This window comes from Pseudomonas sp. Leaf48, from assembly GCF_001421885.1.
In the GTDB taxonomy this organism is placed as follows: domain Bacteria; phylum Pseudomonadota; class Gammaproteobacteria; order Pseudomonadales; family Pseudomonadaceae; genus Aquipseudomonas.
In genome coordinates, this window is the sequence record NZ_LMLH01000032.1 from 229792 (window position 1) to 287462 (window position 57671).

The 57671-nt window shown below is 58.3% G+C and carries 46 protein-coding genes and 9 pseudogenes (1 of these 55 running past the window's edge); 27 read left to right on the plus strand and 28 right to left on the minus strand.

Going from position 1 to position 57671, the window contains the following annotated elements; translation table 11 throughout:
• Window positions 1–52 precede the first annotated feature (52 nt).
• Window positions 53–113: pseudogene (locus ASE98_RS27415) on the plus strand (cupin); the annotation flags it as partial.
• Window position 114: 1 nt separating this feature from the next.
• Window positions 115–246 (plus strand): annotated as a pseudogene (locus tag ASE98_RS27015) (cupin); the annotation flags it as partial.
• A gap of 110 nt (window positions 247–356) precedes the next feature.
• Here ASE98_RS27015 and ASE98_RS27420 read toward each other — a convergent pair.
• Together ASE98_RS27420 and ASE98_RS24060 are read right to left on the minus strand one after the other, a co-directional pair.
• Window positions 357–503, minus strand: a pseudogene (locus ASE98_RS27420) (organoarsenical effux MFS transporter ArsJ); the annotation flags it as partial.
• A gap of 161 nt (window positions 504–664) precedes the next feature.
• Entirely contained in the window at window positions 665–1639 is a 975-nt protein-coding gene (locus ASE98_RS24060; RefSeq protein WP_060543798.1) for a TerC family protein, read from the minus strand.
• Between the two features lie 387 nt (window positions 1640–2026).
• Here ASE98_RS24060 and ASE98_RS24065 point away from each other — a divergent pair, with 387 nt between their 5' ends.
• On the plus strand, window positions 2027–2929 hold the full coding sequence (locus ASE98_RS24065; protein ID WP_060543799.1) for a universal stress protein: 903 nt from the start codon (window positions 2027–2029) through the stop codon (window positions 2927–2929).
• Between the two features lie 199 nt (window positions 2930–3128).
• Here the strand turns inward: ASE98_RS24065 and ASE98_RS24070 are convergent, their stop codons facing one another.
• The 3 genes from ASE98_RS24070 to ASE98_RS24080 are packed head-to-tail and all read right to left on the minus strand — an operon-like array spanning window position 3129 to window position 5302.
• Window positions 3129–3884, minus strand: coding sequence for an SDR family NAD(P)-dependent oxidoreductase (locus ASE98_RS24070; RefSeq protein ID WP_060543800.1), 756 nt, complete (start codon window positions 3882–3884; stop codon window positions 3129–3131).
• A gap of 31 nt (window positions 3885–3915) precedes the next feature.
• The gene (locus ASE98_RS24075; protein WP_060543801.1) at window positions 3916–4518 is read right to left on the minus strand and encodes an NADPH-dependent F420 reductase; all 603 of its coding nucleotides are present in this window, start codon (window positions 4516–4518) and stop codon (window positions 3916–3918) included.
• A 31-nt stretch (window positions 4519–4549) separates the two neighbouring features.
• On the minus strand, window positions 4550–5302 hold the full coding sequence (locus tag ASE98_RS24080; protein ID WP_060543802.1) for a 3-oxoacyl-ACP reductase family protein: 753 nt from the start codon (window positions 5300–5302) through the stop codon (window positions 4550–4552).
• Window positions 5303–5409: 107 nt separating this feature from the next.
• On the opposite strand from ASE98_RS24080, the gene ASE98_RS24085 reads away from it, so the two are divergent.
• Window positions 5410–6339 (plus strand): LysR family transcriptional regulator, encoded by a 930-nt coding sequence (locus ASE98_RS24085; RefSeq protein ID WP_060543803.1) that lies wholly within the window; start codon window positions 5410–5412, stop codon window positions 6337–6339.
• 193 nt (window positions 6340–6532) lie between these two features.
• Here the strand turns inward: ASE98_RS24085 and ASE98_RS24090 are convergent, their stop codons facing one another.
• Entirely contained in the window at window positions 6533–6907 is a 375-nt protein-coding gene (locus ASE98_RS24090; RefSeq protein WP_060543804.1) for a hypothetical protein, read from the minus strand.
• Window positions 6908–7060: 153 nt separating this feature from the next.
• Between ASE98_RS24090 and ASE98_RS24095 the strand changes: the two genes are divergently transcribed.
• The 3 genes from ASE98_RS24095 (at window position 7061) to ASE98_RS24105 (ending at window position 8106) form a co-directional block, all read left to right on the plus strand.
• Complete coding sequence (locus tag ASE98_RS24095) at window positions 7061–7372, plus strand: LysE family translocator (protein WP_082457637.1); 312 nt, start codon at window positions 7061–7063, stop codon at window positions 7370–7372.
• Window positions 7373–7514: 142 nt separating this feature from the next.
• Entirely contained in the window at window positions 7515–7847 is a 333-nt protein-coding gene (locus ASE98_RS26335; RefSeq protein ID WP_082457638.1) for a cupin domain-containing protein, read from the plus strand.
• The gene (locus ASE98_RS24105) at window positions 7795–8106 is read left to right on the plus strand and encodes a cupin (protein ID WP_060543882.1); all 312 of its coding nucleotides are present in this window, start codon (window positions 7795–7797) and stop codon (window positions 8104–8106) included. The genes ASE98_RS26335 and ASE98_RS24105 overlap by 53 nt, the downstream gene beginning before the upstream one ends.
• Window positions 8107–8179: 73 nt before the next feature.
• Here the strand turns inward: ASE98_RS24105 and ASE98_RS24110 are convergent, their stop codons facing one another.
• Window positions 8180–8947, minus strand: a complete 768-nt coding sequence (locus ASE98_RS24110; protein ID WP_060543806.1) for an SDR family oxidoreductase — start codon at window positions 8945–8947, stop codon at window positions 8180–8182.
• A 182-nt stretch (window positions 8948–9129) separates the two neighbouring features.
• Here ASE98_RS24110 and ASE98_RS24115 point away from each other — a divergent pair, with 182 nt between their 5' ends.
• The 6 genes from ASE98_RS24115 (at window position 9130) to ASE98_RS24140 (ending at window position 15479) form a co-directional block, all read left to right on the plus strand.
• A complete protein-coding gene (locus ASE98_RS24115) occupies window positions 9130–10032 on the plus strand; it encodes a LysR family transcriptional regulator (RefSeq protein ID WP_060543807.1) in 903 nt (300 codons plus the stop codon).
• A gap of 372 nt (window positions 10033–10404) precedes the next feature.
• The gene (locus ASE98_RS24120) at window positions 10405–10824 is read left to right on the plus strand and encodes an organic hydroperoxide resistance protein (RefSeq protein WP_060543808.1); all 420 of its coding nucleotides are present in this window, start codon (window positions 10405–10407) and stop codon (window positions 10822–10824) included.
• Between the two features lie 32 nt (window positions 10825–10856).
• The gene (locus ASE98_RS24125; RefSeq protein WP_060543809.1) at window positions 10857–11627 is read left to right on the plus strand and encodes an alpha/beta fold hydrolase; all 771 of its coding nucleotides are present in this window, start codon (window positions 10857–10859) and stop codon (window positions 11625–11627) included.
• Between the two features lie 450 nt (window positions 11628–12077).
• Window positions 12078–12344, plus strand: coding sequence for a hypothetical protein (locus tag ASE98_RS24130; RefSeq protein ID WP_060543810.1), 267 nt, complete (start codon window positions 12078–12080; stop codon window positions 12342–12344).
• Window positions 12345–12479: 135 nt separating this feature from the next.
• Window positions 12480–13838 (plus strand): 8-oxoguanine deaminase, encoded by a 1359-nt coding sequence (locus tag ASE98_RS24135; protein WP_060543811.1) that lies wholly within the window; start codon window positions 12480–12482, stop codon window positions 13836–13838.
• Between the two features lie 126 nt (window positions 13839–13964).
• Complete coding sequence (locus ASE98_RS24140) at window positions 13965–15479, plus strand: nucleobase:cation symporter-2 family protein (protein ID WP_060543812.1); 1515 nt, start codon at window positions 13965–13967, stop codon at window positions 15477–15479.
• 134 nt (window positions 15480–15613) lie between these two features.
• Here the strand turns inward: ASE98_RS24140 and ASE98_RS24145 are convergent, their stop codons facing one another.
• The 11 genes from ASE98_RS24145 to ASE98_RS24195 form a co-directional block, all read right to left on the minus strand.
• Window positions 15614–16360: a 2-keto-4-pentenoate hydratase gene (locus ASE98_RS24145; RefSeq protein WP_060543813.1), complete on the minus strand. Its 747-nt coding sequence runs from the start codon at window positions 16358–16360 to the stop codon at window positions 15614–15616.
• Window positions 16357–17793, minus strand: coding sequence for a dihydropyrimidinase (gene hydA / locus ASE98_RS24150; protein WP_060543814.1), 1437 nt, complete (start codon window positions 17791–17793; stop codon window positions 16357–16359). Before hydA ends, ASE98_RS24145 begins: the two co-directional genes overlap by 4 nt.
• A gap of 110 nt (window positions 17794–17903) precedes the next feature.
• Entirely contained in the window at window positions 17904–19037 is a 1134-nt protein-coding gene (locus ASE98_RS24155) for an aminotransferase class V-fold PLP-dependent enzyme (protein ID WP_060543815.1), read from the minus strand.
• Between the two features lie 130 nt (window positions 19038–19167).
• Window positions 19168–20064 carry an allantoinase PuuE gene (locus tag ASE98_RS24160; protein WP_060543816.1) on the minus strand — a complete coding sequence of 299 codons (897 nt, stop codon included), beginning with the start codon at window positions 20062–20064 and terminating at the stop codon, window positions 19168–19170.
• Window positions 20065–20118: 54 nt separating this feature from the next.
• Window positions 20119–20988 carry a MurR/RpiR family transcriptional regulator gene (locus tag ASE98_RS24165; protein ID WP_060543817.1) on the minus strand — a complete coding sequence of 290 codons (870 nt, stop codon included), beginning with the start codon at window positions 20986–20988 and terminating at the stop codon, window positions 20119–20121.
• A gap of 36 nt (window positions 20989–21024) precedes the next feature.
• Window positions 21025–22260, minus strand: a complete 1236-nt coding sequence (locus ASE98_RS24170; protein ID WP_060543818.1) for a cysteine desulfurase-like protein — start codon at window positions 22258–22260, stop codon at window positions 21025–21027.
• Between the two features lie 19 nt (window positions 22261–22279).
• Entirely contained in the window at window positions 22280–23014 is a 735-nt protein-coding gene (locus ASE98_RS24175) for an amino acid ABC transporter ATP-binding protein (protein ID WP_060543819.1), read from the minus strand.
• A complete protein-coding gene (locus ASE98_RS24180) occupies window positions 23011–23688 on the minus strand; it encodes an amino acid ABC transporter permease (protein ID WP_060543820.1) in 678 nt (225 codons plus the stop codon). Before ASE98_RS24180 ends, ASE98_RS24175 begins: the two co-directional genes overlap by 4 nt.
• 64 nt (window positions 23689–23752) lie before the next feature.
• Window positions 23753–24529 carry a transporter substrate-binding domain-containing protein gene (locus ASE98_RS24185; protein WP_060543821.1) on the minus strand — a complete coding sequence of 259 codons (777 nt, stop codon included), beginning with the start codon at window positions 24527–24529 and terminating at the stop codon, window positions 23753–23755.
• Between the two features lie 686 nt (window positions 24530–25215).
• Complete coding sequence (locus ASE98_RS24190) at window positions 25216–26559, minus strand: OprD family outer membrane porin (protein WP_060543822.1); 1344 nt, start codon at window positions 26557–26559, stop codon at window positions 25216–25218.
• Window positions 26560–26704: 145 nt separating this feature from the next.
• Window positions 26705–29137, minus strand: coding sequence for a penicillin acylase family protein (locus tag ASE98_RS24195; protein WP_236707832.1), 2433 nt, complete (start codon window positions 29135–29137; stop codon window positions 26705–26707).
• 362 nt (window positions 29138–29499) lie between these two features.
• Here ASE98_RS24195 and ASE98_RS24200 point away from each other — a divergent pair, with 362 nt between their 5' ends.
• The 4 genes and pseudogenes from ASE98_RS24200 to ASE98_RS24215 all read left to right on the plus strand — a co-directional run.
• Window positions 29500–30459 (plus strand): EamA family transporter, encoded by a 960-nt coding sequence (locus tag ASE98_RS24200; RefSeq protein ID WP_060543824.1) that lies wholly within the window; start codon window positions 29500–29502, stop codon window positions 30457–30459.
• A gap of 299 nt (window positions 30460–30758) precedes the next feature.
• The gene (locus ASE98_RS24205; protein ID WP_156465549.1) at window positions 30759–31736 is read left to right on the plus strand and encodes a lipid A deacylase LpxR family protein; all 978 of its coding nucleotides are present in this window, start codon (window positions 30759–30761) and stop codon (window positions 31734–31736) included.
• A gap of 197 nt (window positions 31737–31933) precedes the next feature.
• Complete coding sequence (locus ASE98_RS24210; protein WP_060543825.1) at window positions 31934–32827, plus strand: LysR family transcriptional regulator; 894 nt, start codon at window positions 31934–31936, stop codon at window positions 32825–32827.
• 170 nt (window positions 32828–32997) lie between these two features.
• Window positions 32998–33399 (plus strand): annotated as a pseudogene (locus ASE98_RS24215) (transporter); the annotation flags it as partial.
• 65 nt (window positions 33400–33464) lie between these two features.
• On the opposite strand, the gene ASE98_RS24220 reads toward ASE98_RS24215, so the two are convergent.
• The 4 genes and pseudogenes from ASE98_RS24220 to ASE98_RS24230 all read right to left on the minus strand — a co-directional run bounded on the left by ASE98_RS24220 (window position 33465) and on the right by ASE98_RS24230 (window position 38356).
• Window positions 33465–34472, minus strand: a complete 1008-nt coding sequence (locus tag ASE98_RS24220; RefSeq protein ID WP_060543826.1) for an HAD family hydrolase — start codon at window positions 34470–34472, stop codon at window positions 33465–33467.
• A 139-nt stretch (window positions 34473–34611) separates the two neighbouring features.
• The gene (locus tag ASE98_RS24225) at window positions 34612–36270 is read right to left on the minus strand and encodes an arylsulfatase (RefSeq protein ID WP_060543827.1); all 1659 of its coding nucleotides are present in this window, start codon (window positions 36268–36270) and stop codon (window positions 34612–34614) included.
• A gap of 324 nt (window positions 36271–36594) precedes the next feature.
• Window positions 36595–37044 (minus strand): annotated as a pseudogene (locus ASE98_RS27425) (hypothetical protein).
• Between the two features lie 352 nt (window positions 37045–37396).
• Window positions 37397–38356, minus strand: coding sequence for a LysR family transcriptional regulator (locus ASE98_RS24230; RefSeq protein WP_060543828.1), 960 nt, complete (start codon window positions 38354–38356; stop codon window positions 37397–37399).
• Window positions 38357–38525: 169 nt separating this feature from the next.
• Between ASE98_RS24230 and ASE98_RS24235 the strand changes: the two genes are divergently transcribed.
• Complete coding sequence (locus tag ASE98_RS24235; protein WP_060543829.1) at window positions 38526–40562, plus strand: alkyl/aryl-sulfatase; 2037 nt, start codon at window positions 38526–38528, stop codon at window positions 40560–40562.
• A 207-nt stretch (window positions 40563–40769) separates the two neighbouring features.
• Here ASE98_RS24235 and ASE98_RS24240 read toward each other — a convergent pair whose 3' ends face one another.
• Window positions 40770–43115, minus strand: coding sequence for a tetratricopeptide repeat protein (locus ASE98_RS24240; RefSeq protein ID WP_060543830.1), 2346 nt, complete (start codon window positions 43113–43115; stop codon window positions 40770–40772).
• A gap of 425 nt (window positions 43116–43540) precedes the next feature.
• The gene (locus ASE98_RS26990; protein WP_177337001.1) at window positions 43541–43795 is read right to left on the minus strand and encodes a hypothetical protein; all 255 of its coding nucleotides are present in this window, start codon (window positions 43793–43795) and stop codon (window positions 43541–43543) included.
• Window positions 43796–43826: 31 nt separating this feature from the next.
• Here ASE98_RS26990 and ASE98_RS26785 point away from each other — a divergent pair, with 31 nt between their 5' ends.
• Entirely contained in the window at window positions 43827–44234 is a 408-nt protein-coding gene (locus ASE98_RS26785; RefSeq protein WP_060543831.1) for a hypothetical protein, read from the plus strand.
• Between the two features lie 214 nt (window positions 44235–44448).
• On the opposite strand, the gene ASE98_RS24250 is transcribed toward ASE98_RS26785, so the two are convergent.
• From ASE98_RS24250 to ASE98_RS27845, 3 genes and pseudogenes are all read right to left on the minus strand, one after another.
• Window positions 44449–45297: an ureidoglycolate lyase gene (locus tag ASE98_RS24250; protein WP_060543832.1), complete on the minus strand. Its 849-nt coding sequence runs from the start codon at window positions 45295–45297 to the stop codon at window positions 44449–44451.
• Between the two features lie 38 nt (window positions 45298–45335).
• Window positions 45336–45494 (minus strand): annotated as a pseudogene (locus ASE98_RS27840) (SDR family oxidoreductase); the annotation flags it as partial.
• A gap of 30 nt (window positions 45495–45524) precedes the next feature.
• A pseudogene (locus ASE98_RS27845) lies at window positions 45525–45587 on the minus strand (hypothetical protein); the annotation flags it as partial.
• A 173-nt stretch (window positions 45588–45760) separates the two neighbouring features.
• Between ASE98_RS27845 and ASE98_RS24260 the strand changes: the two are divergent.
• The 8 genes and pseudogenes from ASE98_RS24260 to ASE98_RS24300 all read left to right on the plus strand — a co-directional run.
• A pseudogene (locus ASE98_RS24260) lies at window positions 45761–46033 on the plus strand (fumarylacetoacetate hydrolase); the annotation flags it as partial.
• 204 nt (window positions 46034–46237) lie between these two features.
• Window positions 46238–47389, plus strand: coding sequence for an efflux RND transporter periplasmic adaptor subunit (locus ASE98_RS24265; RefSeq protein WP_060543835.1), 1152 nt, complete (start codon window positions 46238–46240; stop codon window positions 47387–47389).
• On the plus strand, window positions 47386–48072 hold the full coding sequence (locus tag ASE98_RS24270) for an ABC transporter ATP-binding protein (protein ID WP_060543836.1): 687 nt from the start codon (window positions 47386–47388) through the stop codon (window positions 48070–48072). Before ASE98_RS24265 ends, ASE98_RS24270 begins: the two co-directional genes overlap by 4 nt.
• Complete coding sequence (locus tag ASE98_RS24275) at window positions 48072–49283, plus strand: ABC transporter permease (RefSeq protein WP_060543837.1); 1212 nt, start codon at window positions 48072–48074, stop codon at window positions 49281–49283. Before ASE98_RS24270 ends, ASE98_RS24275 begins: the two co-directional genes overlap by 1 nt.
• Complete coding sequence (locus ASE98_RS24280) at window positions 49283–50479, plus strand: ABC transporter permease (protein ID WP_060543838.1); 1197 nt, start codon at window positions 49283–49285, stop codon at window positions 50477–50479. Before ASE98_RS24275 ends, ASE98_RS24280 begins: the two co-directional genes overlap by 1 nt.
• Window positions 50480–50697: 218 nt before the next feature.
• On the plus strand, window positions 50698–51504 hold the full coding sequence (locus ASE98_RS24285; protein ID WP_060543839.1) for a lytic transglycosylase domain-containing protein: 807 nt from the start codon (window positions 50698–50700) through the stop codon (window positions 51502–51504).
• Window positions 51505–51567: 63 nt separating this feature from the next.
• Window positions 51568–52003: pseudogene (locus tag ASE98_RS26350) on the plus strand (sensor histidine kinase); the annotation flags it as partial.
• Window positions 52004–52258: 255 nt separating this feature from the next.
• Entirely contained in the window at window positions 52259–52951 is a 693-nt protein-coding gene (locus tag ASE98_RS24300) for a response regulator transcription factor (protein ID WP_060543842.1), read from the plus strand.
• A gap of 145 nt (window positions 52952–53096) precedes the next feature.
• Here ASE98_RS24300 and ASE98_RS24305 read toward each other — a convergent pair whose 3' ends face one another.
• Window positions 53097–57671: the 3' portion of an autotransporter outer membrane beta-barrel domain-containing protein gene (locus ASE98_RS24305; protein ID WP_060543843.1), read on the minus strand. Its footprint extends 1785 nt past the window's final position; only the last 4575 of its 6360 coding nucleotides appear in the window; its start codon lies beyond the right edge, outside the window — the gene reads right to left on this strand; its stop codon occupies window positions 53097–53099.

Genomic DNA, 57671 nt, shown 5'->3' on the forward strand with positions numbered 1-57671 from the left:
ATAAACTGATGAAAATTCACGACCTGTTCGAGAACCGCGACCAATGAGAGTTATTCGAAGCAAAGACTTCACCGCCACTCGCGCCTGGGGAGCTGACGACATCGCTAACATGGNGAGTCAGGCATCGAGCGCGTCGTGACGCTGGAGGTTGGCGACGTGTTTTTTGCCGGCGTTGGATGTGAACATGTTGCGCATCCTCGCGCACAAGCACGGATATTGGTGATCGAACGCGAAGGCAGCGTTTGAGTACACTCGCTTGCAAGCACAGCCGCTAATGTGGCGGCACTTCGAAAAACAGCGGGCAGTACACCACGCGCCTTTCAATCCAATAAATCAACACGAACGGCCAAAAACAGTCACTCACTAATTCCGTGACGAGGCAAGGCAAGGCAAGGCAATCGAATCAAAGCCGCAAACAGAGCGAATGCACTTGATATCCATAAGCATGCCCTCCGCCCATACACCTGATACATCCAGCCGGATAGCACCGTGCTTATCAATCTGTTGGTGCTCGTTCGGTTTTGACCCAAGCTGCTGACTTCAGCTAACCCTTAGGCGGTCTGTGAAGACATACATAAGACCATCGATTACCAAGTATTCGGGCAGGTCATTGATTTCCGGTCGCCTGGGTCAAAACCGCATCAGCGCCAACATCCCTGATTCATCATTGTTCTCCCGTAACCCGTGTTTTGCTCTTCGTCAAAGTCAGGCTCAACAGTACCGAAATCAATATGATGCCGCCGACTGTGGTCAGCGACCATTGGATCGGCACGTGCCACCACGGCGCGATCAGCATCTTGCCGCCGATGAACACCAGTACGATGGCCAGGCCATATTTGAGCAAGTGGAAGCGGTAGGCCATGTCGGCAAGCACGAAATACAGTGCACGCAGGCCCATGATGGCGAAGATATTGGAGGTGAACACGATGAAGGGGTCGGTGGTGACGGCGAAGATAGCCGGGATGCTATCGACCGCGAAGACCACGTCGCTGGCCTCGATCAGTACCAGCACCAGGAACATCGGCGTCGCCCAGAGCAGGCCGTTCTGGCGCACTAAGAAGCGCTCGCCATGAAAGCCGTCGGTGATGCGAAGATGGCTACGCAGCCAGCCCAGCAAAGGGTTCTTTTCGAGGTCTGGCTGCTGGTTAGCGAAGATCAGCATCTTAATGCCGGTGATTACGAGGAAAGCACCAAAGACATAGAGTAGCCAGGCAAACTCCTGCACCAGCCAGACACCGGCGAAAATCATACCGGCGCGCATGATGATGGCGCCGAGCACACCATAGAGCAGGACGCGACGCTGCAACTCTGGCGGCACGGCGAAGTAGCCGAAGATCATCACGAAAACGAACATGTTGTCGATCGACAGCGACTGCTCGATCAGGTAGCCCGTCAGGAACTCGAGCGTTGTACGCTGGGCCACTTCGGCACCGAACATACTGCGCAGATACCACCAGAGCAGGACGGCGAAGACCAACGCCAAACTGGTCCAGGCGATGACCCAGGCCAGCGCTTCGCGCACCGAAACACGATGCGCCTTGCGTCCGCCGAAGACGAACAGATCGAGCGCCAGCATGGCAAAGACGAACACGATGAAGGCGGCCCACATCCAGGATTGGCCGACGCTGAAGGCGGTCATTTACTGTCTCCGCATGAAGCAGCAATAGGCTGGAGGAGTGATGCTAACGAGCCTGTTACATCAACAAAAATCGTTTATTCGTTACGAATAGTTCGTTTTTTACGAAGTGTTGATTCAGGTGCTCAACTACCGGCAATCGCATTGGTTCTGCTCCGTGGTCAACGCGGGTGGCATGGTGCGCAGTTCCAGCAGTCCCGTCTCCTGCTCGATCGTGATGAAAAGGTCTACTACATCCTTCGACAGGCTTGGCAACTGGTAAGCCGGTGATGCAGGCGTATATTGATAGTGTCGACCCAGGTAGTTGAGGCGATAAAAGATCGCCAATGGTGGGACAAGCGAAAGTGCTGGGGGCACTAGCGAATAACCCAGAACGTTTGGAGGTGTCACATGAGGCAGTATCAACGACTCTTTCTGATCGCAGGTCCGACCATGCGTCACTCGCCGGCGATGGAGCGGGCGATCGCACTGGCCGACGCTACAGGTGCAGCGCTGCATATCACGGTGTTCATCGAAGACTTCGACCTTATGCGGTTAATGAGCAACAGTGAACAACTTCGTGAGAGTTGCCGGCAGGAGAACCTGCTGTGGTTGACGGATGAGGCCGAACTCATGCGCAGGAAGGGCATCAATGTGACCACCGAAGTTGCATTGACCCCTGACCCGCTGCAAGAGATCCTCAGGCATGTGGCTCAAATGCAGCCGGATCTGATTATCAAGGACGTACATCATGAATCAGCGCTCAAACGCGTATTCGTCACGCCTTTGGATTGGCAGTTGTTGCGCGAATGTCCGACCCCCATACATCTGGTCAGCGAAGTCAGGTGTCCGCTTCCTCGGGTGATTGTGGCAGCGGTTGACCCATCGCATCCAGAGGGGCAGATCAGCGGAATCAACGACAGCATCATTCAGGCGGCGAACGAATTGGCGACGCAATGTGATGCTGAATTGCACATGCTGTATGCCTATGAACTGACACACACACACTTCTCTGATGCAGGTGCTGGCGCTGTGACGATGCCTGGCTTCAGCAACGACGTGCGCCGGTCACTCGAAAAGTGCTTCATTGCCTTGGCTGGACGCTATGGCGTGCCCCCTGAGCGACAACACTTCATTGCAGGACCACCAACCAAAGCAATGGCCAACTTTGCCACTCATGCTCGAGCGGATGTCTTCGTGATGGGAAATACCCATCACAAAGGGGTGGACAAGCTGGTTGGCAGTACAACGGAGCATGTTCTGTATCAGGTGCCTTGCAGCGTTTTGGCCATCAAGGGAGAAGTAGATGACTGAAGAAAAAAACCGCCACTATCGCAGCCGGCCGTTGGTGCTGATTTGGTTTTGACCCAATTGATACACATCGCCATCAGCCGTGGAACAAGGGAAAGCTCGTCGGCAAAAAGCGCCGCTGCGAGTCCGAGACATCGCCCATGGAGAGCATTCGTTCTGGTCCAAAAGAATTAAATAGAGCAGTCCGCAATAACCTGTAGCGTCAAGCCAGGTAACCACCGTTGACATCCAGTACTGAACCAGTGATGTAGCCAGCCGTGGGTCCCGACAGGAACAGGATGCTCGCGGCAACCTCTTCAACGGTGGCCATACGGCGAATGGCGTGAACATCCATCAGCCCCGGTGGTAAACCATCTTTCGAGGCAGCGGCCATATCCGTCGCCATCAGACCGGCTTGAACAACGTTCACCGTTATATTGCGAGGCCCCAAATCACGTGCTGCGCCTTTTGAGTACCCGATGACGGCAGCTTTAGTGGCGGCGTAATCCGCAGTGCCTGGGAACCCTGCGCGAGTACCGAGCCCGGACCCCACGGAAACAATGCGTCCACCTTCAGGCAAATGTTTAACTGCTGCGCGAATATTGGCCACGACACCCGCCACGTTGATTTTCCACTGGCGATCCATTGCCTGATTGTCGATGCTCGGATCGTCAAGCGTCTTGCCTTGCCAGGCCACAGCAGCGTTGTTCACCAGTACATCGAGTCGCCCCAATTGCTTGACCACTTCGGCCATCAACGCGTCGGCGGTTTCAGGTTCACCTTGATCCGCCTTAATCGCTGTGGCCTTCACGCCACGGGCTACGAGATCAGCCACCACGGCTAGTGCCTTGGCTTCGGACTCGACAAAAGTGATAGCAACATCGGCGCCCTCATCCGCGAAAGCCCGCGCCGTCGCCGCCCCAAGGCCTCGGGAACCACCAGTGATCAATACAACCTTGCCCGTGAATATCTTGTTCATGGAATGACTCCTCTTACCGATGAAAATATGATCAAGCAAACTTGACCAGGTTGAGCGCCGGCAATGGGCCGCCTGGGAACTGGAAAAGCCGGGCCCCAACGTCAAGTACGCCTAAGTCAATCCCAAAAAACCCCAGCTGGCTGATCAAGTCCACGACGGCGTCCCTGGCTTGCTGATCATCGCCCGACAAAAACAGCACACGACGCCCGCCTTCTCCAGCCGGATCGGCAGAAATCAAATGCGGTTGCAGATGGTTGAAGGCCTTCACGACCCGAGCACCTGGCACCAGTTCAGAAAACACTGCGCTCGACGTGCGGCCTTGAAGATCAACCGACTTGAACAGCGGCGCTTCAATCGGATTGTTTGCATCAATGACAATTCGCCCTGCGAAGTCCGGTAGCGCAGCTAATGCCGCCGGCAGCCTGGACCAGTTCACCGCGACCAAAACGATCTCTTGTGCAGCCGCTTCTTCCCGCGTCCCGGCCTTGACCGTATGTCCCATGCCACTGACCAGCTCGGCCAGAGATGCTGGCCCACGGCTATTCGACAGGATTACGTTGATACCCTTGTGCGCCAATGCCTTGGCAAACGCGGAGCCGATGGCGCCCGCCCCGATCACACCGATGGTGGTCATGGTCTATTTCCTCGCTCAATGAAAGAGTAGATCAGGCGGTGAAACCACCGTCGGCAACAATGTCTGCACCCGTGACGAAGGCGGCATCAGGACCTGCGAGGAACGCGACAACACCCGCAATCTCGTGAGACTGACCGTATCGACCCAGCGCTATGCCAGGTTTGACGATTTCGCTCACCGGGCCGCCATCCGGGTTCATGTCGGTGTCGGTCGGGCCTGGGTGAACGGTGTTGACCGTGATGCCTTTGGGCCCCAAATCACGCACCAGGCTGCGGTTGAAACCGGTGATCGCGCCTTTGGTCAGGGTGTAGAGCGATGCTGTCGGAAAAGCCGCGTATCGGGTCATGGAAGAGCCGATGTGGATAATCCTTCCACCATCTTTCATGTATCGAACAGCTTCCTGGGTGGCGACGAATACGCCCGTGACGTTGACTGCGATCATGCGCTGGTAGGTTTCAAACTCGATGCCCTCGATCGGGCCTCCGAGGGCGAGGCCGGCGTTGTTCACCAGAATGTCGATGCGGCCAAACGTTTCAACGGTGCGTGCAACGGCTGCACGCACGGCTGCGGGATCACCAGCATCAGCGAAAATCGCAATAGCGCGTCCTCCTTCATTGGCAATGGCCAGGACGACCTCTTCAGCCTTGGCAGGCGAAGCACTGTAGGTCAGCGCAACCGACGCACCATCGGCGGCCAGACGCCTGGCCACCGCTGCGCCAATTGATCGCGAACCGCCAGTAACCAGGGCAATTTTTCCAGCGAGGGGGAGAGTTTGGGTAGTCATGAATATTTCACTCTTGGGTTAAGGTGAAATCATCATGGCCTCGTGTCGATCAATTGATTAGAGTGTAATGACCTAAAGCATTTTCAAGCATCAGTATCAGGTGGACCATGGAAACGCTGGCCAATCTAGAGTGTTTCGTGCGCAGTGCGCAGACTGGCAGTTTCTCCGCCACCGCACGTCACCTCGCGCTAACCCCCGCCGCTGTCAGTCGTAATGTGGCCATGCTGGAGCGAAACCTCGGCGTGAGATTGTTCCATCGGTCGACCCGAAAACTGACGCTGACCGAAGCCGGTGAGCATTTTCTGGTGTGCATTGGCGGTAATCTGGACGCACTGCAAAACGCAATCAGCTCAGTCGCGACAGATCAAGGCGAACCGGCCGGACTGCTGAAAGTGAGCATGGCACCCACCTTTGGTATCAGCCATGTGCTGCCGTTGCTCCCAGAGTTTCTGGCCAAATACCCATTGATCCGCCCTGAATGGCACTTCGAGAACAGGCAAGTAGATCTGATTGCCGAAGGATTCGACGTGGCCATTGGAGGAGGGTTTGAACTGGCGCAAGGTGTCATCTCCCGCCCATTGGCGCCGGCCCATATTATTGCAGTCGCTTCGCCAGCCTTCATGCGTGGAAAAACACTACCGCTTAATCCGGGAGCACTCGAAGACCTGGAAGGAATCGTTATGCGCTCCGGTCGTACTGGTCGTATCCGGCATTGGAGTATGCGTGACAAAGACGGTATGGAAATGGCTGCCCGTGTGCGCGAAAGCATCATCGTCAACGACCCTGCCGCCATGCGTGAAGCGGTCCTGCTAGGACTCGGTGTCGGGTTTCTCGCGGTGGCGGATGTGCATAGCTGGATAGAACACGGAGATCTATTGCGCCTTGTCCCGGACTGGTACGCCGATGCGGGAACCATTGCCATGTACTTCGCGACCCGTTCACTCATGCCAGCCAAGACCAGGGTGTTCATCGATTTCGTCAGCGAGATGTTTGAGCAGCGAAAGCTTGCCCATCTCTTTTCAGGCAGTGAAGGTTGAGTCTGCTACGCCTGCGTGGATGAAATGTCTCCGGTGGGTCAGCCATTAGCGACAGGCAGCTATTGGCCGTTTGCAGCCCTTCACGACGAGCAGCAAATCGTTAAATAGCAGGATTGCAGACCATATCTGCGAGAGCCGTTGTGCTTTCAAGACGACTCGCTGTGCGATGTGGCCTAGCGGATGAGCGAGGCGATCAGTCATCATCCTCGTCTTGAACGTCTGCGCTATTGGTATAAAGGAAGTGATTCGCCATGCCTTGATCTACCCACACTCGGGTAGCTCTGTCGACGATGCGATGTGTCTGCTCGATGTCTAGCTGATTTCGTGTGGAGTGGGTGAAGGTCGGCATGCTCCATCGTTCGGTGTCCATAGGAACCTCGAATTCGAACAGATGGACATGTGGGCCTTCACCTCGATCATCCTTGATTGCCGCACTGGCTAGCTTTCTGATGTCCCGTGCTTGAGTCCGCATGACGGCATTCAGCACCACGATACAGTGGGCGTTGAGCAGTGCGAGCAGCTCATCAATTTCAACTTCAGCATCATCGCTGATAAAGACCTGGTGCATCTGCCTCTCCACTGATACGACTTTGCTCACGTCGCACCGTTACTGCGCCTGTGCGCTGCTCCGGCTCCGGCTCCGGCTCCAACGAATTAGATTGACTGAATTTAGAACAACCTGCGAGCGATTCACTGCCATTCGTGCGCAAACTCCGCAGAAATGATTGGTAAGCTGTTCATGATGGGCTTTGCCACCAACCTCCTGAATCCAAAAATTGCAGTCATGTATTTGTCGCTGCTACCCCAGTTCATTAACCCCGTCGACCACGGCAGCGTACTGGCACAATCGATCGTACTGGGCTTTACCCAGATCATCATCAGCGTGTGTGTCAACGCGCTGATTGCCGTCATGGCGGGCTCCATCGCGACATTTCTCGCAAGCAGACCCGTCTGGCAAGTCGTGCAACGCTGGCTGATGGGAACGGTCCTTGCGGGCTTGGCCGTACGCATGGCCCTCGAATGGAGGCGCTAAATAAACTGATGAAAMTTCACGACCTGTTCGAGAACCGCGACCAATGAGAGTTATTCGAAGCAAAGACTTCACCGCCACTCGCGCCTGGGGAGCTGACGACATCGCTAACATGGNTTCACGACCTGTTCGAGAACCGCGACCAATGAGAGTTATTCGAAGCAAAGACTTCACCGCCACTCGCGCCTGGGGAGCTGACGACATCGCTAACATGGGGGGCACCACGGTCCGCCTGCACTGGACTGACCAGCCCTATAAGTGGCACGTCAACGATGGTGAGGAAGTATTCGCTGTTCTCGACGGCACGGTCGATATGCATTACCGCGAGTCAGGCATCGAGCGCGTCGTGACGCTGGAGGTTGGCGACGTGTTTTTTGCCGGCGTTGGATGTGAACATGTTGCGCATCCTCGCGCACAAGCACGGAATGAGAGTTATTCGAAGCAAAGACTTCACCGCCACTCGCGCCTGGGGAGCTGACGACATCGCTAACATGGGGGGCACCACGGTCCGCCTGCACTGGACCGACCAGCCCTATAAGTGGCACGTCAACGATGGTGAGGAAGTCTTCGCAGTCCTCGACGGCACGGTCGATATGCATTACCGCGAGTCAGGCATCGAGCGCGTCGTGACGCTGGAGGTTGGCGACGTGTTTTTTGCCGGCGTTGGATGTGAACATGTTGCGCATCCTCGCGCACAAGCACGAATACTGGTGATCGAACGCGAGGGCAGCGTTTGAGTTCACGGCAAAAAACGCATCCATTGCACCACCGACCAAATGCCCGAGGTCATGTGGTGCAATTTTCCCTGGGTCAGGTACGTGTGATCGAGACGCCACCATCCACCAGTGAGGCGGTGCCAGTGACAAAGGACGAGTCGTCCGAAGCAAGGTACAAAACCGATCTGGCCAACTCTTGGGGCGTGGCGACACGTTTCAGAGCGTGCAAGTTGGTCACGTATGACTGCGCCTCAGGAGTGTCATTCATGCCGCGATACATGTCGGTGTCTACAGCGCCGGGCAGCACCGCATTGACACGCACGCCCTGGGGACCGAACTCCGCCGCCAGCGCCTGGGTCAGGCCGATGAGGCCGGACTTGCTTGCCGCATAGGCAGCCAACCCCGGGAAAGCAAAAGTATGGCCCACGAAGGTGGAAGTGAAGATGACCGAGCCGCCGCCATTTTTCAGCATCTGGGCAATCTGGTGCTTGGCGCCGAGGAAGGAGCCGGTCAGGTTGATTGCCAGGGTGTCCGTCCAACCGGCTTCGGAGACGTCAGTGGACGCGCCGCTTTCACCCATGATGCCGGCATTATTGAATGCAATATCCAGGCGGCCAAAGCGTTCGACTGCCAATGCCACCAGCGCTTGGGCGTATTCCTCGGAGCGAACGTCGCCGGCCAGCGCCACGGCCTGGCCGCCCGCACTTGAAATCTGGCTGACCAATAGGTCCAGCTCGGCCTGTCGGCGGGCTCCAACGACCACCTTGGCCCCTTCCGCGGCAAACAGTTGTGCCGTTGCAAAGCCGATGCCTGCACTTGCACCGGTAATGATGGCAACCTTGCCCTCTAGTCGCTTGCTCATTTGAATCTCCTGAAAAGTGTTTATCGGAAATAACTTACTGAGCCCAGTGTAGTAGTTGACGTATGTCCGGATAAGCAGGCAAATAGAGGAGCTTGTGTTCGGCATTATCGAACAATCAAGTGACGCCACCGGATTGGCCCGGTGACAGCACACACCGCAGGGGCGCCGGGGGACGAGGCTGTATGGTCAAGCTGGACGGGATTTCGAACTTTGTTGCCATAGCGGAAGCGGGCTCCATCAGCGAAGCCGCAAGAAGGCTGCACCTTTCAAAGTCGGTTGTCAGCGAACGGCTCGCTGCCCTGGAGCAAAGTCTTGGCGCACCGTTGTTTCATCGAACAACGCGCAAGCTCAGCATGACAGAGGACGGGATAGCGTTCTTCGAAAGGGCCAGCCGCATCGTTTTGGAGGTTCAAGACGCAGTCGCAGAGGTCTCGGAGCGCCGTGGCACGTTGAGCGGACCGATGCGGTTGTCTGCCCCGGTCACGTTTGGGCGCATGCACCTTGGCCCGGCGCTGTACCCTTTCTTGTCCAGGCATCCCGCAATTTCGCTCACGCTGGAGCTGGACGACCGACGAATTGACGCGGCGGCCGAGGGGTATGACGCCGTCATACGCCACGGTACGATCGAAGACTCCCGACTTGTCGCGTTGCCACTCGCCTCCAGCAGGCGATTTCTTGTGGCATCCCCGGCCTACATCAAGCGGCACGGTCAACCGACGACGCTTGACGACTTGGGTGGCCACAAAGCCATTTACTACACCAATCGAAACGTTGCTGACTGGCGGTTTCCGGACTTGCGCCCGGATGCCTTCGTCCGGCCACCGGCTTCGTTGCGGGTCAACAACGGCGACATGATGAGAGATGCCGCGTTGGCCGGCCTGGGGTTGGCACTTCTGCCGAGCTTTATCGTTGGAGAAGACATCAAAAAAGGCACGCTCGTCAGGGTGGACGTTGGAAGTGAATCCGCAGAAGAAATGATTTATGTAGCGCACCCCGAGGGCCGCAGGGCCTCGAAAAAACTTCAAGCACTTGTCACGGCGCTACGCGAGGCTTTCGGCAGCCCGCCCTATTGGGATGTGGGTTGATACAAAGGGGGCTATTGGTTGCGTAACAGAGGGCAGTTCACGGATCTCCCTCCTGTACGTTGACGTCAATGCGCAATGCAGGACGACGACGCTGAGCCTCCAGCGCTAGCGCGCTGTTGAGCGATGACTGGCAGCGGCCTCCATCGCGCAGCTCGGCAAGCCCTCGTGGCCTCCTCAGCCAAGATCCATAAAAATTCTTTCAAACAAAACCCTTTTAAATCAACAAGATAAAAATCGACTTAAAATTATCGCGCAATTTGTCTTGCGCGCTAACTATTGGTGCGTTAAATTGATCCCACTTGCTTAGCGCACAAACATTTAGCACTAAAGACAAACCCCCTTCAGTCAAAAAATCGTAAGGAAAAAGCAAACATGAAAGCTCTCTATACCGCAGTCGCAACCGCCACCGGTGGCCGTGATGGTCGTGCTGTTTCCAGCGACAAGATTCTCGACGTAAAACTGGCTACCCCGAAAGAACTGGGGGGAGCCGGGGGTGAAGCCACCAACCCTGAGCAACTGTTCGCCGCCGGTTATTCGGCCTGCTTCATCGGCGCATTGAAATTCGTTGCAGGCCAGAGCAAACGCAGCATCCCTGCTGACGCCTCGATCACCGCCCTGGTTGGCATCGGTCAGATCCCTGGCGGGTTCGGCCTGGACATCGACTTGAACATCAACCTGCCGGGTCTGGATCAAGCAGATGCTCAAGCGCTGGTCGACGCAGCTCACCAGGTTTGCCCGTACTCCAATGCCACACGCGGCAACGTCGACGTCCGTCTGCACGTCACCGTCTAACTCCACGTCCCTTCCTCATTGGTAGATATCCCATGAAAAAGATTTTCTCAGGCTTGGCCATCGCTACCGCTCTCGCCACCACCTGCCTGGCCAATGCGGCTGACGTAAAGCCAACGGTGATTCTTGTGCACGGCGCTTTTGCTGACTCATCAAGTTGGAATGGCGTGGTGAAGATCCTGGAAAAAGATGGCTATCCAGTGATTGCCGCCGCCAATCCATTGCGTGGCGTTGCCAGTGATGCCCAGTCTGTTGCGAGCATCGTCAAAAGCGTCAAAACACCCGTTGTACTGGTTGGCCACTCCTACGGTGGAGCAGTCATTAGCGAAGCGGCTTACGGCGGTCAGAATGTAAAAGCCTTGGTGTATGTCGCAGCCTTCACGCCGGAAAAGGGCGAAACGGCGGCGCAGTTGTCTGGACGTTTCCCTGGGGGAACGCTGGCCTCGGCCTTGGCAGCCCCTGTTGATCTTGCTGACGGCGGCAAAGATCTCTATATCCAGCAAGACAAATTCCACGACCAGTTTGCGGCTGACGTATCTGCGGCGGACGCTCGCCTGATGGCTGCCGGTCAGCGCCCCATCACTGTTGCCGCGTTGAACGAGGCCGCTAGCGAGCCAGCCTGGAAAACCATTCCATCGTGGTTTGTTTATGGCGACAAAGACAAAAACATCCCACCCCAGGCCATGGCTTTCATGGCCGAACGTGCGCACGCCAGGCAAACAGTGGTAGTCGAGGGTGGTTCACATGTGGTGATGGTGTCCAACCCGGAGATTGTCGCCAGTCTGATCGAGAAAGCAGCACAATAAAGGCCACGGCTGCCTGGTTTCCCCCCCTACAAACGAAAGGCCCGCACAAGCGGGCCTTTCGTTTGTTTAGAAATCCCTGCGAATACTCGTTTTTCATCACGATTGCTACTGCGTGGGCGGCCCGCTGTTGAGCGTATTACCGCCACTCCCGAGACCGCCGATTCGCCTTTACGCGTCGATCCTCCAGCTTTTTACCGTATTTCCGTCACTGTTTTTTTGCGCGCCCAGCGAGTGGCGTGGTACCGCCCATGAATCGCGTGTACACCACCTCGCTGGAATGGCAGCCAAGCTACCCGTGAAATCCAGGCGCGCCTTTAATGTATACAATGCGATTTAATTGTGTTTACATTTTGCCGCGCCTACGACATCGGTCATCGCCGCTGCGTATTGCGCTGGTCTCAAGCCATGGAACACTCGCAACTGCTCGCCCCCCTTGAGAATCTTCCAGCAATGCCGCTCGTCACTCACTTCGATGCTTGCCTGAGCTATCGAACGGTCGACGCATTCGTGTTTACCCCGTTCGCCCAGACCACCTGGAACATCCTCACCCCCTTGACTGATGCCAGCATTGATTCAATGGGCGGCAGTGACCTGGCGGGCGAAAGCCTGTTGAAGTGCAAGGGTTTGCAGGGTCGCCTGGATCACCTACCCATTACCTTGCGCCACTGCGCGGGGCAGTCGAGTACATGTGCCTCGCCAGTGTCCGTGCGTGTGTGACAGCACTGACCGATCCCGGCCAACCAGGAATTATCCCTACGCAGTGCCTGGTTGCAAGAGCTTCGCTCAAACCGAAAACCGGTGCCTGTAACAGCGTCAAGTTGAAACCAAACTCCAAGCAGGAGAGGAGCACGTATGCCTAAGACTTTATTGGTCAAGAACGCCGAACTTTTGGTGACGATGGATGGTGAGCGCCGGGAGATAAAGCGCGGTGGCCTGTATATCGAGGACAATCTGATCAAGCAGGTCGGCCCGAGTGAAACGCTGCCGCAACAGGCCGATGTGATTCTGGACATGACGGGAAAAGTGGTCATTCCAGGACTGGTAAATACTCACCACCACATGTACCAGAGCCTCACCCGCGTAGTGCCGGCGGCTCAGGACGGCGAGCTGTTCAATTGGCTGAACAACCTGTACCCGATCTGGGCACGCCTGACGCCTGAAATGATTTCGGTATCGACCCAGACGGCGATGGCCGAGCTGATTCTTTCTGGCTGCACCACCTCAAGTGACCATCTCTACATCTACCCTAACGGCTGCAAGCTTGATGACAGTATCCATGCCGCCGAGGAAATTGGCATGCGCTTCCACGCTGCACGCGGAAGCATGAGTGTAGGCCGTAGCCAGGGCGGTCTGCCGCCCGACTCAGTGGTGGAGAAAGAGAGCGCCATCCTCAAGGATTCGCAGCGTCTGATCGAGCAATACCATGATGCCAGCCACGGTTCGATGCTGCGCATGGTCGTGGCGCCTTGTTCACCCTTTTCGGTGAGCCGCGACCTGATGCGCGAAGCAGCGGTGCTCGCGCGCCAGTATGGTGTGTCGCTGCACACGCACCTTGCCGAGAACGTCAATGACATCGCCTACAGCCGTGAGAAGTTCGGCATGACGCCTGCCGAATACGCCGAAGACCTGGGCTGGGTCGGCCCCGATGTCTGGCACGCTCATTGTGTGCAACTGGACCAGCACGGCATTGAACTGTTCGCGCGTACCGGAACCGGGGTCGCCCACTGTCCGTGTTCGAACATGCGCCTGGCCTCGGGAATCGCGCCGATCCGCAAGATGCGCGACCACGGTGTCCCGGTGGGCCTGGGCGTCGACGGTTCGGCCTCCAACGATGGCGCCAGCATGATCGGCGAAGTCCGCCAGGCGCTGCTGTTGCAACGTGTCGGTTTTGGCCCGGATGCAATGACCGCTCGCGAGGCGCTGGAAATCGCCACGCTGGGTGGCGCCAAGGTGCTCAACCGTAATGATATCGGCGCCCTGGCACCGGGCATGGTTGCGGATTTCGTGGCGTTCAACCTTGGCCATGTGGGCTACGCCGGCGCCCATCACGACCCATTGGCGGCGCTGGTGTTCTGCACGCCGACCACGGTAGACACCAGTGTGATCAATGGTCGTGTAGTGGTCAAAGACGGTCGTATCACGACGGTCGACCTGCCCCTGGTACTGGAACGCCATAATCAGTTGGCCCACCAACTGGTCAGCGGCGAGTGAAGGATTCATGCCGTTGCGCTCACCATTGAGCGCAACGGCGGGAAAACGGTTGCACCGACAACTCTTGGAGTGCAACTGAGACAGTGCTGTTAGACGCATGACAATAACAAAAGCGAGCTAATCACCATGACTTCTCCCGCTTCAACTCGTCCAGAGGACGAAAACCTCGGAATTGGCGCCAACCTGGCCTACGGTCTTCAGCATGTGCTGACGATGTATGGGGGCATCATCGCGGTGCCCCTGATCATCGGTCAGGCTGCCGGCCTTGCTCCCGCCGAAGTTGGTATGTTGATCGCCGCATCGCTGTTCGCCGGCGGCCTGGCCACCTTGCTGCAGACACTGGGCATTCCCTTCTTCGGCTGCCGCCTCCCTTTGGTCCAGGGGGTTTCCTTCGCCGGTGTCGCCACCATGATCACCATCATCGGCAATGACGGCTCTGGCGGGCTGCCAGTCGTGTTCGGGGCGGTAATCGCGTCGTCGTTAATAGGTCTACTGATCACACCGCTGTTCTCGCGCATCATCAAGTATTTCCCGCCGCTGGTGACGGGAGTTGTCATTACCACTATCGGGCTGACCCTGATGCCGGTGACGGCGCGCTGGGCCATGGGCGGCAACAGCCAGGCCGCTGACTTTGGCAGCACGTCCAACATATCCCTGGCGGCGTTCACGCTGGCTACGGTGCTGCTGCTCAGCAAGCTGGGAAGCGCCAGCCTCTCGCGCCTGTCGATTCTGCTGGCGATCGTCATCGGGACGCTGGTCGCGACAGCGCTGGGCATGGCCGACTTCTCCCAAGTGCTTGAAGGCCCTTTGGTCGCACTACCTGAAGTCCTGCACTTCGGCGCCCCCCAGTTCCATCTCGCCGCGATCCTGTCGATGCTGATCGTGATTATCGTGACCATGGTCGAGACCTCCGCCGACATTCTCGCCGTCGGCGCGATCATCGAAACCCGGGTCGACTCCAAACGCCTCGGCAATGGCCTGCGGGCAGACATGATTTCCAGTGCCCTGGCGCCACTGTTCGGCTCCTTCACCCAGAGTGCCTTTGCGCAGAACGTTGGCCTGGTCGCCGTAACCGGAGTGAAGAGTCGTTATGTAGTAGCCACCGCAGGCCTGATCCTGGTGACCCTCGGCCTGCTGCCGGTGATGGGACGCCTGGTCGCAGCCGTGCCTACCGCCGTCCTCGGTGGGGCCGGCCTGGTACTGTTTGGCACCGTCGCAGCCAGTGGCATCCGCACCTTGGCCCAGGTGGACTATCGCAACAACATGAACCTGATCATCGTTGCCACATCGATTGGTTTCGGCATGATCCCGATCGCCGCGCCAGGTTTCTACCACCATTTCCCGACCTGGTTCGAGACCATTTTCCACTCCGGCATCAGCTCGGCAGCGATCATGGCCATTGCGCTCAATCTGCTGTTCAACCACCTGCGGGCCGGAAACTCCGACCAGCAGTCAGTGTTCGTCGCCGCCACCGAGCGCACTTTGCGCTACAGGGATATCGCCGCGCTCAACGATGGTGATTTCTTTCGCGATGGCAAATTGTTCGACTGTGACGGCAAAGAAGTGCCGATTGTGGAAATCGAAGAACACCATGAGCCTGCCCCGGCACCGCGTAAAAAGCGCCTTTTGCAGGAGCACTGATCAGCAATGAGCCAATGAAAGCGGCGCGCAGGCGTCGCTTTCGTTTCAGCAGTCGAGAAGTCCGAATCAGCCTGATTAGTCGCGCAGCCATTGGCGCTCTGTAAACAAAAACATCAGCAAGCCTTTGAAGTTCATCAAGTCGACAAGGCAACCCGCCCTGCCCCGGCAAACTCAACTTCCACTTGCACCCCGGCCGGCGCCCAGTAGATACCGGTCCAGCTACCAGTAGCCACCAAGTCACCGGCTCGCAAGGGTTTGCCCTGTGCTGCTGCATGACGCGCCAGCCACGGCAGCGAACTCAGCGGATCACCGAATGGATGGCTGCCAACGCCGACGAATTCAAGCTCTCCGGCCACCCGTAACGCCACCTGTTGCCTTGACCAATCCGGCATGTCCCCCAGCGTTTGCGGGGCACCGAGTACCAGCGCGCGGTTGAGTTGCTGATCGGCCAGCCGAAGCAATGGCGCGGCCTGGTCACCCTGCAGCCAGCGCGTGCCACACAACTCGATGCCCGGCATCCATACATCGACCGCCGCATAGGCCGTGGCCAGATCAGTGTGCTCGTCGAGGTCGCGGGACAGGCGCACGATCAGCTCTCCCTCGATCCCGAAACCGAAGGCATCGCCCGGCGGAACCTGCCAACCCGACGGGTGTATTGCCATTGCCGGAACCCCGGCGGTGCTGATCAGCCCTCCGGGCGCACCACCCAGTTTCCACGCCGCTGGCGACGCGGAAGCGAACCAGCCGAGGGCATCCGCTACCTGGTGCTGCACGGCGTAGGCTTGGGCTTCGCTAGCCAGCTCCAGGGTTGGCAACGGTTGTTGGCGCCCCTCACGCCAAGCACGAATCAGGCTGGCGGCCACCTGCGCGACCGCACTCACAATGGCAACTCAGTCTTGCGTCGGCGCAGTTGCGCGGGTGCCGGGCGCTCGCACGGCAGGAACAGGCCGCGACCCGCCTCACCACGCGGCTCGCCGTCCCAGACCACCTCACCGCGAGACAGGGTCATGGCCGGCCATGCGCTCAGCGTCATGCCGGCGTAAGGCGTGTAATCGACGTTGTGGTGCAGCATTGCGTTGCTCAGGTGCACCGACTCACCTTCGTTCCAGATCACCAGGTCAGCATCAGCACCAATGGCGATGCTGCCCTTGCGCGGATACAACCCATACATCTTGGCGGCATTGGTAGAGGTCAGCGCGACAAAGCTTTGCGCGGTGATGCGCCCAGTGCGCACGCCTTCGGACCAGAGCAGCGCCATGCGGGTTTCGACACCGGGAATGCCGTTGGCGATCTGGTCGAACGACACCTGTTCACCGTGGGCCTTCTTGCCATCCGGGCCATCGAAGCGAAAGGGTGCGTGGTCGGACGAGAAAATCTCGAACGAGCCGTTCTCCAGGCCATCCCAGATCACCTGCTGGTTTGCGGCATCGCGCGGCGGTGGGCTGCAGATGCACTTGGCACCTTCGAAGCTGTCGTCACACCCCAGCGAGTCGGCGGTCAGGAACAGGTACTGCGGGCAGGTTTCGGCGTACACCTTCAGCCCCAGGCTCTGGGCCCAGCGAATCTGCTCCACGGCCTCGCGCCCCGACACGTGCACGATCAGGATCGGCACGTCCACCAGTTCGGCAAGGGCGATGGCACGATGGGTCGCTTCGCGCTCCACCAGCATCGGCCGCGACGCGGCGTGGTAGCGCGGTGCAGTCAGCCCGGCCGCCAACAGCCGCTCGGTAAGCCAGGCGATGCAATCGCTGTTCTCGGCGTGAAGCATCACCATGGCGCCCTCGCGGCGCGCGACCGACAACGTCTCGAGAATCTCCCGGTCGCCCAGCTTCAGCGCATCGTAGGTCATGTAGATCTTGAACGAGGTATAGCCCTCGGCAATCAAGGCCGGCAGTTCTTCACGCAGCACCTGCGGGGTGGGGTCGGTGACGATCAGGTGGAAGGCATAATCGATCACCGGCTTGTTACCCGCCCGACGATGGTAGTCATCGACGGCAGCGCGCAGGCTTTCGCCCTTCTGCTGGCAGGCGAACGGGATGACGGTGGTGGTGCCGCCGCAGGCCGCCGAGACCGTGCCGCTGAAGAAGTCATCGGCCATCACCGAGCCGTCGCCGGTCGGCTGGTCGAGGTGCACGTGGCTGTCGATGCCACCTGGGGTGACATGCCGGCCTGCGGCATCGATTTCCTGGAGACCTTGCGCCAGGTCCAGGCCAAGGGAAACGATGCGCCCGTCGCGAATACCGATATCGCTGGTGAACGTATCCGCGGCGGTTACCACGCGGGCGTTGCGAATCACCGTATCAAAAGGTTGCATACCAGCCCTACTCCAGAAGTACCCGGCCCCGGCCGGTCAGGCGGCGCATGTCTACGCCCGTGCTTTTGAACATGTCCGGGACCACGGTGGTAACGGTGTCGAATACCCGCTTAGCTAACCATCACCTCGTCCAGCGCCTGCTCGAGGGTGCTGACCGTGCGCTCGATATTGTTCAGCTTTTCGAGGCCGAACAGACCGATGCGGAAGGTCTGAAAGTCGGCCGGCTCGTCGCATTGCAACGGCACTCCGGCGGCGATCTGCAGGCCGTGATTGGCAAATTTCTTGCCGCTCTTGATGTCGGCATCATCGGTGTAGCTCACCACGACGCCTGGGGCCTGGAAGCCGGCTGCGGCCACGCTTTTGAAGCCTTTGCCGGTCAACATTGCGCGCACCCGATCGCCCAGGGCCTGCTGTTCGCCGCGGACCTTGTCGAAACCGTAGGCTTGGGTCTCTTTCATCACTTCGTTGAATCGCGCGAGGGAATCGCTGGGCATCGTCGCGTGGTAGGCATGTCCGCCCTGTTCGTAGGCCTGCATGATCTGCAGCCACTTTTTCAGGTCACAGGCGAAGCTGCTGCTTTGGGTCTGTTCGATGCGCTCGAGGGCCAGGGAACTGAGCATCACCAGGGCGCAGCACGGGGAGGCGCTCCAGCCTTTCTGCGGTGCGCTGATCAGCAGGTCGACTGCGCATTTGTGCATATCAACCCAGATCGTGCCCGAGGCGATGCAGTCCAGCACGAACAGGCCACCCACCGCATGCACGGCGTCGCCGACGGCCCGCAGGTAGTCGTCGGGCAGGATGATCCCTGATGAGGTTTCAACGTGGGGGGCGAAGACAATCTGCGGCTTTTGCGCTGCAATGGCTGCCAGCACTTCGTCCAGAGGCGGTGGAGCGTAGGCAGCCTGGCTACCGGTGTCGACCGGTCGGGCTTTGAGCACCGTGGTGGCCGCCGGGATGTTGCCCATCTCGAGGATCTGGCTCCAGCGATAGCTGAACCAGCCGTTGCGTATCACCAGGCATTGCTGGTCGGTGGCAAACTGTCGCGCCACCGCTTCCATGCCGAACGTGCCGCTGCCCGGGACCACCGCAACCGCCTGGGCGTTGTAGACCTGTTTGAGGGTCGTGGAAATGTTCTTCATCACGCCTTGAAACGACTGCGACATGTGGTTGAGCGAGCGGTCGGTGTAGACCACTGAGTACTCGACCAGCCCCTCAGGATCGATACTGGGATATAGCTTTGACATGGAGTGACTCCTTTGGCAGAGATGTCAGTGGTATCGACCCTGCCCTAAGCCTTGGCAAATGACAAGATTGCCCGGGATTGAATGGCGACTTCTGTCGAACGGCTGGCGTCACAGTGTGATTGCCACGCCATCAAGTTCGTTCAAGCCAGGCACGGGCGATTTCTTCGCGCGTAGCAAACCAGACACCGCCGTGCTGCTTGGCATACTCGATGAATTGCTTGATCGCCCTGACCCGCCCGGGACGGCCCACCATGCGTGGGTGCAGTCCGATCGACATCATGCGCGGTCCTTCAGCCGACTCCTCATAAAGCACCTCAAAGCTTTCTTTCATGTACTCGAGAAAGTCCGATGCCTGCGACAGCCCCGGAGAGTTCCAGTAGCGGAAGTCGTTCACGTCAGCGGTGTAAGGCACAACGAGGTGGCGCTTACCCTCGACCTCGACAAAGTAGGGAACATCATCGTTGTAGGCATCGGAGTCGTAGAGAAAGCCACCCTCCTCAGCGACCAGCCGACGGGTATTGACGCTGGCACCATACCGGCAATACCAGCCAACGGGGCGCTTGCCACAGGTGCGTTCGAAGGACTCGATTGCCAGGCGTATGTGTTCACGCTCCTGTTCTTCGGTCAGGCGAAACACTTCCTCCCAGCGATACCCGTGACTGCAAATCTCATGGCCACCGGCAACGGCGGCGCGAGCAACATCAGGGTTCTGCTCGAAGGCCACTGCGCATGCATGAAAGGTCGCGCGAACCGATTGCTGGTCGAGAATATCCAGGATTCGCCAGATCCCGACGCGAGAACCGTACTCATACATCGATTCCATCGCCAGATTGCGGGTGCCGTCGGGTATTGAATAGCTGCCCCATTCGGTCATTGATTCCTGGTCCGGGTCGCCCATGGCGAGCGAGCGCTCGGAGCCTTCTTCGTAGTTGATCACCAGGCTGATGGCCAATCGTGCGCCATTCGGCCAGGAGCCTTGCGGGCGTTGTCTACCGTAGCCCACTAAATCGCGTGCAGGTGAAACCATCGGGATCTTCTCCTGAAGTGACGGGTTTTATAAGTACGTAGCGAAGGTAGCGGCTTAGCAGTCGATATCCTTCAGTCGGTCATGACTGGAGGTGCTGTCCGATTCCCACTCGCTGAAGGCAAGCCCCATCGCCAGGGTTTGCGCAATACAGAACGAAGCGGTGAGTGAACGAAAACCAAGCAGTTCGGCGTCGTTGACCTCAATCACCGTATCGGCCATCTGCCCGATAGGGCTCAGAACGCTGTCAGTGATCGCCACCAACGTCACGCCTGCCTGGCGCGCCTGGCGACAAGCCTCGACAGTGTCACTGGCGTACGGCGGAAAGCTGATGGCTATCAACAAATCATCATTGGCAATGGCGCTGACCTGCTCGGGCAACGTGCCGCCGGCACCACTGATTTGCACGGTTCGCCGGCCCACACGACTCAACGCGTAGCTCAGATATGCCGCCACCGGAAAAGCACGCCGCATGCCGATAACGAAGGTCGTACGCGCGACTTGCAGATGGGCGATGGCGGCTTCTATATTGGCCTGCTCGCCGCCTTCGGCCAGGTGTTCCAGAGAAACGATATTGGCCTGGCTGAACTCACGCAGAATCGCGCCGACGTCACTCGGGTCCTCCAGCAAAGTTTCACCGCCATAGTGCCGAATACGTTCGCTGTGGGTGTCGGCAGCCTGTTGCAGCGGTGCACGGAACAGGCGCTGTAAATCCTTGAAACCCGCAAAGCCAAGGGCCTGAGCCAGCCGAATATAAGCGGAGGGCGCGATGTTTGAGCGCTTACCCAGTTCGGCAACCGTGTTGAGTGCGATCTCATGCGGGTTGTCGATCAGGAATCGCGCAGCATCGCGCAGACGACCGGTCAGTTGCTCGTGCTGGGACGCTATACAGTCACGCAGCTCTGCAAGGGTTTCAGGTAAGGCCATGATGAAAGCTCGTAAAATTAGAAGAGTGTACGCCCGTCAACGCAACGCATTGATTGCTTGATCCAGCGCGGCGATGAGGCGGTCGACTTCTTCCAGGGTGTTGTAATGCGCCAGCGACACCCGCACTACCCCGCCGAATCGATCAAGGCCAAGCGCCTCGATGAGTCGCCGCGCATAGAAGTCACCAAAGCGGATACCAATACGGTGCTCATCGACCTGGCGCACAATAGCCTCGGATTGAACGCCCTCAACCACGAAACTGATCGTTGGCACTCGATTGTGGGTTTGCGCCTTGCCAATGATGCGCACGCCTTCGCGCTGACGCAAAAATGCCAGCAAACGTTCGCAGAGCAAGTCTTCCTGCACTTCAAAGGCATCGAAAGCAGCTTGCATGCGCTTGCGTTCATTGCCTTCTGCGCCAATACGGGTACTGATATCGAGCAGATAATCAGTGATGCCGATGCAGCCAAACGACAACTCATAATTGACGTTGCCCGGCTGCAATTTGTAAGGCACCACGTCCTGGCCAATAAAGAAATGGTTAAGGCTCGGCAGCTCCAGCAGCAGGTAGCGACGCCCCCACAGCACAGCAAAGTGCGGACCGAAGGTTTTGTAGAAGCTATAGACGTAGAAGTCGGCACCGCTGGCCTGTACATCAACCAGACGGTGTGGCGCATAAGCGACGGCATCCACGCATAATTTGGCGCCCACTGCATGAACACGCCGCGCAACCTCGGCTACCGGGTTGACCGAGCCGAGAATATTGGAGGTGTGCGTCATGGCCACGTAACGGGTTTTGTTGTTGAGCAAAACCTGCAGGTCGTCCAGCTCCAGCTCACAACTGTCGCGGTTGACCTGCCATACGCGCAAGGTCGCGCCACGGCTTTCGCAAAGCTTGACCCATGGGCCGATGTTCGCCTCGTGATCGCAATTGGTGACGATGATTTCATCGCCCTGGACAATTGACGGTGCGATGGCGCGACACAGTATTTGCAGCAAGTGGGTGGTCGAGCCGCCCATGATGACTTCTTCGGGATGCTCGGCGTTGATCAACTGCATGACGGAGTGACGAGCCTGCATCACTCGCTCGCCGGCGTCTACGGAAGGCTGGTAGGAAGCGCCCAGTTGCACGCTGTTGTTGAGCAGGTAATCAGTGACCCGGTTAGCGACGGCACCGAGTACCATCGAACCACCGGCGTTATCCATGTAGGTGTATCCACCGGCCAGACCTGGAAATTGCTTGCGAACGTATTCGATATCGAGAGGATTCACTCTACTTTCTCCAGCTGATTCAGTGGTGCAGGATGGCCTGCAGGAACGCTTTCGTGCGAGGTTCCTGAGGTGCGGTAAAAAAGGGTTCAGGGATGTTCTGCTCAACAATGCGTCCGCTTTCCATGAATATCACCCGATCGGCAACCCGACGGGCAAAGCCCATCTCGTGAGTGACCACGACCATCGTGACGCCGGAGCGAGCGAGGTTTTGCATGACGTCCAGAACCTCGCCAACCATTTCCGGGTCCAGCGCCGAAGTCGGTTCGTCGAACAGAATCGCGCGAGGTTCCATGGCCATGGTGCGGGCGATGGCAACACGTTGCTGCTGGCCGCCGGACAATTGGCTCGGGTATTTGTGTGCATGATCGCCCATGCCGACTTTCACCAATAATTCCTTGGCCCGTGCATGCGCATCACGCCGACTCAAGCCGCGCACCCGGATCGGCGCCAGCGATACATTGTCCAGGACTGTGAGGTGCGGATAGAGGTTGAAACTCTGAAACACCATACCCACTTCGCTGCGGATGGCGGCCAGTCGCGGACCGTTTTCAACACGCTCGCCGGCCACGCGGATATGCCCTTTCTGGTAGTTCTCAAGCAGGTTGATGCAACGGATCAAGGTCGATTTACCAGAGCCGGACGGGCCCAGAATGACCACCACCTCACCTTCTTCGACCTGCAGATTGATATCGCTCAACGCTTTGAAGTTACCGTAGTACTTGTCGAGTTTTTCGATGTCGATCAACGTGCTCATGCGGTTTTTCCTCCAGAGGCGTTACGACGCTCAACCCAGCTAACCATTTGCACCAGCGGCAACAGCAGCAACAGATACAGCAAGGCGGCCCCTACCAGCGGCGTCGGGTTGGCGGCCAGCGCCTGTGCCTGGGTCGCCTGCTTGAGCAAGTCAGGCATGGCTACGACCGAGGCCAGAGCCGTGTCTTTCATCACGTTGATGCAATTGCTCGTCATCGGCGGCATTACGATGCGGATGGCCTGCGGCAACACGACATCGCGCATGGTGTTGAAGAAACTCATGCCTTGAGAAGCCGAAGCTTCAAACTGGCCACGGGGAATGGCCTCGATGCCGGAGCGAAAAATCTCTGCACTGTAGGCGCAGGAGACCAGCGAGAGCGCACTGGCGGCAGCCGCAAAAGACGACAGTCGAATGCCGACAAAAGGCAACGCGTAATAGATGAGGACGAGCAAAACCAGCAATGGAATGGAACGCATGATATCGATATAGATACGTGCGAGAACTCGGACAGGTGCGTAGGAGTACAACCGCAACAAGGCCAGCAAAAGCCCACCCACCAGGCCCAGGGCGATGCTCACCACCCCCAGCAAAATGGTCACGCCCAGTCCACGCATCATCAGCGGAAGCGACTCGACGAGCACGTTCCAGTTAAAAAATGTCTGCAAAAGATCCATGGGATACCTCGGTCATTACAAGTGGCGAACAGGTGTCGCCACTTACATGCAGCATCGGCAGGGCTTACTTGAGGACAGCGGTCACTTTCATGGTGCTCGAATCCTTATCGGCTTCGGTGCCAAACCACTGTTTATGGATCTTTCCGAGTGTGCCGTCTTCTTTCATCTTGCTGATGATGTCGTTGACCTGATCAGTCATTGCCCAGCCTTTGGCGTGCATCAGCGAGTAACGTTCACCGGTGGGAATACGCGCGACGATGCTGTATTGCGGCTTGTCCTTGATGTAGTAGAGCAGCGCCGGAATATCGCTGAGGTAGCCATCGATGCGCCCGGAAGCCAGGTCAAGCATGGCTGGCGAAAGTCCTTCGTATCGCGAGACATCGGCGAACTTGTACTCGTCCTTGTGTTGGCCGATCCACATGTCGCCGGTCGAGCCGGTATCGACGCCAACCACTTTGCCATTCATGTCGGCCAGGCTCTTGACCTTGGACGTAGTCAGCGAGGTCAGGGACTGGTCGCTGTCAAAGTAAGGCTGCGCGAAAGCAACCGACTCCAGACGTTTTGGGGTGATGGTGATGGATGAAATCGCGATCTCGACTCGCTTTGATTGCACGGCACTGAACAGGCCGTTGAAAGGAATATTGATGAACTCGACGGTTTTCCCGGCGCGCTTTGCCACTTCTTTTACAACATCGACTTCGAAGCCGACGAATTCACCTTTGGCGTCCTGAAATTCCCAGGGCACGTTGCCAACGTTAGCACCTACAGTCCAGTCAGCTGCCCAGGTTGGCAGTGCCACTGCGGCGGTCATGAACAGTCCCAACAACACTTTCGCTTTCATGTTTGCTCCCGATTGTTTGTTTTTTTAGGTGCTAACAGCGGTTGATTTCGTACAACGTGGGATCGAGAGTAAACCAATGGAATATTTAATTCAATACCACTTATCTGTGAATTTTTTACTCCATTGCTACCCTCAGTTTTCCTGATGCGTCACGTCCAGAGGGCTGGTTACGGTATGCCCAGGTCAAGCCGCGAGTAGTCAGGACATCGGTAAACCCGCTTCGGCGGGTTGCGTCACATTTCGCACGCCGGCTTTCTCCGTGTCCTGGTTATCAACTGTGATCCCAAATCGGCCAGACAGCTCCTTTCTACCTTTGGGCGTCAATGCAAGTGAAGATACATACGGTCAGCCGCCTCGGACACGATCAACCAACCTGACTTGATGAGCGATTGAGCCCGCCCTGGCCTCTGTCGAGACCGACAGCATCGCCGACATTGTGTCGCGTGTGGTCACGGCTCTTGATAACTCGCCCTAAACTACGGACGAGTTGATGTTCACGTTGCCGGCTTGCGTCATTGCCTCGTTAGCTGGTGGCCGAGGTTGCGCGCTACGACTCACCAGTGCAAAACACCCGGCAAATTGATCGTTCCCACTTCACAAGCTGTGTACCGGAGGGCATGACAGTCAATAACGGCGCCGACTGGGTTCGCAGATTTGTAATTTGTATTTATTGCAGCAATGGCAGATCAAAAGATCTTGATGGGGGCGTTGACGATCAGTCGGAACTCATCCACGTTGCCTTCCGCTTGATACTGGCTGGCGTGATGCCAAGCGTAACCGCTTAGCACGTTCACCCCTTTGAAATAACCGGATTGAACGGTGTAGGTGACAAGGGTGCCGATTTCATCGTGGCTTTCGTCGCTTTGATTAAGTACAGACGAATAGATGCCATTGGCCCCGCCGTTATAGTGAGTGCCATCGATACCCCAGCCTTTGGCGTACCAGAGACTGGTGGTGAAACCGGGCACGCCGTAGGCTGCGAAGTCATTGATATAGTTAACGGAATACGAGCGCTCGTTCGGGCCGTTGTAGTTGGAGAGAAAGATGTTGGGCAGGGTGATGGCGTTGGATTCGCCTACGTAGTCGAAATACTCATCGCCCTTGATTTGCTGCAAGCCAAATCGCAAGGTGTGGTTCTGATAACTGGGCGCGATCGTCAGCCCGTAAGCTTGCTGATCTATTTTCCCGGCCACTTCGCTACCGCTCGACTGCGTGTTGTAGGCATCGAGCTGCACTTTAGTGGAGAACCCGCCCCACGTGTATTTGTTGCCCAGGCCCAGGTACTGGCGGTCCCAGATATCATCGAAGCGTGACACATAGGCACTGGCGCGCCAGCCGTCCTTGCTCAGGTAGTCGGCACCGGCGTAAGCGATCGAGTCGCTGGTGACCAGTCGCGATCCGAACGAGGGGCTCAAGTCTTGACTGCCAGCACCGGTTCGCGGCGTAGCCTCATCGAAATAACCGGACTTGATCGTCAGACCTTCGATATCATGACTTTCAAGCGATACACCATCAAATGATGCTGGCAATGTTCGAGTATCAGAATATCCCATGACCGGTGTCCTGGCCGGCTGCTGCCTGCCAACCTTGATGAGCGTATCGGCGACTTTGACCTTCAGCGCCGCTACGCCCACCTTGCTCCAGTCATCAACCACATCACCGTCCTTGTCGACCAGCAGGCGGTTGCTCCCGCCTGCGGTCGCCAGTTTGCTGCGCTCAAGAGCGACGGCGGAAAACATCGAGAGATCCAGGCCGAAACCGACCATGCCCTGGCTGAACCCGGAAACATAATCGAGCTTGAATCCCTCAAGCCATGCGGTGCGATCACGCACCTTGCGGGGGCCTTCGGATGTCTGGGCGCGATAAAAAGTGTTCTTGTGTCCGACCTCGTGGGAGTACCACATGCGGGTATTGAGGGTCAGCGAGCTGTCCTCGATAAAGCCGGCTTCATTGGCCTGAATCATGGTTGGCGTCAAAAAAAGGACGGCCGAAAACCCTGCGACCACTTGGGTCGAACGAACGATATGCATGTCTTGCTTCCCTATGGATCTTTTTATTTTTGGAGGCATCCACACTGGACGTGTATTTCAACGGCACGGTGCTTGAATGCGAAGGGAGGCGGCCCCGCTACCAGAGCTTGAATCTGGAGCAGTGCCGCCGGGTGGCGAACCCCAATCAATAAGTCAGGGTTTTTTCCTCGACCGTATGCGCCTTGATATCTTCCTCGGTCAGCCATGTGCGTTTGTTTTTCAAATCGCCATAGAGAGCCAATTGATCGTCGAAGTGTCTGGAACGAGTACCGTCCGGAGCGATAAAACCCGACTGCCCGGGTGCGACCACTTCAAAGCCTTGCACACCGTCCATGGCAAACACCGTAAGGTTGTTTTCGGTGCCGCGATTCATTGCCAGACGATTATTCATCTGTTCCTTTTCACCCGCCTGAGGAATGCCCAGGAAGTTCTTCGGCGCGTAGATTGTGTGCGCAATCTCCGTGTGCCAGGATTTTGCATCCGGCCCTTGTTCCGCGCTCAACTCATCGATACTCAGCTGCAACGCCTTGAGCATCAGTGCGTCGACATCCTTGCCCTTGAACAGATCGAAACCTTTGGCTTTCTCGGCCGCCGTGGCGATCATCGCCTGATGCATGACCTTGGTGCCGACCTCGATATTCTGACTGCCCGGCGTGCCACCGCCCGGTGTGAAGTGGCCGGTTGAAAGGAATTTCCCGACCTGGTCCTTGGGCAGCACGTCGCCCAGTGACAGCGCCAGCATGTGTTTGAGCCAGGTGCGGAAAATGGGTGTCGCCGCCGAATCGTAGCGCCCGTCAGCATCGGCATCGAGGTCTTGATAATTCCATCCGGCGAGGATGGCAGCGGCATCGCGCACTGTTGCCTGGTCACTGTGTTCGGCGGCCTTCACCAGACGCGGCACGAAGAACCGTGCATTCGGGTCTTCGAACCCCGCCTCCATCATCAAGTCCCAGGCCTGGGAGGGCGTAAAGGCCGGACGGCTGTCCAGGCGCGTGAACAGCGTCTGGACACGGTCCGCGGTGTTCCAGGAGTACCACCATTGATCCGGATTCGGAAAACCTTCGGCAGGACGATTGTTCCAGTTGGCGATGTAGCCGGTTTTTGGGTTGTAGACCTGAGGATTAGTGGCGAACGGCATGAAGCCCTGCCACTCGAAATCGCCGCTGCCCGATACCGGCAAACGGTTGTCGTGACCTTGCACGCGCACCGGATACCGACCGCCAAGGGCGTAGCCAATGTTGCCCTTGTTGTCGGCGTAGTACCAATTGACGTTGATCGCGGAATGTTGAACCTGATCGACCCATTGCTCGTGGTTTTTCGCCTTGCTGACTTTGTTCCAGCTCATCAAGGTGGCGACTTCTTCGCCTTCCCAGCCCCGTCGTTTGGCGTAGGCAACACCGGCTTCGGGTTGATACTCGACGACGGCGCCCTGCACGCTGCGATAGACAGTGATCTGTTGGTTTTTTTCACCCTTGACGTTGACGGTTTCGATGCGTTTTTCAAACGGCCGGTATTGCCCTTGATAAAGGTACTCTTCCGGGTTTTTCGGGTTCAGTTCCAGGCGATAGATGTCGACGTTGTCCCCTGCCCCCCAGGTACTACCCCACGTAATGTCTTTGTTGTAACCGAACTCGACCATCGGGTAGCCGAACGGGCTGTTGCCGACCGCGTCATAACCGGCACCGTGCAGGCCGATCGAGTAGGTATAGGCCGGCTGATAAAAACCAAACTGCGGACCGTTGAGGAGAATCGCCTTGGCGTCCTTCGACTTCTTCGCACCGAGCACGATGATGTTACTGAAGGCCCGCTCCTTCGGTGATTCCCATGCCAGGGTTGGGTCATTGAGCGCCAGCAACGGCAGAGGTTTGGGCGATTGCTGCGCGACTGCCTTTGTCTTGGCCGGTACGTAAGCGCCATTGCGCACGGACGGTTGCCACTCGCCCTTGGGGACCGTGGTAGGGGCATCCGGGTTATCGACGGACAGGAGTTTTTCGAAGAGCGCCTTACCGTTTTTGTCCCCGCTTTGCGCGATCATTCCATCGAGTAACTGCTGGTTCTGCAACTCACTGTTGTAGTCACCGAAGCGGTTGATCATTGAGCCGATAAACACCATCGCCACGTCGAACGAGGTCCAGCGCTGCGGGGTGAAGCCATTGTCGATGAATTGCTTTGGCATCAACGCGCCCGGATTGCGGTCGATCTCGTCCAGCCATTTATTGATGCCCTGAGCGTAGCCTTCAAGAATGTCCTTATCAGCCTGGGGCAACTTGGCCAGTTGTTCCTTGATGCTCGCCGGCGAGTAGTTTTTACGAATGCCGATATCAAAATTCACGTAGTCCTTGCCCAATGCCTGCGCAACCTGGCCCTGGGTACTGAGTCGGGATATCTCCAGTTGATACAAGCGATCCTGAGCGATGGCATAGCCATAGCCATAGAACACACCATAAACCTCACTGGCGTAAACGTGAGCGGTACCGTACTCGTCGCGCTTGATCGTGACGTCGGCAGCCTGGGCAGGAACAAGGGGGACGCCAAGAAAAAAAAGGGTGGAAAGCTGCAGGGCGAATCGTGACGGCATGAGGGTTCTCATAAAATTCTCTATTATTATTTTGTGATACCTAAAAAACGCTTCGTCTTTAAAAAACGTATCAGTTACCAAAGATGGTCGTCAATGGCTTTTCGTTTTTGGGTGATTGATGACGTGGCCGAGCCTGCTCGCGAAAGGCTCATGATTAGCCGAGACAAATTAGTCATACGATCTCTACCTTTTAGCCAAGGCACCAAAAAAACCGACCAAAGCCTTTCACTAAAGGCAATCCACCTCCCTGCCTCTCTTGCCCGACCTACCCGAATACGGTACAAATCGACGAAGTTGTACGACGACACAATAAAAACACCCACGCCATTCCCCAGTTGGCCTGTCACCCTTCGAGATCTGCCATGTCCCGCCCTACACTTGCGCAACCCGTATCGCCACCCTTCCCTCGCCATCTCGCGGTGATCATTCTTTTGTGCATGGGCTGCGCGTTCGCCGGTAACCATGTGGCGGCGCGAGTCGCTTTTGATGATGGCGCGGGTGTGTTGCTGGCGATTTTGATGCGTTCTGGCGGGACCTTGCTGGTGCTGGCAGGCGTGGTGCTGTGGCAACGACAAAGTCTGCGTCTGCCGGCGGGTACATGGCGCTGGCAGTTGCTGTTGGGGCTTTTGATTACCGCGCAGAGCCTGTGTCTGTACTCAGCCGTCGCACGGGTGCCGGTGGCGCTGGCGCTGCTGGTGGGCAACGTGTTTCCCATCCTGCTGGCGCTGCTCACCTGGGTGCTGGGTGGTCCGCGACCGACCGCACGCACCGCTTCGTTGATGGGTTTGATTCTGGTGGGGCTGGTGTTTGTACTGGATGTCCCCGGGCGTCCTTCGACCCAGAACAGCGTCGGCCCGCAATGGCTGCTGGGCGTCGCGCTCGCGTTCTGCGCCGCCACCGTGTTCGCCTGCGCGCTGTGGATCACCGACCACAAGTTGTCTCAGGTACGTGGTTCGGTACGCAGTCTGTTGACCATTTTCATCGTCTTCAGCAGCGTCAATCTGGCGGGACTGACTGGCGCCCTGCCAGGCGGACTGAACCTGCCCGCAACCTCCACCGGATGGCTGGCCCTGGCCACCCTGGTGGTGCTGTACGGCACCGGTTTTATCGTGCTGTTCATTTCCGTGCCCAGGCTGGACATGCCACGCAATGCACCGGTAATGAACATCGAGCCGTTGGCGACGTTGCTGATGGGCTGGATTGTGCTGGATCAAATGCTCAGTGCGGGGCAGATTCTGGGCGGGGTAATTGTGGTCACCGGTATCGTTTTGCTGACGTATCGCAAATCAGCTATCAAGGCTGACGCCAAAGCTGTGGTGTGAGAATGCGGCCACGTTTCTCCGTGCAACTTGCAATAGGCATTATCCGCTAATCGGGCAATTTGCAACCATCTCAATAGTCCGTATTCGACGCAGGCCACGCCCCCTCTTACACCCTGTAAGTCAAGTAAGTTGGCATGCTCCCTGCACTGAGGCCAAGAGTAAAATTTCAGGTACGTACGTTCCAAATTTGGGAATGAAGTTTTATACAGACTGAAATCGGCTGCTCAGTATTTGATACATGGACCAGCCCAAACTCGCGGTTTATTTATCAAGTCCAAACAAAAAAAGGATATTCCCTAATGCAATTATGGATGCCAAAACTTTTGGTGGTCATCGCACTCGCAACACCGTCTGTTGCACTGTCGGATGTCTTGTCGTTAAAACTCGAAAATGATGTTTTTTCCGGTGGTGACGACGGTCATTACTCCAATGGACTTGAGCTGGCTTCAACCTTTAAACCGCAGAGCGATCATTGGACTCAAAACATTGGATCGTTGATTCCTGGCTGGGGTCCGACAGGTGTCGACCTCGCAGCCTACCGTTTCGGCCATCAGATCTACACGCCGGATGACATTGAGCAATCAGAACTGCAACCGGAAGATCGCCCCTATGCGGGTCTCATGTATTTCGGTGTTTCAGTCTTTAAGAACACTCAACTGCAGGGCTGGCGAGAGACCGGGGAACTGGATATCGATCTTGGTATCGTTGGCCCGGCAACGGGGGCAGAGAAAATTCAGCGAGGGGTGCACCATCTGACGGGCAGTGATGAGCCTAATGGCTGGGACCATCAATTACATAATGAGCCCTATGTAAATGTCGGCTTCGAAAAGCGCTGGTGGCTGCAAACCAAACTCGCTGGACTGGATCTTGAGTACGGCCCCAGTGCCGGTCTCACGGCGGGCAATCTCTACACCTACGCTGCAAGTGGAATGGGCCTACGCATCGGACAAGGGCTTGAGCGCAGTTATAGCCTGCCGAATGTGGCCCCCTCTTTCAGTGGCAACCTGTACTTCCAGGAGGGTGGCAGTTTCGCCTGGTATGGCTTTGCCAACCTTCAGGGTCGCTATATGGCGCATAACATGTTGCTCGATGGCAACACCTGGAAAGACAGCGCCTCTGTTGATCGACGCGAATGGGTCGGTGATGCGCAAGTAGGGGTAGCGATGATCTGGAGTCAATGGCAGGCCGCGTTTTCTACCGTGTGGCGAACCCGTGAGTTTGAGGGGCAAAACCAGCACGATCAATTTGGATCTCTTGCGATTTCTACGGTGTTTTAAAGCGCGGGGATGACGTCCGGTTTTGCTCGGTACGCTTTAAGATTTCCAAAGTGAGTGACGTTGTTGCGAAGAGGTTTTCCCACATTGCTCACTCCCCTCCAGGGTGACCTGCCGGCGCGCGCTTCGGGGGGTCGCGCATCCAGCCGGAACCTGCTTTCATGGAATAATCCCGCGCCCCTCATGCGAGGCTCTCATCAATGTCCCGCGCCAATCTCAACGACCTGCAAGCCTTCGTGGTGATTACCCGCGAAGGCAGCTTCACCCGCGCCGCTGCACAGTTGGGCGTCTCGCAGTCTGCGCTGAGCCACACCATGCGTGCGCTGGAAACCCGACTTGGCGTGCGCCTGCTCACTCGCACCACACGCAGCGTGTCCCCGACCGAGGCGGGTCAGCGTTTGTATCAATCCATGGCGCCGCGCTTCGATGAGATCGAACTTGAACTGGCAGCGGTCAGCGAATTTCGCGACACCCCGGCTGGTAATGTGCGCATCTCGGCGTCCGAACATGCGGCGAACAATATTCTCTGGCCGAAGCTGTTGAAAGTGCTGCCCGACTACCCGGACATCAAGGTCGAAATCACCGTCGATTACGCCCTCTCCGACATCGTCGCGCAGCGCTATGACGCGGGTGTGCGGCTGGGCGACCAGGTCGCCAAGGACATGATCGCCGTACCGATCGGGCCGCCGTTGCGCATCGCGGTCGTGGGTTCGCCTGAGTACTTCGCCCAGCGCCCGTTTCCAAAGGCGCCGGGGGATCTGGCTGCGCACAACTGCATAAATCTGCGACTGCCTACCCATGGCAGCTTGATGCAATGGGACTTTGAAAAGGACGGTCACGAACTCAAGGCACGCGTTGACGGGCAATGGACGTTCAACAGCAGTGTGCCGATTTTGCGTGCGGCCGTGGCGGGGTGTGGTTTGGGGTTTCTGCCGCAAGATATGGTCGCGAAGGAATTGGCCGACGGCAGCCTTGTGCGGGTACTGGAGGATTGGTGCCAGCCCTTTGCGGGCTACCATCTTTACTATCCGAACCGGCGTGAAAATTCGTCAGCATTTGGGGTGGTGGTAGAGGCGTTGCTCTATAAGGGTTAATGGCCAAACGTCACGAGGGCGATCCCGCCACGGCCGGCCGTTAGCTCGACTCAAAGTACGGAGCTGGTTCTACCGGGCAGTGTATCTGATACGCCTTGGTGGCAGGTTTTGGGGCCGCTTCGCGGCTCAACGGGGGCGAGCCCCCTCGCCACAAGGTATGTAACTTCACTAGCGATGACCTGTTGAGCGGTGAACAATGGGGGGCGGGTCCCACTGTGGTTGCCCTCAAACAAAGTAATGGCTGGACCCGCGACATTCTGGCTAACCACATCAGGTCGCTGGAAAACAGCCCGCCCGATGACAAAGACAAAATCAACCAAACCTTTCTGCAACCGTTCTTTTGTTACACCACCCATACCTACACCACCTACGGCATCAACACAGAATCCACCTACGACTGGCAAGCCCGCGAATGGTCAGTGCCGATCAATCTATCCGTCACCCAGTTGTTCAAGGTGGGTCATCAGCCCATGAGCCTGCAAGCAGGTCCTCGCTACTGGGTTGACAGCCCGAAAGATGGTGCTGAGGGCTGGGGGTTTCGGGAGGCACTTGCGCTGTTGTTTCCCAAATAACTCCAATTACAATCGTCACAGCCCAAGCCGCATTGAGGCGTTAGAGGCGATAGAGGCGATAGGTTTCACGGAGCTACGGTATCAAAAGGGTAGATTTTTACCCACTCTTTCGCCATATCAACCACTGTCCAGTTCTGCGCCTGGGCTTCGTCCAAGGCTTTGTCCAGCTTGCCGATCTTTGAATCACGGTCGTACGCCCATTCACGCTGTGCATCGGTGTGATGCACAAGTCCCATGAAGCGTTTGCCGTCGCCCGCGGCGGTCCATTGCAACATCTGCTGATCGCCATCGGAGTTGCCAAAAGCGAAGATCGGGCGGCGGCCTATAACGGCGTCAATACTGACGGGTTTACCCGGCCCATCGTCGTTATGAGCGAGCTTGGGCATGCGCATGATCACCGGCTTGCCTGCGTTATATTGATACTCAGCGGTGAAGGTAGTCCCGATCACCTGCTCCGGTGGAACGCCATACACTTCCTCTGCCCAGGCGCGCATGAACGCCACTTCGCCTCCGGACACGATGTAGGTTTTGAAGCCGTTAGCTCGCAAATAGGCGAGCAATTCCAACATTGGCTGATAGACCATTTCGGTGTAGGGCTTATGGGTTTTGGGGTGCACGGCCTTGGCGAGCCATGCTCGGACATTGGCCAAAAAGGCTTGAGTACTGATCTCGGTATGGGTGGCATCGATGATCTTCATCAGTCCCTCCATACCACTGCCAGCCAACGTTTTCTGATCGTTTTCCAGAACTGCCTTGAACGGCTGCTGTTGTTGCCATTCAGGATGCTGGGGTGCCAGGCGTTTGATCTCTTCAAGGGCGAATAGCATCTGAAAATACATGGGCTGTTCGCTCCACAGCGTGCCGTCGTTATCGAACACTGCAATGCGTTCAGCCGGTGGCACAAAATCCTTGGAACCATCAACTGTCACCGCCTGGACGAACTCAACAATGGCGTGTTTGGAAGGTCCCTCACGCCAAGAGGGTAAGGGTTCGGCCGCTTGCAGCAGCAGCGGCCACAACAAGACAAGCCAGAGCCAGCGCATTGCCGGACGAACCAATGAAATGTCGTTCATGGATTACTCCCCTAAAATCGGGCGAACAGTTGACCCCTTAAATATCCACTGCGTTATTTTTCACGCGTGTTGCATACACGCCGACTTCATGCTGCGAAGTGGCGCCCTCTGATGAGGTCGCCACTTTTCGGCTGATGAATCAGTTGCCAACAGGCATCGGCAAGTTGACGCCCTCTTGCTTCAGAGACTCACGCACGGATTGAAATTTCTGATACTGCGACAGCGTGACAGGTCCGTCATAACCCATACTTTGCAGTTTTCGCGGTGGGTATTCGACGTAGGTTTTCATCAGCTTCATGATCGCTGCTGTGATCGGCACCATCGTCCAGGTCCGTTCCGTAAAGGTGGTCATGAAGAGGTCATAGCGCTCTTGCGGGTCTTGCCACAAGTCAAAGACTTGGGGCACGGTCGCTACATACTTATCTGCGCCTTTCCACCCTAAGTTAGTGTCCACCGCCAGACCACCGGTATGCGCGCCATCGTCACCGCGCAAGTTGAACACGGCTTTATAGTTTCCAACACGGGCCGCACCCGGGGTCAGTTCGTTCTCGGTAAAGTAGAACCACTCTTTTCGTGGGGAAGGGGCAGTGCCGGTGAGCACAGGTGTCATGTCATAACTGTCGAAGATGATTGGCTGACCCTCGCGATCTTTCTCAGGCAACTTCACGCCAGCAACGGAAGCGAATGTCGCCATCAAATCCAGGCCACCAAGAATCTCGTGGTTTTTTGTGTCGGGTTTGATTTTCGATGGCCAGACGGCAATTGCCGGTACCCGGTTACCGCCTTCACGCACGGTGCCCTTGGTCCCGCGGAATGGCGTGTAGCCGGCATCCGGATAAACGTCCTGCCAGGCGCCGTTGTCCGTGGTGTAGACCACCAGGGTGTTTTTATCCATCCCCAGCGCCTTGAGTTTGTCCATGATGCGACCGATGCGGGTATCCAGTTCGACCACGGAGTCGGCGTACTTGGATTTAGACATGGACTTATGAACAAACTCCGGTGCCGGCATATTCGGCTGGTGCACCTTCATGAAGTTGACGTTGATGAAAAACGGCTTGTCCGATTTGGACGCTGTGTCGAGAAACTCAAGTGCGGCTTTTTCGACATAGTTGTCGAAAAAGGGGATACCAACCACACCGGGTTTGCCATCCACGACAGGTGTGTCCACGTACTGGCCATTGACCTTGAATTCTTCAATCGGTTTTTCACCTGCCTTGCCGGACAACGCGCCCTTGGTCACTCTGGTAAACATCGCGCGGGTTTCAGGGTCCATGTCGGGGAACCATTGCGGATCGGCATAGGTGTAGGCATTGAGATGGTACAGGCCGACATATTTCATCACGTCGTAGCCTTGCGCATTGGGCAAGGCGTAATCTGCTTCGCCCAAGTGCCACTTACCGGTGAAATAGGTGTCGTAGCCCCCGGTTTTCAGCACCGAGGCCAACGTCCACTCCGCCGCTGGCAAACCACCGCCCTGGCCCTGCATGGCCACGGTCGTCATGCCGCTACGATTGGGGATACGTCCGGTTTGCATGGCCGCTCGACCGGGCGTGCAGCTTGGCTGGGCATAAAAAGAATAAAAAGTGACCCCCTCTGCCGCCAGCTCATCGATGCTTGGCGTAGGCATACCTCGACCGATCCCGCCTCCGTAGGGGCCAAGGTCGCCGTAGCCGGTATCATCGGAGACAATAAACAGGATGTTGGTCTTTTCCGTTTGAGCCGCGTGGGCCAGTCCGCTCAGTGACAAAAGTGCAGCAAATACGACAGATAGCCTGAAATGCTCCCTAAGCTGTTTCATACCAGAATTCCTCGTTGTTTCATGGTGTTAGCGACCGGGTGCTGAGTGCACATCAACATCGATCTTTAGTGCATTAACCACCGAGTAGTTCGCCCAGTTAGTGCGTTCAGAATCATTTTTTCTTATTGCCTGACCCTCGCACGGATTAAGGCGCAAAAGGAGTCTAGTGCGCTTTTTTCTGTTGAACATGCCACTCGTAATGTTTTTTGGGCAGTATGTAAAGCCAGGGTTACAAGCTGTATGTACACCCACTATTAATCCAATAAACCGCAGTGAAATCACCGAAAATGGTGTTATCTCTATTTCCAAATTAACTAAGCAGCGTCAGCGGGTTGCTTGCGCTATATCGCCGCAAAAAATATCGACGTTGCCATCGTCGGGTGAAGTTCGCACGACAACCGAATAATTACCCGAGAGCAGATCTGGCATTGTTATCGGCGCGCTTCTGTAAAAGCTCCAACCGCTGGCACCAGTGGCGGATTGAGTGTCGACCTTGTCGTTCATTGCGTAGGCAGCTGGCCCTGGTTGCTGACAACTGCCTTTATTGATGAACGTGTACAAGCGCGGAGGCATGATGGTTCCGATTGGAACACCTGTAACTTAGAAGTCAAAGTTAGTTTGATTGCCTACGCCGGTCAACGTGGTATTGGCAACATGCCCCGGATTTTTGTGAGTCGCTGCCAGAGGAAGGTTCATTGAATGGTTTGATGAGCTTGTGCAGCCAAAGAGGATCGCGGTGACGAACAGCGTAGCCAAGGGGGAGCAAGTTTTCATTGCCAACCTCCAATAATGGAAGAAGTGCGACGGGGGAACTATTGGGGATAGCTCATTAATAGCGTAGCGCTCATTAGCAACTAATTTTATAGCTCCAAAACTTATGAAGACCCCGGTTTATCGATCAGACTTTTGAACCCGAACGCTCAACTGCCGGAGCACCTGCAAGTAAGTGGGTGGTTTCGGTACGATGCCACGGTCGCGCAAAAGCGCATGCAATTGTGGCAGGCGAAAATACGGCACTGATGCCATTAGATATTGCGGCGATAGCTGTCGTTAAGCATTTCGCCATTCCACAGGACTTGTATTCACTGTTCCTGCGTATCTTCGAAGCCCAGGCGTACCGCTGGATTCACTCCATTCTCATTTGGACGAGAAGGCTTTCCCGCTGACAGATTTCTTCTTCCACGGCCCTCACTTCCCTCATGTAAACCTCTACCGCGGGTGGTAACGAGCGCTCTTTAAGGTAAATGAAGCCGTAACGGGTTCGCAGTGCGAGGTCATGGATGGGTAACGGTGCGATTTCTCCCGCCATGATTTCCTGCTCAAAAGTCGATAAATTCCCTAGAGCCAGGGCATTACTGTTCTCGAGGAATTTAACGATTTGCATCGGCACGTCTATTTCGATCGCCGGTACAAAATCACCCGTCATCGCATCATAAGCGCCCGCACAGCCCAACGTTGCCGGGAGCAAATGGGTCGCTAGCCGCAGCGGAATGCGCGAGGCCACCCACGGGTAATCGAGTGTTTGCGCCAATGTCAGTGAACGATTTTGCGACAGCAGCGGATGGCCGGAACGGCAAAACAGACGCCCCTCATGCTCACCCAACAGCTCGCAGGTGAACTCTTCCCTGCCTTGCAACGTGCTGATTTCGGCAATCCCCAGATCCACTGCCCCTGTGGCGACCTGATGAGCAACTTCACGCCAACCGGCGACATGTGCAGTGACCTTGATTTGAGGATGCCGGGCATGCAATCGCGCGAGGCTGGCATAACCGCTGGCGATGCTTGGGTAGGGACCCAACGCTACCCTCAGTGCTCCAATATCGCCTCCCGCCAGCAAAGCGATGTCTCGACGCAGGTCCTCCTCGGCCATCAACAGGCGCTGGCTCTTTTCACGAAGCAATTGACCAAACGCAGTCGGCACGACGCCTTCGGTGCGTCTATCGAACAGCGTGACCCCCAGTTCACTCTCCAGTAACTGGATGCTTTTGCTCAGTGCCGGCTGGGAAACCCCCAACGCTTTTGCTGCCCGACCAAAGTGCGCATGTTCAATCAATGCCAAAAACTGACGTAAGCGGCGTGGCGTCATCTCATAACCTTTGTGTTATCGATAAGCATCGAAACGGAATTTTTCGTAATGAAATGAATATGCTATTCATGGCCGTACTGGTCAAGCTGACGACGCACATAAACAAGCGCTATGGGCACTCAACGGCATTGACGCTCATTGGCAAACTTTCTGGCGCAGGAACCCTTTCATGTCCAACAAGACCCTTCATCTGGCACTGGCGATTACCCTTGGCGGTAGCGTCAACCCGGCCATTTTTGCTGCCGATGCAAACGTCGTGAGTTCTGATCCCGCCTCCGCACAAAACGCGCATTTCGACAGCAAAGGCAAAGCGCCTTCGCCTTACACGATCGAACTGCAAAATGGTGTGCGCAAGGCTCTTCCGTTTGCGGACAAACGCGACTTTGAAGAAGCGAGAAAAGGCTTCATTGCTGCACCGTCCTATAACAAGATCATGGCCGAGGCCGGGAACGTCGCCTGGAACATGGGGAGCTATAACTTCCTGCTGGAAGGTAAGGACTACGACAGTATCAATCCGTCCCTGCAACGCCAGGCTGTACTCAACACGGCCTTCGGTCTGTATGAGGTCGTTCCGGAAAGGATTTACCAAGTGCGCGGTTTTGACCTGGCCAACATCACCTTCATCAAGGGCGATACCGGCTGGATTGTGTTCGATACCCTGATGTCGAAGGAAACCGCCAAGGCCGCCCTGGACTTCATTAATGAAAAACTTGGCAAGCGCCCGGTCGTGGCGGTAGTAATCTCTCACTCTCATGCCGACCATTTCGGTGGTATCCGCGCAGTGGTCGATGAAGCAGATGTGCGCAGCGGCAAGGTCCCGTTGATAGCACCGACAGGTTTCATGGAGCATGCCGTGGCTGAAAACGTCTACGCCGGTACTGCCATGACCCGGCGCGCCTTCTTGCAGTACGGTGTGATGTTGCCGCACAGCCCATACGGCCATGTCGACATGGCCATAGGGAAAAATGCCTCGATGGGCGCCATGGGGCTGATTGAGCCCAATCGCTATATCGAGAAAGATTTCGAAACCCTGACCGTTGACGGGGTGGTGATGGAGTTCCAGAACACTCCGGGCACCGAAGCGCCATCGGAAATGAACACCTGGTTTCCACAGTTCAAGGCGTTCTGGGCCGCCGAGAACATAACCGGCACGATCCATAACATCTACACGCTGCGCGGTGCCCTGGTCCGTGATCCTCTGGTCTGGTCGAAGAACATCAACAACGCCCTGTATCGTTACGGACAACAGGCCGATGTCATGCTCGCGTCCCACAGTTGGCCACGTTGGGGCAATGAGCGGATTCAAGAAGTAATGCGCGCGCAACGCGATGCCTACGCCAACCTGAACAATGCCGTGCTGCATGCGGCTAACCAGGGCGTCACCATCAACGAGATTCAAAACGTCTACAAGCTGCCCGAAAGCCTGAAAAACAATTGGGCGACTCACAGCTACCACGGCTCGGAAGAGCACAATAGCCGTGCCGTGATCAACCGCTACCTGGGCTATTGGGATGCCAACCCGGCGACGCTGATGCCGCTTTCACCGAAAGATTCGGCACCGCTGTATGTCGAAATGATGGGCGGCGCGGACAAGATCATGGCCAAGGGCAAATCCCTGTTCGACCAGGGCAAATACCGCGAAGCCTACGAGATCCTCAATAAACTGGTGTATGCCGAGCCGCAAAACAGCCAGGCCAAGGATCTGCTGGCGGACGTGTATGAGCAGGTCGGCTATCAGAAGGAAAGTGCCGGCGTGCGCAACAGTTTCCTTGCCGCGGCGTACGAATTGCGCCACGGCGCGCCCAAAGGCGTACCGCCAAAAACCGGTGGACCTGACATGATCCGCGCCATGAGCACGGAGTTGTGGCTGGAGTATCTCGGCATCAGCCTGGATGGCAGCAAAGTTGCGGGTGAACACTTCATCCTGAATCTCAAGACGCCGGACAATGGCGAACAGTTCGTGGTCGAGTTGAGTAACTCGACCCTGACCAGCATCAAGGGACAGCAGGCCAAAAACGCCGACCTGACCATCACCCTAGATCGCTCTGCGCTTGAAGGCGTGATGGCAAGAAAAACCAGCTTCAATCAGCTCGTCAAGGACGGCAAGGCTAGCTTCACGGGCAATCACAAACCGTTCGAACTGCTGATGGCAGCCATGACGCCGTTTGCCCCGGACTTTGAACTACTGCCGGGTACAAAGCAGTAACCGGACCGCGCCCTTAATCCCGCTAAAGGGTCAACAACCTTGGCGCGCCCGCTGCCTGGACGCGCCCATTCAACACCTGCGAAGGAGTAAGCGATGCTCCAGTATTGGGTCATGTAATTCAGTGGTTGAATAAAACAACATACGGGCGCGCATCGATTCACCAAATGCATGTTTTCCCTGCTCGGCAGTTGCTCCAGACGCGACGGATCATTTCAACGATGGATCATCCATGTTCATTTTCTTCCAGCCCTGCACGAGCATCTTCGCCTTCGGTTCCTGCCCGCCTTTGAGGTAGTAATGGATCAACGCCTGCCGCGCATTGCGGTTGGCGGGATGCACCTTCAACAGCCTTTCCAATTCCTCACATGCCGCCTCAACGTTGCCGCTGTCATGCAGTGCCACGGCCAGGACGTAACCGTATTGGGCGTTATCGGGTTCCAGTTGCGCGGCTTTGCGCAGAGCCGGCATGGCTTGATCCGTTTTACCCGCACGCACCAGCGACAAACCCTGGGTATGTTGCAGCAGGGCGGCCTCCGGGTGTTCTTTCAGGCTTTGCGCGAGCAGCGCCTGAGCTTCTTGGCTGCGTCCGCCCGCTTCCAGCCATTGCACCAGCGTCACCAGTGCCGGGTAGAAATCCGGGTCACGCTTAAGGGCCGTGCGCAGCAGCGCTTCGACTTCGCCGCTGCGACCGCTGGCCTGGTAGAGCATTGCCAGGTTGAGGTTGGCTTCGGCGCGTTCGGCCAGGCTCTTCTGTACTGCTTCGTATTCGGCAATGGCGGCATTCCAGTTGCTTTGTGCACTGCCTAAACCAGTGCGAGCCACGCTCAACAAATCTCGGGCTGCGGCGATGCGTACGGCCTTCACAGGATCACCCAGCAATGGCGTCAGCAGCGGCGCCCGCTCCGGTGGCGGGAGTAACGCGCTGATCGCCCGCACGGCACTTTCTCGCACTTGCGGTGCCGGGTTGCTCAGGTGCTGGGTCGCCAGGTTCAACGCCTGCTCGCTGGGGTATAGCGGCAACTCGGCCAACAAAGTCGCCCGCTGGATCGCTGGCAGGTCGCTGCGTTGCAATTGCTCATACAACGCTTGTGCCGCACCGGGTTCGCCGTTGCGGATACGCCACAGGCTTTCGTCGTAGCGCGGCGTATGTGCAACTGTGGCCGCGTTCCAGAGCTTGAACTGTTCGATGACTTTGTCGCCGACCTTGCCTTGATGACAACTCAAACAGGCATCCGGCGTGCCGAGTTTTTTCGCCCGCTCGGGGTTGGGAATGCTGAAGCTATGGTCATGCCGGAAGTCGTTGCCCATGTAGAACTTGCCAGGCATGTGGCAATCCACGCACTGCGAGCCGGGTTGGCCCATGGGGTGGCGGGTGTGTTCGATGGAGTCATAATTCTTCGCTTGCAGGCCCTTGCCATCGACACCATCCACCGAGGTCTTGCCGGCAGTGTTGTGGCATTGCAGGCATACGCCGTTACCCGGTGCCTTGAGTTCGTTGCTATGGGGATTGTGGCAATTGCTGCAACGCACACCCTTGTCGGACATTTTGCTCTGGGTGAAGGAGCCATGTTCGAATACTTCATCCTTGATCTTGCCGTCCAGTGCATACAGTTCGCGGGTCAGGGGACTCGGTAAGTAGTCATCCATCAGGCGATTGCCGACGGTGAAACCATCGCCCAGCGGCGCACGTCGGGAGTGGCAGCGTGCGCAGGTTTCGATTTCTACGGTTGAATTCTTGTCCTTGAGGCCGACGGGAAACCCGGCGTGGATCAAGTCACCTTTTTTCGTCGTCCATTCCAGGTGATTGGAGGCCGGGCCATGGCACGCCTGGCAGCCGACACCGAGGCTGTTCCAATGACTGTCAAAGGTATTTTTTGCCGTATCGAAATTGCGCTTGTAACCCGTGGTGTGGCACTCGACGCACATGAAATTGGCGTTTTGGCTCGGTTTGCTCCAGTGCATCGGGTTCTTGAAGCTCACGCCCTGGCCAGGATAGAGGTGAAACCAGCGGTTTTTTTCGGTATCCCAAGCCACGCCCAGAGCTTGCAAGCGACCGTCACCAACCGCCACCAGGTATTGCTGTAGCGGCGAAATTCCAAAGGTGTAAGCGACCTGGAAGTCCGCGTTCTTGCCATCGATGCCGGGGGTGTTGACCCAGAATCCGTCACCTTTGCGGGAGAAATGGGTGGTTTCTTTTTCCGCATGGAAGGTGACGTTGTTGAAGTCGCCCAGCATGGTTTCAGCGTTGGCTACCTGCATCGCCAGTTCGTGATGGGAGCCTTGCCAGTCCTTGACTTGGGCGCTGTGGCAACCCTGACATTGCTGCTCATCAACCATTTTTGCCAGCGCCTTTTCCTGCACTACGGCACCAGGTTGTGGAGTGGCCGGCTGGACGACCGGCGCATAAGTCACTGGAGCAGGTTTGCTGCTGACCAGGAACCACCCGATGCCCACAATGGTCATGAGCAGAACGCCGATAGTGACGGGAAACAGATAGCTGTTAATCGTCGTCGGTTGCGAATCGATAACCGTTTTATTTTTATCTTTCGGCATTACGACTTCCATAGCCCGGATGCGTTTGTTACCAAGCGCGCGTTCAATTTCACTACAGCCCTGCCGGATGGCCGGTGACTGTCAAAAATCTACGTGATAGCCGGATCAATCCTATTGATCGCGATGCCGTACTCAGTTTCAACTCCTTCGCGCGATTAATCTTGAGACGCTGGATCGATCCACAAAATTTCTCTGGTTCTGTCTCGCTATGGCTCTGCCCAGGCCGAAGCGTAGCCCCTATGGATGTCCAAATCCACTCGCAGCGGACTCGGTCCAACGTCCGCTATTGGCCAAGTCTGTTGAAAAAGTCGGCCATGGTTTCCACGACAGAAAAGTACGCGCTTGAGATTGAAATCTTTACTTTGATCAGAGGGCTCCTGGGTCAGATTTCGCATAGCGGTGCGTAAAAAAGGCGCTTTCAGCGGCTAGTATGCGGGCAGTCTGGAAGAACCGAATTTTTCAACAGAATTGGCCGATTGCTGCCAGCCGCGAAAGGCAACAACCGGCCAGAAGCTATCGCCGACGAGCGGCAACTCTGCGGCGGCCCAATGCGCTAGCCTTCCATCGCGTGGGTGGCGCGCATCGCCAAGGCCTGTCGCTGCGACCAGCAACTGCGCGTCTTCGGGTTCGACCTGAGGGCAGCACTGAAATGGCGCGGCAAGTGCGGCCAAACACTTCATTCATTGCAGTCCGTCACAGGTACGCCTCACCATGGGAAATCCACTTAAGCATTCGAGCGTTCGTTTTGGTTTCTTGCTGGGTGTTATCTCAATGGGGCTGGTCGCTTGCGCCAGCGACGAGAACGCTAGTGCGCCGAATAAAGCAATTACTCGCCCCCCCATCGATGACAGCGAGACTTCGTCTGTGCGACTCACTACCAGTTGGCTACAGCACTCTTTTAGCCAAACTGGCTGTCTGGAGCACGCCAGAGTGGCGCTTACAAAAGCGAGATATTTTGTTGAGACCGGCAACCGATCCGTCTTCGGGTTTCGTCAGGGCATGACTGTTTCGATTCGCTGCGACTATGAAGGCGTTGCTTTTTTGGCCGTCGCTTATCGCCAAAGACCAACCACTGAAACCCAGGATCGGATCTTGAATGAAATCACCAGGCTGTTTTGAGGACTACAGGCAAAAGGCAGGGGCTCGCCGGTACACCGGTCTCAGCAGGAAACAAGGCGGTGCTGGAACGCTGGTCGGTGACCTTCCATGACCAGCGTTGGGCATTGGCAACGGATTTATCGTCCGGACTGAGCGCGTGATCAGGACGGATTCGGCTCACTTCACATCCGGCCATTGATACAAGGACGGTTCTTTGCGCATGAGCCGTGCCCCGTCAGTCCGCTTGCACGGTGACTTGATGCTGTTCACCCAACCCCGTAATGCCTAGCCGAATGGTCTGGCCAGGACGCAGAAAGACCGGGGCAGGTTTGATTCCCAGACCCACGCCAGGCGGCGTGCCGGTGGAGATCACGTCGCCTGGTTGCAGGCTCATGCAACGACTCAGATAGGCAATCAACTGCGGCACATTGAAGATCAGTGTCCTTGTATTGCCTGTCTGGTAGCGGTGACCATCGACATCCAGCCAAAGATCCAGCGCGTGAGGATCGTTGATTTCATCGCGAGTGACCAACCACGGGCCGAGCGGGCCGAAAGTGTCGAAACCTTTGCCCTTGTCCCAGGTGCCACCGCGCTCCAGTTGCCATTCGCGCTCCGACACATCGTTGATGACACAATAGCCGGCGACGTGTTCCATGGCGTTCGCTTCATCGATGTAACGCCCACCTTTGCCGATGACCACACCAAGTTCCACTTCCCAGTCGGTTTTGAGCGAGCCACGCGGGATCTCGATGTTGTCATTCGGCCCGCAGATCGCACTGGTCCATTTGTTGAAGATGATCGGCTCTTTCGGTACGTCCATGCTCGACTCGGCCGCATGGTCGGCGTAGTTCAGACCGATGCAGATAAATTTGCCCACCTGCCCTACGCAAGCACCGATACGCGGCTGGCCGGCAACGAGCGGCAGGCTGGCCGGATCGATGGCGCCCAGCGCTGCCAGGCTTTGCGGGCTCAGGACTTGACCGGCGATATCCGCCACGTGGCCCGAAAGGTCGCGGATCTGATTATCAGCATCCAGGAGGCCGGGCTTCTCCGAACCTTTTTCGCCATAACGCAACAGCTTCATGTGTTTCTCCTGCTCAAACTGAAAGTGCAAACCAGGCTTCAGATGCTCATGCCGCCAACGATGACATGCACGCCCCCGATAGTGTAGGCCGACTCATCACTGCCCAGGTACAAGGCAAACCGGGTGATCGCGTCGGCGCTGCCGATTCTACCCATGGGTTGGCGATCGAGAAATTGCTGATACACCTGTGCTTCGTCATCGATGTCAGTGGCAAACACTTCAGCACCGGCCCGGGCAAAGACAATAGCGCAGGCCTTGCCAATGCCCTGCCCGGCGGCCGTCACCAGCACGCGTTAGCCCTGCAGGTTCATGCCGTCTCCAGGCTCGCGATGGTACGCGCGGTTTTCGCAGTTCTGCCGAGCATCGACGCGGGAATGGCCAGGATCAAACCGCCGCTGACGAACAGGCACCACTGTCGGCGGTGCGCCAGACACCCGGCACCTTCATTTGCAGCGTCGAAGCCCTGCTGATCGAACAAGGCATGTGGTCGCAATACCTGGAAGTCGGTATCGGCCCGGACGCCGAAATTTTCACCAAGGCACCGGTTCTCGCCGCCGTCGGCACTGGCAGCCACATCGGCATTCATCCAGGCTCGCAATGGAACAATCCGGAGCCGGAAGTGGTGCAGGCCGTCAACAGCCGTGGCCAGATCCATGGCGCCAGCCTGGGCAACGACGTCAACCTGCGGGATTTCGAAGGCCGCAGTGCGCTGTTGTTGAGCAAGGCCAAGGACAACATTGAGCGGTGGCGCTGCGGCAAAGAATTTCTATGGCGGTGGCAATGGCTGGGGAACACCAATTGCGAAAGAAATAAATCTCATTCGTCATTTATCTGACGCACTTACGACGCCCGTCTGAAAATCGTCGGATAAATGACGTTTCGAGTTGAGCTTTCAACCTCCTGACCTAGGCTCATGCCTTGTGGGGTGGAGGTGAAGTCCATGCGCAAAGTATTGATTGGTTCGTCGATGCTGGCCTGCCTGGTGGTGCTGGGCGGCTGGTTGAGTCGACCACAGCCGTTGCCGGTCAGGCTGCTGGAGGTTGACCGAGGGCCGGTGGAGACACTGGTGGCCAACACACGCGCCGGTACGCTCAAGTCCTGTCGACGCTCGCATCTGTCTTTCAATGTCGGCGGCCAGGTTGCCGAGTTGCTGATCGCCGAGGGCCAGCGGGTCCAACCGGGTCAGGTGCTCATGCGCCTGCGGCAGGACGAGCAACAGGCCCGGCTGCAGGAGGCCGAGGCGCGGCTGGAGGCCCAACGCAACGCCCGCGAACAGCGCTGCCAGCAGGCTCATCTGGACCGGCGCGACCTCGATCGCCTGGGCCAGTTGGCCGACCGCAAGCTAGTTGCCGCCGATCGCCTCGATCAGGCCCAGACCAAGGCTCACCTGGCGAAGCTGATGTGCAGTGCCAGTGCCGTGCTGATCCGCGAGGCCGACGCCAGCCTGCAGTTGCAGCGTTCACTGTTGGAGCAGACGACCCTGCGTGCGCCATTCGCCGGCATCGTCGCAGAAATCAACGGCGAACTCGGCGAGTTCGTCACCCCTTCGCCGCCGGGTATTCCCACGCCGCCGGCAGTCGACCTGATCGACGACAGCTGCCTGTATGTCGAGGCGCCGATCGATGAAGTGGACGCTGCCCGGGTTCGCCCCGGAACCGCCGTGCGGATCAGCCTGGATGCCTTCCGTGGCCAGCATTTCGCCGGCCGCGTCAGCCGCATCGCGCCCTATGTGCGTGAACTGGAGAAGCAGGCGCGCACCGTCGATGTCGAGGTGCGCTTCGACCAGCCGCCGGCCGATCTGGCCCTGCTCACCGGCTATAGCGCCGATGTCGAGATCCTCCTGGAACAGCGCGCAGCTGCTTTGCGCATCCCCACCGAGACCCTGCTGGAGGGGCAGCGCGTGCTGCGGTATGACCCGAGCGCCCGAGTGTTGCGCGAGGTGCAGGTGCAAACCGGGTTGAGCAACTGGCGCTGGACCGAGGTGCTCGCAGGGCTGGACGACGACTCGCGTATCGTCGCCAGCCTCGAGCAGAAAGGACTCAAGGACACCGTGGCGGTGATCCCGATGGATGCGCCGGAGACTGAGCAATGATCCGCCTGCGCGGCGGCTGCCGCAGCTTCCAGTTGGGCGAGCAGCAGGTGATGGGGCTCGACGGCCTGGATCTGGACATCGCCGCCGGTGACTACATGGCGGTGATGGGCCCATCGGGCTCGGGCAAGTCGACCCTGCTGAACATCCTCGGTTTGCTCGACGCGCCGAGCGCCGGCGAATACTGGCTGCAGGGCGAGGCCACGGCGACGCTGAGCGAAGCGCGGCGCGCCCAATTACGCAGCCAACTGATAGGTTTCGTGTTCCAGTCTTACCACCTGCTCGCACGGCTGACGGTGCTGGAAAACATCGAGCTGCCGATGGTCCTCGCCGGCATCGGCGCGGCGCAACGGCACAAGCGCAGCAGCCAGTTGGTGGCGCGTCTGGGGCTGGGCGAGCGCATTGCCCACCGCCCGGGTGAGCTGTCCGGTGGTCAGCGCCAGCGCGTCGCCATCGCCCGGGCGATGGTCATGCAACCGGCGCTATTGTTGGCCGACGAGCCCACCGGCAATCTCGATAGCCAGGCCGGCGCCGAGGTCTTCAACCTGCTGGAGGAACTCAACGGCGAGGGTCTGACCCTGATTGTGGTAACCCACGACGCCAGCCTGGGCGCCCGCGCGCAACGCCAGTTACACATGCGTGACGGGCGGATCCACAGTGCTGCGCCGCAGCCGGCGCTGGCCTGATGCGCGCCGCCGATGCCCTGGGCTTCTGGCTCGGCGCCTTGCGTGGGCATCGCTCGCGCAGCCTGATGCTGCTGCTGGCCATCGCTATCGGGGTGGTTGCGGTCAATCTGCTCACCGGTCTCGGCGCGGGGGCGCGGGCCTTCGTCCTGAACGAGTTCTCGGTGCTCGGGCGCGACATCCTGATCGTTTTCCCGGGACGCAAGGAAACCACGGGGCGCATTCCGCCACTCACCGGCCTGACGCCGCACGAGTTGACCCTGCAGGATGTCCAGGCCATCACCCGGTTGCCGGGCATCCACCGGGTCGCGCCGATGCAGGCCGGGCAGATGGAGGTGATAGTCGGCAACCGCAATCGCGAGGTGCTGACCCTGGGCACCACCCGCGACTTCTTCGCCATTCGCCAACTGACAGTCGTCCAGGGCCAGCCCCTGCCGGCACTTGACCCTGAGCAGGCCGAGGCCGTCTGCGTGATCGGCGGCAAACTGCGGCGCGAGCTGTTCGGTACGCGCCCGGCCCTGGGTGAATGGTTGCGCGCCGGCGACCGGCGCTTCCGGGTGGTGGGCATCCTCAGTGATCGGGGCGAATCCCTGGGGATGGATTTCGCCGAGATGTTGATCATCCCGGTGGCCAGTGCCCAGGCCTTGTTCAATCGCGAGGGGTTGCAGCGGGTGTTTGTCGAGGTACGTGGCCCGAGCTTTCTCGAGCGTAGCAAGCGGCTGATACTGGCCACGCTCAAGGAGCGCCACGAGGGTGAGGAAGACGTTACCCTGATCAGCCAGGACAGCCTGCTCAGTGCCTTCGACGAGATACTCGCGGTGCTGACCCTGGCGGTGGCCGGGATTGCCGCGATCAGCCTGTTGGTGGCAGGCATCCTGATCATGAACGTGACCTGGATTGCAGTGAGCCAGCGCAGCGCCGAGATCGGCCTGCTCAAAGCCATAGGTGTGACGGCGGCGCAACTGCGCCTGCTATTCCTTGGCGAGGCGGCGCTGCTCGCCCTGACGGGGGCGGTGGCTGGGTTGCTTCTGGCCGAAACCCTGCTCTGGCTGGGACGCTTGGCGTTCGACCTGCCGCTTTATGCACCTTGGTGGGCGCGGGCCAGCGCGGTGCTGTTGGCACTCGGCACGGCGCTGCTGTTCGCCTGGCTGCCGGCGGCCCGGGCCTCGGCGCTGGAGCCGGTGGCGGCGCTACGCACGCCGGGAGCGCACTGATGCGCTGGCTGGATGGTTTGCGGCTGACCAGCTCGGCGCTGACCTGTCGCCCCTTGCGCAGCCTGCTGACCTTGCTCGGGGTCGCGATCGGGATAGCCGCCGTGGCACTGCTCACGGCCATAGGCGAAGGCGTGCGCGGCTATGTGCTGGAGAACTTCGCGCAGTTTGGTACACGGATCATCACCGTGCGCCCGGGCAAGACCCAGACCAGCGGGCTCGGCGGTCTGCTCGGCAGCGTCCGGCCACTGACGATCAGTGATACCGACGCCCTGCGGCGCTTGCCGCATGTCGAGGCGGCGGTGCCGATCATTCAGGGCAGCGGGGATATCCAGTTCGGCCAACTGAGCCGGCGCAGCGACATTATCGGTGGCGGCCATCAGCTGGCGCAGGCCTGGCGCATGCAACTGAGCCTGGGCGAGTTCCTGCCCGCGCCCCGTGACGGTCGTTCCCCGCCCTATGTGGTGCTCGGCCATCAGCTGCGTGTGGAGCTGTTCGGTACACGCAATCCGCTGGGCGAACTGATCCGCGTCGGCGGCGTGCGTTTCCGGGTGATCGGCGTGATGGAGCAGAAGGGCCAGTTACTCGGCTTCAACCTCGACGATATCGCCTACATCCCGGTGGATTGGGCCGAAAGCCTGTTCAACCGCACCGGGGTGGTCAAAGTCCATGTGGTGTTCGGCGCCGGCACCACTTCGCGAACGTTGAGTCGGCAGATTCACCAAGTGCTCGGCGAACGGCACGGCGAGGAGGACTTCAGCCTGACCACCCAGGACGACATGCTGCGCAGCTTCAACCGCGTGCTCGGCACCCTGAGCCTGGCCATCGGTGCCTTGGGGGGCATTTCCCTGTTGGTCGGCGCCGTCGGCATTCTCACCATCATGACCATCACTGTGGGCGAGCGCACGGCGGAAATCGGCGTGTTGCGAGCCATTGGTGCCAGTCCGCGGCAGGTGCTCGGGTTGTTTCTCGCCGAAGCGACGCTGCTGTCCCTGGCCGGTGGCCTGCTGGGTCTGTTGTTGATGGGCCTCTTGCTGGGGCTACTGCACCTGGCCATGCCGAGCCTGCCCTTGGCCGTGCAGCCACTGTTTCTGCTGCTGGCGCTGCTGCTGGCGGCGGTTATCGGCATTCTCGCCGGCCTGGCTCCGGCATTGCGGGCCGCCCGCCTGCATCCGGTGGCAGCTTTGCGCAGTGAATAGCGGCCAGGTCAATGAGCCTGACCGGCCAGCCAAGGCACCGTGCGGCCGGGTCTCGCCGGTCTCGCTGGCAGCCCGTACGTCAACGCAAGTTCCAAGGCCGGTCACAAGGGGTATAACTATCAGAACAAAAGGCGGGTGACCCAGAACAGGCCCGCCAAAGGCGGCGCCCGGACCTGGCGCCCCAGATCTGATCGGCGCCTGCGGCGCGGAGCGATGTGATGAGTTGCAGAACATGGCGATGGACTCGCAAGAGTCTTCTTGGCTGCATCGGGCTGACCTTGCTGGTCGCTCCACTGTGCGCCAGCGCCATGTACAAGTGCCAAACCAGGGACGGAGCCGTCAGCTACACCCGCGAAGCCATCGCCAGCGCCCGTTGCACTCGCCAGAATGACACGGCAGTCGCCGGTGCCGACGCCAAGGCAAGGGCCCTGCCACGGCGGGCGGGGGACGACAAGTCTGGTGCGGTGCGGGTTCGGGTGTACACCTTCATCCACAGGGGTGTTCGTCAATATGTGAGCCGGCGCCCTGTCGGGATCTCCGCACGGGTCGATGTCCTTGAGTTGTATTACATCAAGGGCTGCTATCTGTGCATGGCGCCGAAGGATTTCAAGGTCGCCTCACTGCGCCTGGACACCCAGTCCTATCGGCGGGAGATCGAAGCCGCTTCGGGTCATTATGGTGTCGACAGGGCGCTGGTCCGCGCAGTGATCCATGCCGAATCGGCGTTTCGCCCCAACGCCATTTCCAGAGCTGGCGCCCAAGGGCTGATGCAGTTGATGCCCGCCACCGCCGAGCGCTTCGCCGTGGACGATCCGTTCGACGCACGACAGAACATTCGTGGCGGTGTGCGCTACCTGGCCTGGCTGCTCAAGCGCTTCAACGGCAACCAGGTGTTGGCGTTGGCGGGTTACAACGCCGGCGAGGCGTCCGTGGTCGAATACAACGGGGTGCCTCCCTACGCCGAGACGCAATCCTACGTCACCCGGGTGCAGTCCTTGACCGAGCGCTATCGCAACCATCGCTAGTACCGCAGGGCGTATCACCCGCAATAGTCCACCAATGCCCTTTCCCCCTCCCATCCTCGACCACTACAGGAGAGAAGCCGCGACGATAAGCTCTCGGCGCAAAGCGCCCAGCCCCTGGAGCGCCTCACGCAACGTAGTTCGCTTAAACAGCACATTGTCTCGGTCAAGGTCTGGCGAGGGGATGGCACGGTGGTCTACAGCACGAATAAAGCCGTCACCCACCACACATTCCCATTGGAACATGTGACCGAGGCACTCAAGGGCAAAGTGGTCACCGACCTTGAAGAACTGAGCCCGGATGAGGACGAGGTCGAGCGCAAGCTCGATATCCCGCTCTATGAGTTCTACTCACCCCTGCGCGATTCAAGCACGGAAAAGTCATTGCGGTGGGCGAATTCTATGAAAAGGCCGATAGCCTCAAGCGCGAGATCAATCGTGTCCGACAGCAGGTATGGGCGGTTGTGGCGCAGCGACGCTGCGCATGCTGACGCTGCTGTTCCAGGCTTCTGGAGACCTCCAGTGCCCGCGAAAAACTGCCAATAACCCAAATCTGTGCGCCCAAAGTGTACTGACACACTTAGGGCCAAAAGCGGACTCTTCTACAATCGGACCCGATCGCCATGCGTTGAATGGGTTATTCAACCCCCTTCTCCACAAGCCGTAGAGTGAATGGATTGCAGCCCACTCCTACCTGACTATGCTCTATCGGGGGAAATTTGATGTGTAACAGCACGATGGCAGGGGTAGCAAAATAATGGCCTTTTTGTTGGTAGACGATCAGCCCATCATCACTTATGCCTTGAGTGAACTGCTCAAGGGCGCATTCCCCGATGCAGCCCGCATCGACGTGGCTGCCGATAGTTTGACAATGCTCAAATGCCTGGCGAGCAAGCATTACGACTTTCTCATTCTGGATCTGTTTACGCCTGGCGCCGGACAAAGTATCGCCATGCTACGGGCAGCACTGAGCGAATCGCCGCATCTGGGGGTGGTGATCTTCTCGGGCTATAAGTCACCCTGCCTGGCGCTCGCCGCACTGGAACAGGGCGCTCGTGCCTATGTCTGCAAATCCAGCGGACCTCATCTGATTGTCGAGGCCATCGAGGCGCTCAAAGCCGGGAATGTTTTTTGCGATCCGGCGATCGACCTTGCCAGCGCCCACAAGCATCCCTGGTATTCACTCAGCGATCTGGAGTGGTATGTGCTGCTGTCGCTGGCCCGTGGTGAATGCTTGCACAAGGTAGCCGAGCGCCAGAGCCGCGACTACAAGACCATCGCCGCTCACAAATACAATGCACTGAATAAACTCGGACTGAGTACCGGCGTGGAGCTGGCGAACTATCTCGCTTCCCAGGGATTGGGTTATCTACTCGACGAGCTGACGGCCGACACAGTACCAAACCGCTACAAACGGCCGTTACAGGCTTCTGCGGCCAGCCGCAGGTAACTGCAACCGCCACAGGAGCAGTCGCGCGGCGGCGGCTTTTCTGCGTTGGGTGTCAAGCGCGATCGTCCCGGAGCACCGGGCGATCGCACCCTCGATTACCAGACCTGGCGCTGCGTTCCTGTTGGAAGGCAAGCGCCGGTCCCCCCTACCAAGTCCAGCGCACTCCGATGCTGACCTGCTGCTGACTCACATCGCTGCCGCCCAGGTTCGCGCCTATTACTGACGCCGTGCCAAACACCCTCAGATCCTTGGCTACCTGGGCCTCCAGCCCCACATCCAGCGTTGCGTTCAATCCCAGGTCATGTCCGGAGAAGCTCTGCTGCGCCCCGTCCGCGCCCGGCAGGGTGACTACCAGGTTTGTCGAGTTCTCCCCCAGGGTGTCCTGCAAGCCTACGGCCAGCCAAGGTCTCAGAGTCGCGCCGCCATCGGTCTTGATGGTCTTCTCGACGCGCACCGCAGCCCTGACTGATCCCAGTACATCGTCCTTAATATTCAATTGCTTGCCGCTCGAGTCGGTCTTGTCGTCCCAGCGCATGTGGATGGCACTCGCCTGCAGCTGCGGCTCCAGCATCCATCCGGCACTCAGGGGATACCTGTGCCCCACTTGGCCACTCAGACTCAAGATGTCGCCATGCAACTGTTCTTTGAAGCCATCGGACGCTCTGACCTGAGCATCGGGCAGCAGAGCCGACAGACTCACGTCGGCATAGCTGCCGCCCTGCCAATCCATGCTTCCATAGGCGCCAAACGCCACTGCGTCCATGTCCACGCTGGATCTGCCCACGCTCATCAGACCGGGCGAACCCTGGCCTGTGGTCGAGTAATTGCCCCGCTGTTGGCCGATGAACACACCGCCACGCAGGCGATAAGCATATTCGTCCACGAACAGGTGGTCATAGCCGCCATAGAGACCCGTGCTGTTGCCATCGAACTCGACCCCGGGGTTCGAATCCATCTCCAAGTGACTACCGGTGGCGGCCAGCCACAGCCCTTCGCATTTGCCGAACCACTCCATACCCATGCGCGTGCGCTCCTCCTCGCTGCGGTTGCAGTAAGGGTTGTCGCCACGGACTCCGGACATGCGGTCAAACAGTAGTCGGTTGTTATCCAGAGTCATGGCATAGCCGATATCCGGCACCGCCGTATAGCCGGGAATCTCCGGCAACAGCAGATTGTCGGCCGAACTCAAATACCAGTTCGGGTCACTCTCGCCCTTGGCGAAATTCCAGGCCAGGACACTACCGTTCAAACGCACGGTATTGTCCGGCACGAAGCCTCCGGCGGTAGACGGATTGTCATTAGGGCTGCTGATGACCCGGATCGTTGTGCCCGGCGTGGCCTCTGTACCATCGTTGACGAAATTGACACGAGTCATGCCTTGCACATCGCCGCTGATGTCCAAGCCGCCAGACACGCCGGCAGAGGCAGCCACCTGCACGTCCAAGCTGCCGTTACCGCTGTAGTCGCCGCCGATCGCCAGGCGGTGCGATCCGACATTGATCAGGCCGTCGTTATGGACGCTCCCGCCAACGCTTGAACCGGAGCTGGCGAGCAGGCGCGAGGTGCTGTCGATGGACAGTTGACCACCGTTCAGGTTGAGTGGACTGGCCAGCGCCAGAGCGCTGCCATCGAGTAGATCGAGCTGCTCCCAATTGTCCAGCCCCGGCGCACCGGTAGTGAGGTCCAGACCGCTGAAGCTGAGGTGGTCATTGCCATCACCGCCATCCAGGCGGCTCAGACCACTGACATCGCCACCGATCAGGCTGACCGAGTCGTTGCCGGCACCGAAGTCCAGCATGCCGCGCACGATGCCTCTGGAGGTGAAGCTGTCATCACCGCCGGTACCGGTGTAACGGCCCTGCACGTTGAGCGTGGCACCGGCGGCGACCGTGGTGGTCTGCGCCATGACGCTGCCGCCTGCGGCCACGTTCAAGATGCCGCCGAGCACATTGACCGTGGTGAAGTCCGAACTCACCGGGCCGAGGATGTCGAGCACGCCGACGTTGGTCTTGTTCAGGGTCTCGAATTCCTGCACGGCGCCCAGGTTGGCGCTCGCCGCGATGTCGGCATTGAAGGTATCGTTGCCTGCTCCCGCCACCACCGTGCCGAGGATGCTGGTGCCGTCATGGATGGTCAGCGTGTCGTCGCCATCACCTAGCCCGAAGACTCCGCCCGCGGTATCGAGTGCGCCGAAGACATCCAGTACGTCGTTGCCCGCACCCAGATCGCCACTGGCCAACAGCGTGCCGCCCGCACCGATCGACACCGTATTGATACCGGTGCTGCCGGTGAGTATCGTCGCCGCGCCACCGACCGCCTGCAACCTGCCGTCGACGTTGAGCACGGTGTCGTCGCCCAGCGCGAAAGTCGGTGTATTCAACGTGCCGTCCACGTCCAGGGTGCCTGCATTGAGCGCGGTACCGCCCAAGAAGGTACTGGTGCCGACCAGGGTCGCAACGCCGACGTTGTCCTTGGTGAGGAATTCGAAGTTAGTCGTGTTGGCGCCGTCGAAAGTCATCGTCGCGGCATTGTTCAACACCACCGTGTCGCCGGTGCCGTGACTACCGCCGTCGATCACATTGGCCAGCACCGCGCCGTCGTTGAGGGTCAAGGTGTCGTCGCCGCCACACAGATCGATGCTGCCGCTACCAGCGACAGTGCCCGACACGTTCATCGTGTCGTTGCCGGCGCCGCAGCCGAAGCTGCCGTCCACATTTAACGTCCCACCGCTGCCCACCACGGTGGCGAGCGTGCTGCCAACGGCCGCCACTACGCTGGCGTTGGTGCCGACATTCAGGGTACCGCCCAGCACGCTGACTTCTTGGAGGTCGGTCGCGCCCGACCCGATGATGTTGAGCACACCGGTCCCGGTCTTGGTCACACCCTCGAAGTTCAGCAACTCACCCAGATCGGCGGTCAGGTTGATGTCGTAGACGCGGGTATCCAGCCCGGCGCCGCCGTCGATCGTGCCCAGCGCCACGGTGCCGTCGTGCACCACGAAGCTGTCGTCGCCGTCGCCCAGGGCAAAGGCCCCGCTCACGGTGTCGAGTGTACCGGCGACATCCAGCACGTCGTTGCCCGCGCCCAGATCGCCACTGGCGAGCAGCGTGCCGCCCGCACCGATCAACACCGTATCGGTGCCGGCGCTGCCGGTGAGTGTCGCCGCAGTGTCACCGACGGCCTGCAACCTGCCATCGACATTCAGCACGGTGTCGTCGCCCAGCGTAACGGTCGGTGTATTCAACGTGCCGTCCACGTCCAGGGTGCCGGCATTGAGCGCAGTACCGCCCAAGAAGGTACTGGTGCCGACCAGGGTCGCAACGCCGACATTGTCCTTCGTGAGGAATTCGAAGTTGGTCGTGTTGGCGCCGTCGAATGTCATCGACGCTGCATTGTTCAACACCACGGTGTCGCCCACGCCGTTCGCGCCACCGTCGATGACGTTGTTCAACACTGCGCCATCGTTGAGGGTCAGCGTGTCGTCGCCTCCAGCCAAGCCGATGATGCCAGTGCCGCTGACCGTACCGGTCAGGTCGAAGTGGTCGTTGCCCGCGCTGCCTGTGTAGCTGCCATCCACATTCAACGTCGCGCCACTGGCGATCACCGTGTCCAGCACGCCGCCGCTGGCGGCAACGATGCTGCCGCCGGCAGCCACGTTGAGCATGCCAGCATTGACGGTGACCAGGCTGAAATCGGAAACCGCCGGACCATTGACGTTCAATGTGCCCACGCCAGTCTTGTCCAGCGCCTCGAACCCGTTCACGGCACCCAGATCGGCGACGGTTGCGATATCGGTGTTGAAGGTGTCCGTGCCGGCACCGCCATCCACTGTACCCAGCACAACGGTGCCGTCGTGGAGGGTGAATGTGTCGTTGCCATCGCCCAGTGCAAAGATCCCGCCGCCGGTGTTCAGTGCGCCGAAGACATCCAGCACATCGTTGCCCGCGCCCAGGTCGCCACTGGCGAGCAACGTGCCGCCCGCACCGATCGACACCGTATTGATACCGGCGCTGCCGGTGAGTGTCGCCGCCGTACCGCCGACCGCCTGCAACCTGCCATCGACATTGAGCACGGTGTCGTCACCCAGTGTGACAGTCGGCGTATTCAACGTGCCGTCCACGTCCAGGGTGCCGGCGTTGAGCGCAGTACCGCCCGAGAAGGTACTGGTGCCGATCAGCGTTGCCACGCCGACGTTGTCCTTGGTGAGGAATTCGAAGTTAGTCGTGTTGGCGCCGTCGAGTGTCATCGCCGCGGCATTGTTCAACACCACCGTGTCGCCTGCGCCGTTCGCGCCACCGTCGATGGTCTTGTTCAGCACTGCACCGTCGTTGAGGGTCAAGGTGTCGTCGCCGCCACACAAGTCGACGGTGCCGCTACCACTGACGGTGCCCGACACGCTCATCGTGTCGTTGCCGGCGCCGCAGCCGAAGCTGCCGTCCACATTTAACGTCCCACCGCTGCCCACCACGGTGGCGAGCGTGCTGCCAGCGGCCGCCACTACACTGGCGTTGGCGCCGACATTCAGGGTACCGCCCAGCACGCTGACTTCCTGGAGACCGGTCGCGCCCGGCCCGATGATGTTGAGCACACCCGTCCCGGTCTTGGTCACACCCTCGAAGTTCAGCAACTCGCCAAGGTCGGCGGTCAGGTTGATGTCGTAGACGCGGGTATCCAGCCCTGCACCGCCATCGACCGTGCCCAGCACCACGGTGCCATCGTG

Excerpts from the sequence above, each read along its gene's own strand:
- ASE98_RS24195 (WP_236707832.1), bottom strand. The coding sequence starts at position 29,137 with ATGCCGTCACGATTCGCCCTGCAGCTTTCCACCCTTTTTTTTCTTGGC.
- ASE98_RS24230 (WP_060543828.1), bottom strand. The coding sequence starts at position 38,356 with ATGACGCCACGCCGCTTACGTCAGTTTTTGGCATTGATTGAACATGCG.
- ASE98_RS26990 (WP_177337001.1), bottom strand. The coding sequence starts at position 43,795 with ATGAAGTGTTTGGCCGCACTTGCCGCGCCATTTCAGTGCTGCCCTCAG.
- ASE98_RS24280 (WP_060543838.1), top strand. The coding sequence starts at position 49,283 with ATGCGCTGGCTGGATGGTTTGCGGCTGACCAGCTCGGCGCTGACCTGT.
- ASE98_RS24200 (WP_060543824.1), top strand. The coding sequence starts at position 29,500 with ATGTCCCGCCCTACACTTGCGCAACCCGTATCGCCACCCTTCCCTCGC.
- ASE98_RS24275 (WP_060543837.1), top strand. The coding sequence starts at position 48,072 with ATGCGCGCCGCCGATGCCCTGGGCTTCTGGCTCGGCGCCTTGCGTGGG.
- ASE98_RS24190 (WP_060543822.1), bottom strand. The coding sequence starts at position 26,559 with ATGCATATCGTTCGTTCGACCCAAGTGGTCGCAGGGTTTTCGGCCGTC.
- ASE98_RS24110 (WP_060543806.1), bottom strand. The coding sequence starts at position 8,947 with ATGAGCAAGCGACTAGAGGGCAAGGTTGCCATCATTACCGGTGCAAGT.
- ASE98_RS24225 (WP_060543827.1), bottom strand. The coding sequence starts at position 36,270 with ATGAAACAGCTTAGGGAGCATTTCAGGCTATCTGTCGTATTTGCTGCA.
- ASE98_RS24125 (WP_060543809.1), top strand. The coding sequence starts at position 10,857 with ATGAAAAAGATTTTCTCAGGCTTGGCCATCGCTACCGCTCTCGCCACC.
- ASE98_RS24135 (WP_060543811.1), top strand. The coding sequence starts at position 12,480 with ATGCCTAAGACTTTATTGGTCAAGAACGCCGAACTTTTGGTGACGATG.
- ASE98_RS24085 (WP_060543803.1), top strand. The coding sequence starts at position 5,410 with ATGGAAACGCTGGCCAATCTAGAGTGTTTCGTGCGCAGTGCGCAGACT.
- ASE98_RS24070 (WP_060543800.1), bottom strand. The coding sequence starts at position 3,884 with ATGAACAAGATATTCACGGGCAAGGTTGTATTGATCACTGGTGGTTCC.
- ASE98_RS24205 (WP_156465549.1), top strand. The coding sequence starts at position 30,759 with ATGCAATTATGGATGCCAAAACTTTTGGTGGTCATCGCACTCGCAACA.
- ASE98_RS24220 (WP_060543826.1), bottom strand. The coding sequence starts at position 34,472 with ATGAACGACATTTCATTGGTTCGTCCGGCAATGCGCTGGCTCTGGCTT.
- ASE98_RS24115 (WP_060543807.1), top strand. The coding sequence starts at position 9,130 with ATGGTCAAGCTGGACGGGATTTCGAACTTTGTTGCCATAGCGGAAGCG.
- ASE98_RS24165 (WP_060543817.1), bottom strand. The coding sequence starts at position 20,988 with ATGGCCTTACCTGAAACCCTTGCAGAGCTGCGTGACTGTATAGCGTCC.
- ASE98_RS24160 (WP_060543816.1), bottom strand. The coding sequence starts at position 20,064 with ATGGTTTCACCTGCACGCGATTTAGTGGGCTACGGTAGACAACGCCCG.
- ASE98_RS24075 (WP_060543801.1), bottom strand. The coding sequence starts at position 4,518 with ATGACCACCATCGGTGTGATCGGGGCGGGCGCCATCGGCTCCGCGTTT.
- ASE98_RS24240 (WP_060543830.1), bottom strand. The coding sequence starts at position 43,115 with ATGCCGAAAGATAAAAATAAAACGGTTATCGATTCGCAACCGACGACG.
- ASE98_RS24250 (WP_060543832.1), bottom strand. The coding sequence starts at position 45,297 with ATGAAGCTGTTGCGTTATGGCGAAAAAGGTTCGGAGAAGCCCGGCCTC.
- ASE98_RS24105 (WP_060543882.1), top strand. The coding sequence starts at position 7,795 with ATGAGAGTTATTCGAAGCAAAGACTTCACCGCCACTCGCGCCTGGGGA.
- ASE98_RS24090 (WP_060543804.1), bottom strand. The coding sequence starts at position 6,907 with ATGCACCAGGTCTTTATCAGCGATGATGCTGAAGTTGAAATTGATGAG.
- ASE98_RS26335 (WP_082457638.1), top strand. The coding sequence starts at position 7,515 with ATGAGAGTTATTCGAAGCAAAGACTTCACCGCCACTCGCGCCTGGGGA.
- ASE98_RS24285 (WP_060543839.1), top strand. The coding sequence starts at position 50,698 with ATGAGTTGCAGAACATGGCGATGGACTCGCAAGAGTCTTCTTGGCTGC.
- ASE98_RS24155 (WP_060543815.1), bottom strand. The coding sequence starts at position 19,037 with ATGTCAAAGCTATATCCCAGTATCGATCCTGAGGGGCTGGTCGAGTAC.
- ASE98_RS24185 (WP_060543821.1), bottom strand. The coding sequence starts at position 24,529 with ATGAAAGCGAAAGTGTTGTTGGGACTGTTCATGACCGCCGCAGTGGCA.
- ASE98_RS24065 (WP_060543799.1), top strand. The coding sequence starts at position 2,027 with ATGAGGCAGTATCAACGACTCTTTCTGATCGCAGGTCCGACCATGCGT.
- ASE98_RS24235 (WP_060543829.1), top strand. The coding sequence starts at position 38,526 with ATGTCCAACAAGACCCTTCATCTGGCACTGGCGATTACCCTTGGCGGT.
- ASE98_RS24180 (WP_060543820.1), bottom strand. The coding sequence starts at position 23,688 with ATGGATCTTTTGCAGACATTTTTTAACTGGAACGTGCTCGTCGAGTCG.
- ASE98_RS24060 (WP_060543798.1), bottom strand. The coding sequence starts at position 1,639 with ATGACCGCCTTCAGCGTCGGCCAATCCTGGATGTGGGCCGCCTTCATC.
- ASE98_RS26785 (WP_060543831.1), top strand. The coding sequence starts at position 43,827 with ATGGGAAATCCACTTAAGCATTCGAGCGTTCGTTTTGGTTTCTTGCTG.
- ASE98_RS24175 (WP_060543819.1), bottom strand. The coding sequence starts at position 23,014 with ATGAGCACGTTGATCGACATCGAAAAACTCGACAAGTACTACGGTAAC.
- ASE98_RS24270 (WP_060543836.1), top strand. The coding sequence starts at position 47,386 with ATGATCCGCCTGCGCGGCGGCTGCCGCAGCTTCCAGTTGGGCGAGCAG.
- ASE98_RS24265 (WP_060543835.1), top strand. The coding sequence starts at position 46,238 with ATGCGCAAAGTATTGATTGGTTCGTCGATGCTGGCCTGCCTGGTGGTG.
- ASE98_RS24095 (WP_082457637.1), top strand. The coding sequence starts at position 7,061 with ATGATTGGTAAGCTGTTCATGATGGGCTTTGCCACCAACCTCCTGAAT.
- hydA (WP_060543814.1), bottom strand. The coding sequence starts at position 17,793 with ATGCAACCTTTTGATACGGTGATTCGCAACGCCCGCGTGGTAACCGCC.
- ASE98_RS24130 (WP_060543810.1), top strand. The coding sequence starts at position 12,078 with ATGCCGCTCGTCACTCACTTCGATGCTTGCCTGAGCTATCGAACGGTC.
- ASE98_RS24300 (WP_060543842.1), top strand. The coding sequence starts at position 52,259 with ATGGCCTTTTTGTTGGTAGACGATCAGCCCATCATCACTTATGCCTTG.
- ASE98_RS24140 (WP_060543812.1), top strand. The coding sequence starts at position 13,965 with ATGACTTCTCCCGCTTCAACTCGTCCAGAGGACGAAAACCTCGGAATT.
- ASE98_RS24210 (WP_060543825.1), top strand. The coding sequence starts at position 31,934 with ATGTCCCGCGCCAATCTCAACGACCTGCAAGCCTTCGTGGTGATTACC.
- ASE98_RS24080 (WP_060543802.1), bottom strand. The coding sequence starts at position 5,302 with ATGACTACCCAAACTCTCCCCCTCGCTGGAAAAATTGCCCTGGTTACT.
- ASE98_RS24120 (WP_060543808.1), top strand. The coding sequence starts at position 10,405 with ATGAAAGCTCTCTATACCGCAGTCGCAACCGCCACCGGTGGCCGTGAT.